General features: G+C 69.4%; 53 protein-coding genes (2 of these 53 only partly in view). 12 read left to right on the forward strand and 41 right to left on the reverse strand.

Annotation, left to right across the window (positions count from 1 at the left end; all coding sequences use genetic code 11):
- The 4 genes in view from sufC to HQ308_RS01035 are tightly spaced (at most 49 nt apart) and all read right to left on the reverse strand, a layout consistent with a single transcriptional unit that may run on beyond the window.
- Window positions 1-72 carry the start of a Fe-S cluster assembly ATPase SufC gene (gene sufC, locus HQ308_RS01020; RefSeq protein WP_027505297.1) on the reverse strand. The gene continues 702 nt to the left of window position 1, outside the view, so only the first 72 of its 774 coding nucleotides appear in the window; its start codon is at window positions 70-72; its stop codon lies off the left edge, out of view.
- A gap of 49 nt (window positions 73-121) precedes the next feature.
- Complete coding sequence (gene sufD, locus HQ308_RS01025; RefSeq protein ID WP_222645241.1) at window positions 122-1,339, reverse strand: Fe-S cluster assembly protein SufD; 1,218 nt, start codon at window positions 1,337-1,339, stop codon at window positions 122-124.
- Window positions 1,336-2,787, reverse strand: a complete 1,452-nt coding sequence (sufB, locus tag HQ308_RS01030; RefSeq protein WP_027505295.1) for a Fe-S cluster assembly protein SufB — start codon at window positions 2,785-2,787, stop codon at window positions 1,336-1,338. The genes sufD and sufB overlap by 4 nt, the downstream gene beginning before the upstream one ends.
- Window positions 2,784-3,713, reverse strand: a complete 930-nt coding sequence (locus tag HQ308_RS01035; RefSeq protein ID WP_156380494.1) for a metalloregulator ArsR/SmtB family transcription factor — start codon at window positions 3,711-3,713, stop codon at window positions 2,784-2,786. Before HQ308_RS01035 ends, sufB begins: the two co-directional genes overlap by 4 nt.
- A 250-nt stretch (window positions 3,714-3,963) precedes the next feature.
- Between HQ308_RS01035 and mptB the strand changes: the two genes are divergently transcribed.
- The 4 genes from mptB (at window position 3,964) to HQ308_RS01055 (ending at window position 8,480) form a co-directional block, all read left to right on the forward strand.
- Entirely contained in the window at window positions 3,964-5,631 is a 1,668-nt protein-coding gene (gene mptB / locus HQ308_RS01040; protein WP_051613271.1) for a polyprenol phosphomannose-dependent alpha 1,6 mannosyltransferase MptB, read from the forward strand.
- The gene (locus HQ308_RS01045; protein WP_051613224.1) at window positions 5,628-6,602 is read left to right on the forward strand and encodes an ABC transporter ATP-binding protein; all 975 of its coding nucleotides are present in this window, start codon (window positions 5,628-5,630) and stop codon (window positions 6,600-6,602) included. Before mptB ends, HQ308_RS01045 begins: the two co-directional genes overlap by 4 nt.
- The gene (locus HQ308_RS01050) at window positions 6,599-7,399 is read left to right on the forward strand and encodes an ABC transporter permease (RefSeq protein WP_027505292.1); all 801 of its coding nucleotides are present in this window, start codon (window positions 6,599-6,601) and stop codon (window positions 7,397-7,399) included. Before HQ308_RS01045 ends, HQ308_RS01050 begins: the two co-directional genes overlap by 4 nt.
- A 97-nt stretch (window positions 7,400-7,496) precedes the next feature.
- Window positions 7,497-8,480, forward strand: a complete 984-nt coding sequence (locus tag HQ308_RS01055) for a heme A synthase (RefSeq protein WP_027505291.1) — start codon at window positions 7,497-7,499, stop codon at window positions 8,478-8,480.
- Between the two features lie 10 nt (window positions 8,481-8,490).
- On the opposite strand, the gene HQ308_RS01060 is transcribed toward HQ308_RS01055, so the two are convergent.
- Window positions 8,491-8,871, reverse strand: coding sequence for a hypothetical protein (locus HQ308_RS01060; RefSeq protein WP_027505290.1), 381 nt, complete (start codon window positions 8,869-8,871; stop codon window positions 8,491-8,493).
- Between the two features lie 105 nt (window positions 8,872-8,976).
- On the opposite strand from HQ308_RS01060, the gene HQ308_RS01065 reads away from it, so the two are divergent.
- Entirely contained in the window at window positions 8,977-9,942 is a 966-nt protein-coding gene (locus tag HQ308_RS01065; protein WP_027505289.1) for a quinone oxidoreductase, read from the forward strand.
- Between the two features lie 13 nt (window positions 9,943-9,955).
- Here HQ308_RS01065 and HQ308_RS01070 read toward each other — a convergent pair whose 3' ends face one another.
- Window positions 9,956-10,933 carry a heme o synthase gene (locus tag HQ308_RS01070; protein WP_056444679.1) on the reverse strand — a complete coding sequence of 326 codons (978 nt, stop codon included), beginning with the start codon at window positions 10,931-10,933 and terminating at the stop codon, window positions 9,956-9,958.
- Window positions 10,934-11,270: 337 nt separating this feature from the next.
- On the opposite strand from HQ308_RS01070, the gene tkt reads away from it, so the two are divergent.
- The 5 genes from tkt to pgl are packed head-to-tail and all read left to right on the forward strand — an operon-like array spanning window position 11,271 to window position 17,694.
- Complete coding sequence (gene tkt, locus HQ308_RS01075) at window positions 11,271-13,370, forward strand: transketolase (RefSeq protein WP_222645242.1); 2,100 nt, start codon at window positions 11,271-11,273, stop codon at window positions 13,368-13,370.
- Between the two features lie 4 nt (window positions 13,371-13,374).
- On the forward strand, window positions 13,375-14,496 hold the full coding sequence (gene tal, locus HQ308_RS01080; protein ID WP_027505286.1) for a transaldolase: 1,122 nt from the start codon (window positions 13,375-13,377) through the stop codon (window positions 14,494-14,496).
- A 3-nt stretch (window positions 14,497-14,499) separates the two neighbouring features.
- Window positions 14,500-16,059 carry a glucose-6-phosphate dehydrogenase gene (gene zwf / locus HQ308_RS01085; protein ID WP_056444682.1) on the forward strand — a complete coding sequence of 520 codons (1,560 nt, stop codon included), beginning with the start codon at window positions 14,500-14,502 and terminating at the stop codon, window positions 16,057-16,059.
- Window positions 16,056-16,961 carry a glucose-6-phosphate dehydrogenase assembly protein OpcA gene (gene opcA / locus HQ308_RS01090; RefSeq protein WP_027505284.1) on the forward strand — a complete coding sequence of 302 codons (906 nt, stop codon included), beginning with the start codon at window positions 16,056-16,058 and terminating at the stop codon, window positions 16,959-16,961. Before zwf ends, opcA begins: the two co-directional genes overlap by 4 nt.
- Window positions 16,954-17,694, forward strand: coding sequence for a 6-phosphogluconolactonase (pgl, locus tag HQ308_RS01095; RefSeq protein WP_222645243.1), 741 nt, complete (start codon window positions 16,954-16,956; stop codon window positions 17,692-17,694). The genes opcA and pgl overlap by 8 nt, the downstream gene beginning before the upstream one ends.
- Before the next feature lie 207 nt (window positions 17,695-17,901).
- Here pgl and ppc read toward each other — a convergent pair whose 3' ends face one another.
- The 9 genes from ppc to uvrC all read right to left on the reverse strand — a co-directional run bounded on the left by ppc (window position 17,902) and on the right by uvrC (window position 29,421).
- Window positions 17,902-20,670: a phosphoenolpyruvate carboxylase gene (ppc, locus tag HQ308_RS01100; protein ID WP_222645244.1), complete on the reverse strand. Its 2,769-nt coding sequence runs from the start codon at window positions 20,668-20,670 to the stop codon at window positions 17,902-17,904.
- 68 nt (window positions 20,671-20,738) lie between these two features.
- Complete coding sequence (secG, locus tag HQ308_RS01105) at window positions 20,739-20,972, reverse strand: preprotein translocase subunit SecG (protein ID WP_027505281.1); 234 nt, start codon at window positions 20,970-20,972, stop codon at window positions 20,739-20,741.
- Window positions 20,973-21,061: 89 nt separating this feature from the next.
- Window positions 21,062-21,877, reverse strand: coding sequence for a triose-phosphate isomerase (gene tpiA / locus HQ308_RS01110; RefSeq protein WP_222637593.1), 816 nt, complete (start codon window positions 21,875-21,877; stop codon window positions 21,062-21,064).
- 3 nt (window positions 21,878-21,880) lie between these two features.
- On the reverse strand, window positions 21,881-23,092 hold the full coding sequence (pgk, locus tag HQ308_RS01115; protein WP_056444694.1) for a phosphoglycerate kinase: 1,212 nt from the start codon (window positions 23,090-23,092) through the stop codon (window positions 21,881-21,883).
- 4 nt (window positions 23,093-23,096) lie between these two features.
- Window positions 23,097-24,116: a type I glyceraldehyde-3-phosphate dehydrogenase gene (gap, locus tag HQ308_RS01120; RefSeq protein ID WP_027505278.1), complete on the reverse strand. Its 1,020-nt coding sequence runs from the start codon at window positions 24,114-24,116 to the stop codon at window positions 23,097-23,099.
- Window positions 24,117-24,291: 175 nt separating this feature from the next.
- A complete protein-coding gene (gene whiA, locus HQ308_RS01125) occupies window positions 24,292-25,269 on the reverse strand; it encodes a DNA-binding protein WhiA (RefSeq protein WP_197027771.1) in 978 nt (325 codons plus the stop codon).
- The gene (gene yvcK / locus HQ308_RS01130; RefSeq protein ID WP_051613223.1) at window positions 25,266-26,297 is read right to left on the reverse strand and encodes a uridine diphosphate-N-acetylglucosamine-binding protein YvcK; all 1,032 of its coding nucleotides are present in this window, start codon (window positions 26,295-26,297) and stop codon (window positions 25,266-25,268) included. The genes whiA and yvcK overlap by 4 nt, the downstream gene beginning before the upstream one ends.
- Window positions 26,294-27,211, reverse strand: coding sequence for an RNase adapter RapZ (rapZ, locus tag HQ308_RS01135; protein ID WP_374198516.1), 918 nt, complete (start codon window positions 27,209-27,211; stop codon window positions 26,294-26,296). Before rapZ ends, yvcK begins: the two co-directional genes overlap by 4 nt.
- Entirely contained in the window at window positions 27,208-29,421 is a 2,214-nt protein-coding gene (uvrC, locus tag HQ308_RS01140; RefSeq protein ID WP_307108844.1) for an excinuclease ABC subunit UvrC, read from the reverse strand. The genes rapZ and uvrC overlap by 4 nt, the downstream gene beginning before the upstream one ends.
- Window positions 29,422-29,504: 83 nt before the next feature.
- Here uvrC and HQ308_RS01145 point away from each other — a divergent pair, with 83 nt between their 5' ends.
- Window positions 29,505-31,463 carry a gamma-glutamyltransferase family protein gene (locus HQ308_RS01145; protein WP_308115637.1) on the forward strand — a complete coding sequence of 653 codons (1,959 nt, stop codon included), beginning with the start codon at window positions 29,505-29,507 and terminating at the stop codon, window positions 31,461-31,463.
- Between the two features lie 6 nt (window positions 31,464-31,469).
- On the opposite strand, the gene HQ308_RS01150 is transcribed toward HQ308_RS01145, so the two are convergent.
- The 25 genes from HQ308_RS01150 to HQ308_RS01270 all read right to left on the reverse strand — a co-directional run bounded on the left by HQ308_RS01150 (window position 31,470) and on the right by HQ308_RS01270 (window position 56,782).
- Complete coding sequence (locus tag HQ308_RS01150; protein ID WP_222645245.1) at window positions 31,470-31,928, reverse strand: PH domain-containing protein; 459 nt, start codon at window positions 31,926-31,928, stop codon at window positions 31,470-31,472.
- Window positions 31,925-32,410: a 6,7-dimethyl-8-ribityllumazine synthase gene (gene ribH / locus HQ308_RS01155; RefSeq protein WP_027505272.1), complete on the reverse strand. Its 486-nt coding sequence runs from the start codon at window positions 32,408-32,410 to the stop codon at window positions 31,925-31,927. Before ribH ends, HQ308_RS01150 begins: the two co-directional genes overlap by 4 nt.
- Entirely contained in the window at window positions 32,410-33,681 is a 1,272-nt protein-coding gene (locus HQ308_RS01160; RefSeq protein WP_051613220.1) for a bifunctional 3,4-dihydroxy-2-butanone-4-phosphate synthase/GTP cyclohydrolase II, read from the reverse strand. Before HQ308_RS01160 ends, ribH begins: the two co-directional genes overlap by 1 nt.
- Window positions 33,682-33,767: 86 nt before the next feature.
- Complete coding sequence (locus HQ308_RS01165) at window positions 33,768-34,370, reverse strand: riboflavin synthase (RefSeq protein ID WP_222645246.1); 603 nt, start codon at window positions 34,368-34,370, stop codon at window positions 33,768-33,770.
- A gap of 47 nt (window positions 34,371-34,417) precedes the next feature.
- Window positions 34,418-35,416, reverse strand: coding sequence for a bifunctional diaminohydroxyphosphoribosylaminopyrimidine deaminase/5-amino-6-(5-phosphoribosylamino)uracil reductase RibD (gene ribD / locus HQ308_RS01170; RefSeq protein ID WP_222645431.1), 999 nt, complete (start codon window positions 35,414-35,416; stop codon window positions 34,418-34,420).
- A gap of 29 nt (window positions 35,417-35,445) precedes the next feature.
- Window positions 35,446-36,114 (reverse strand): ribulose-phosphate 3-epimerase, encoded by a 669-nt coding sequence (rpe, locus tag HQ308_RS01175; RefSeq protein WP_056444707.1) that lies wholly within the window; start codon window positions 36,112-36,114, stop codon window positions 35,446-35,448.
- A 30-nt stretch (window positions 36,115-36,144) separates the two neighbouring features.
- On the reverse strand, window positions 36,145-36,870 hold the full coding sequence (locus HQ308_RS01180) for an SGNH/GDSL hydrolase family protein (RefSeq protein ID WP_222645247.1): 726 nt from the start codon (window positions 36,868-36,870) through the stop codon (window positions 36,145-36,147).
- Window positions 36,871-36,916: 46 nt separating this feature from the next.
- Entirely contained in the window at window positions 36,917-38,458 is a 1,542-nt protein-coding gene (locus HQ308_RS01185; protein ID WP_222645248.1) for an RsmB/NOP family class I SAM-dependent RNA methyltransferase, read from the reverse strand.
- Window positions 38,455-39,378: a methionyl-tRNA formyltransferase gene (fmt, locus tag HQ308_RS01190; protein WP_222645249.1), complete on the reverse strand. Its 924-nt coding sequence runs from the start codon at window positions 39,376-39,378 to the stop codon at window positions 38,455-38,457. Before fmt ends, HQ308_RS01185 begins: the two co-directional genes overlap by 4 nt.
- A gap of 5 nt (window positions 39,379-39,383) precedes the next feature.
- On the reverse strand, window positions 39,384-41,351 hold the full coding sequence (locus tag HQ308_RS01195) for a primosomal protein N' (protein ID WP_222645432.1): 1,968 nt from the start codon (window positions 41,349-41,351) through the stop codon (window positions 39,384-39,386).
- Window positions 41,352-41,461: 110 nt separating this feature from the next.
- Entirely contained in the window at window positions 41,462-42,676 is a 1,215-nt protein-coding gene (gene metK / locus HQ308_RS01200; RefSeq protein ID WP_027505264.1) for a methionine adenosyltransferase, read from the reverse strand.
- A gap of 105 nt (window positions 42,677-42,781) precedes the next feature.
- Complete coding sequence (gene coaBC, locus HQ308_RS01205; protein WP_222645250.1) at window positions 42,782-44,092, reverse strand: bifunctional phosphopantothenoylcysteine decarboxylase/phosphopantothenate--cysteine ligase CoaBC; 1,311 nt, start codon at window positions 44,090-44,092, stop codon at window positions 42,782-42,784.
- Entirely contained in the window at window positions 44,089-44,394 is a 306-nt protein-coding gene (gene rpoZ, locus HQ308_RS01210; protein WP_027505263.1) for a DNA-directed RNA polymerase subunit omega, read from the reverse strand. Before rpoZ ends, coaBC begins: the two co-directional genes overlap by 4 nt.
- A gap of 64 nt (window positions 44,395-44,458) precedes the next feature.
- Complete coding sequence (gene gmk, locus HQ308_RS01215) at window positions 44,459-45,028, reverse strand: guanylate kinase (RefSeq protein ID WP_056445214.1); 570 nt, start codon at window positions 45,026-45,028, stop codon at window positions 44,459-44,461.
- 73 nt (window positions 45,029-45,101) lie between these two features.
- Entirely contained in the window at window positions 45,102-45,422 is a 321-nt protein-coding gene (gene mihF, locus HQ308_RS01220) for an integration host factor, actinobacterial type (RefSeq protein ID WP_027505261.1), read from the reverse strand.
- Window positions 45,423-45,614: 192 nt separating this feature from the next.
- Window positions 45,615-46,457 (reverse strand): orotidine-5'-phosphate decarboxylase, encoded by an 843-nt coding sequence (gene pyrF, locus HQ308_RS01225; protein ID WP_308115638.1) that lies wholly within the window; start codon window positions 46,455-46,457, stop codon window positions 45,615-45,617.
- A complete protein-coding gene (gene carB / locus HQ308_RS01230; protein ID WP_051613218.1) occupies window positions 46,454-49,858 on the reverse strand; it encodes a carbamoyl-phosphate synthase large subunit in 3,405 nt (1,134 codons plus the stop codon). The genes pyrF and carB overlap by 4 nt, the downstream gene beginning before the upstream one ends.
- Window positions 49,858-51,012, reverse strand: coding sequence for a glutamine-hydrolyzing carbamoyl-phosphate synthase small subunit (gene carA, locus HQ308_RS01235; RefSeq protein WP_027505259.1), 1,155 nt, complete (start codon window positions 51,010-51,012; stop codon window positions 49,858-49,860). The genes carB and carA overlap by 1 nt, the downstream gene beginning before the upstream one ends.
- Window positions 51,009-51,512 (reverse strand): hypothetical protein, encoded by a 504-nt coding sequence (locus HQ308_RS01240; protein WP_027505258.1) that lies wholly within the window; start codon window positions 51,510-51,512, stop codon window positions 51,009-51,011. Before HQ308_RS01240 ends, carA begins: the two co-directional genes overlap by 4 nt.
- Complete coding sequence (locus tag HQ308_RS01245; RefSeq protein ID WP_222645251.1) at window positions 51,513-52,829, reverse strand: dihydroorotase; 1,317 nt, start codon at window positions 52,827-52,829, stop codon at window positions 51,513-51,515.
- Window positions 52,826-53,785 (reverse strand): aspartate carbamoyltransferase catalytic subunit, encoded by a 960-nt coding sequence (locus HQ308_RS01250; RefSeq protein ID WP_308115639.1) that lies wholly within the window; start codon window positions 53,783-53,785, stop codon window positions 52,826-52,828. Before HQ308_RS01250 ends, HQ308_RS01245 begins: the two co-directional genes overlap by 4 nt.
- A complete protein-coding gene (gene pyrR, locus HQ308_RS01255) occupies window positions 53,782-54,357 on the reverse strand; it encodes a bifunctional pyr operon transcriptional regulator/uracil phosphoribosyltransferase PyrR (protein ID WP_056444721.1) in 576 nt (191 codons plus the stop codon). Before pyrR ends, HQ308_RS01250 begins: the two co-directional genes overlap by 4 nt.
- A gap of 90 nt (window positions 54,358-54,447) precedes the next feature.
- Window positions 54,448-55,008, reverse strand: a complete 561-nt coding sequence (nusB, locus tag HQ308_RS01260) for a transcription antitermination factor NusB (protein WP_051613217.1) — start codon at window positions 55,006-55,008, stop codon at window positions 54,448-54,450.
- Entirely contained in the window at window positions 55,009-55,572 is a 564-nt protein-coding gene (efp, locus tag HQ308_RS01265; protein ID WP_027505254.1) for an elongation factor P, read from the reverse strand.
- A 100-nt stretch (window positions 55,573-55,672) separates the two neighbouring features.
- On the reverse strand, window positions 55,673-56,782 hold the full coding sequence (locus tag HQ308_RS01270) for a Xaa-Pro peptidase family protein (RefSeq protein WP_027505253.1): 1,110 nt from the start codon (window positions 56,780-56,782) through the stop codon (window positions 55,673-55,675).
- Window positions 56,783-56,901: 119 nt separating this feature from the next.
- On the opposite strand from HQ308_RS01270, the gene HQ308_RS01275 reads away from it, so the two are divergent.
- Window positions 56,902-57,495 carry a B-4DMT family transporter gene (locus tag HQ308_RS01275; RefSeq protein WP_027505252.1) on the forward strand — a complete coding sequence of 198 codons (594 nt, stop codon included), beginning with the start codon at window positions 56,902-56,904 and terminating at the stop codon, window positions 57,493-57,495.
- A gap of 12 nt (window positions 57,496-57,507) precedes the next feature.
- Here the strand turns inward: HQ308_RS01275 and aroB are convergent, their stop codons facing one another.
- On the reverse strand, window positions 57,508-57,671 hold the final stretch of the coding sequence (gene aroB, locus HQ308_RS01280; protein WP_027505251.1) for a 3-dehydroquinate synthase. 946 nt of this gene lie beyond the right edge of the window; 164 of the gene's 1,110 nt are visible here — the last part of the coding sequence; its start codon lies beyond the right edge, outside the window; the stop codon is at window positions 57,508-57,510.

The raw sequence follows: 57,671 nt of genomic DNA on the forward strand, positions 1-57,671 counted from the left end.
CTCGATCGGCTGCGCGGCGTCGTCGGTGTTCGCGACGTCGACGTGCAGATCGCGGATTTCGAGAGTGGACATGATGTTCCTTGCCTGTCTGTGAATCGGGAGAAGGTGGTCGCGCGAGGGGTCAGACGCCGGTGATGGCGAGTTCCGCCTCGACCGCGTCGGAGAGACGCTCACGGATGGACGCGACCGGGATCTTCGCGATGATGTCGTGGAAGAAACCGCGCACGACGAGCTTGCGTGCCTGGTCCTCAGGGATGCCGCGAGCACGGAGGTAGAACAGCTGCTCGTCGTCGAAGCGACCCGTGGCACTCGCGTGACCGGCCCCGACGATCTCGCCGGTCTCGATCTCGAGGTTCGGGACGGAGTCCGCGCGCGCGCCGTCGGTGAGAATCAGGTTGCGGTTGAGCTCGAACGTGTCCGTGCCCTCCGCCTTCGCACCGATGACGACGTCGCCGACCCACACGGTGTGGGTGTCGGGCTTCTTCGACGCCGGGTCGCCCTGCAGGGCGCCCTTGTAGACCACGTTGGACTTGCAGTGCGGCGCGGTGTGGTTGACCAGCAGGCGCTGCTCGAGATGCTGACCGTCGTCCGCGAAGTACAGGCCCAGGAGCTCGGCGTCGCCACCCGGACCGGTGAAGTTCACCGTCGGGGTCAGGCGCACCAGGTCGCCGCCGAGGCTGACCGACACGTAACGCAGGACGCTGTCGCGGCCCACCTTCGCGTGATGCGACGCGACGTGCACCGCGTCGTCGTCCCACTCCTGCAGCGCGACGACCGTGAGGTGTGCGCTGTCCGCGACGACGAACTCGACATTCTCGGCGTAGGTTCCGCTGCCGCGCTGCTCGAGCACGACGGTCGCCTTGGCGAACGCCTCGACGCGGATCTGGACGTGGCCGTAGGCGACGACGTCCGCTCCCGGACCGTCGACCGTCACGATCAGCGGATCCGCGAGCTCTGCCTCGGAGGCCACCGTGACGACGGTGGCCGAGTCGAAGGACGAGTACGCCTGGGCAGCGACCCGATCGGCCGGCGCACCCGCGGTGCCGAGCCGCGCGTCGTCACGACCGACGGTCTCGACGCGCACGGACTCGGGCGCGTCGGTGACCGTCACGGTCGCGGAGCCCGTGGCCACGGCGGTGCCGTCGTGGAGACCTCGCAGGCGCCGCAGCGGTGTGAAGCGCCAGATCTCGTCGCGGCCGGACGGCACCTCGAACGCGGCGACGTCGTAGGACGAGAACTGCGCGCCCTTGTTCGCGACGATCGCGCGCTTGTTCTCGGTGGCGGGGTTCTCGCCGGCGACGGCAGCCTTCACCCCGGTGTCGGTGTGGGGCAGGGTCATCCGACCGATCCCTCCATCTGCAGCTCGATCAGGCGGTTGAGCTCGAGGGCGTACTCCATCGGGAGTTCCTTGGCGATGGGCTCGACGAAGCCGCGCACCACCATGGCCATCGCCTCGTCCTCGGTCATGCCGCGACTCATCAGGTAGAACAGCTGATCGTCGCTGACCTTCGAGACGGTGGCCTCGTGGCCCATCGTCACGTCGTCCTCGCGGATGTCGACGTACGGGTAGGTGTCGCTGCGGCTGATCTGATCGACCAGGAGTGCGTCGCACTTGACGGTCGACTTCGACCCGTGCGCGCCCTTGTTGATCTGGATCAGGCCGCGGTACGACGCCCGGCCGCCGCCGCGAGCAACGGACTTGCTCACGATGTTGGAGGACGTGTTCGGCGCGAGGTGGAGCATCTTCGAGCCGGTGTCCTGGTGCTGGCCCTCGCCGGCGAACGCCACCGACAGAACCTCGCCCTTGGCGTGCTCACCGGTCATCCACACGGCCGGGTACTTCATCGTGACCTTCGAGCCGATGTTGCCGTCGATCCACTCCATCGTCGCGCCGGCCTCGGCCTTCGCGCGCTTGGTGACGAGGTTGTAGACGTTGTTCGACCAGTTCTGGATGGTGGTGTAGCGGCACCGACCACCCTTCTTCACGATGATCTCGACGACCGCCGAGTGCAGCGAGTCGGACTTGTAGATCGGCGCGGTGCATCCCTCGACGTAGTGCACGTAGGCACCCTCGTCGACGATGATGAGCGTCCGCTCGAACTGACCCATGTTCTCGGTGTTGATGCGGAAGTACGCCTGCAGCGGGATGTCGACGTGGACGCCCGGCGGCACGTAGATGAAGGACCCACCGGACCACACCGCGGTGTTCAGCGCGGAGAACTTGTTGTCACCGGCCGGGATCACCGAGCCGAAGTACTCCTGGAACAGCTCCGGGTGCTCACGCAGACCCGAGTCGGTGTCCAGGAAGATGACGCCCTGCTCCTCGAGATCCTCGCGGATCGAGTGGTAGACGACCTCGGACTCGTACTGAGCGGCGACACCCGAGACGAGGCGCTGCTTCTCCGCCTCCGGGATGCCGAGGCGGTCGTACGTGTTCTTGATGTCGGCGGGCAGATCGTCCCACGTGGCGGCCTGCTTCTCGCTGGACCGCACGAAGTACTTGATGTTGTCGAAGTCGATGCCGTCGAGGTTCGAGCCCCAGTTCGGCATGGGCTTGCGCTCGAACGTGCGCAGCGCCTTGAGGCGTGCCTCGAGCATCCACTCGGGCTCGCTCTTCTTGTCGGAGATGTCGCGGACGACGGCGTCGCTGATGCCGCGCTTGGCGCTCGCACCGGCGACGTCGGAGTCGGACCAGCCGTATCCGTAGGTCCCGAGAGACGCGATGGTCTCGTCCTGCGTGAGTGTCGCGGGCACCGTGGGGGTCACCTGGTCTGGTGTGACGGTCATGCGGGCTCCTTCCGGAGACGATCGAGCGGGCTGTTCGGGCTGGAGCTGGTGGTACGGGCCGAATCGAGAGCTGTGCGGTCGTGGTGGACCGTGCCGCTGTCGGCAGCATCACTCGGTGCAACGCCGACATCGTCGTCGGTATTGCCTGATTCGGGAGTCGAGAGTGTGCGAAGGGGCACATGGGTGGTGCACGCGCAGTCGCCGTTGGCGATGGTGGCGAGGCGCTGCACGTGCGTTCCGAGCAGATCGGCGAACGCTTCGCGCTCGGCGGTGCACAGCTCGGGGAACTCGGCCGCGACGTGCGAGACCGGGCAGTGGTGCTGGCAGATCTGCACCCCGTTGCCGACCGGGCGGGTGGAGGCGGCGAAGCCGGACTCGGTCAGCGCCTCGGCGATGGCGTCGGCCGTCTCGGAGACGGACTGCTGCGAGGACGTGTCGGCAGGCTCGACGTCGCCCACGATGGACTGGATGCGTCGGCGGGCGAACGTGCGCACCGCGTCGTCGCCGCCGATCTCCCGTAGGTGCCGCATGGCCGCACCCGCGAGATCGTCGTACGAGTGGCCGAGTCGAGAGCGTCCGTGCGCGGTCAGGGAGAACAGCTTCGCGGGGCGACCGCGGGTACGTGCACCGGGACGCGAGGTCATCGTGACGCGCGCGTCGCCCGCGTCGATGAGAGCATCGAGGTGGCGCCGCACGCCGGCGGCGCTGATGCCCAGACGGGACCCGACCTGGGTGGCGCTGATCGGACCCTCCTCGAGCAGGAGCGTCACGACGGACGACCGCGTGCGACCCTCCGACGTTGCCGAGCCCGACGTTGCCGAGCCCGACGTTGCTGAACCAGATCCCGAAGCCGGAGTGACAGTGACCGACGCGACGTCGGCGCGGGCGCTGACGCGCTCGCCGGAACGTTCGGTAGTCGTTTTCACAACACCAGTGTGACCGAATTACCGGAGAGGTTCCAGCAAGGGCACCCTGGGTAGCAGGGCCGATGCCGCGGCGACGTTCGTGATCGGCGCCGGTGTCGATACGCTCCGTTCTGTGCCCGCACCTGCCGACGACTCCGTGCCCTCCGCGCCGGTGACACCGACCGACGCCTCGGCGTCCCTCGCGGGCGGCACCGACGACGTGGTCACGGCGGGTGCGACGGAGCCGAGCCGCTCCGGTACCGCCGCGCGGATGCGGGCGACGGCCCGTCGAGCGACGCGTCGGGTGCTGGGGATCGAGGGGTCTCCGCGCAGCGACCGCGTCGCGTTTCTGCACGACAACGAGCCCGAGCGCCCCGAACTGAACGCCGCCGAGGTGCGCGATCTCACACGGATCCGCCGCTTCGGTGCCATCGGCGCCGCGATGATGGCCCTCGGTGCACTGGGCGCCGGCGCACAACCGGTTCTCCAGAACCCGGTGCAGGGTGTCCGCGTGCTCGGGCTCTTCGCTCGCGCGCTGCCCGCCGCACTCACCATCACGATGATCGGCACCGCCGTCGTGGTGCTCGCATGGCTGCTCCTCGGCCGCCTCGCAGTGGGATCTTTCGGCGCGCACTCGTCGCCGCGCCGGATGTCTCGCTCCCAGCTGGACCGCACGCTCGCACTGTGGATCGTGCCGCTGTGCGTCGCGCCACCGATGTTCAGCAAGGACGTCTACTCGTACCTGGCGCAGAGCGAGATCACGGCCCGCGGACTCGATCCGTACGCCATCGGTCCGCAGGCGGCACTCGGCGTCGACCATGTGCTCACCAGGACCGTGCCGACCATCTGGCGCGACACCCCGGCGCCCTACGGACCGTTCTTCCTGTGGATCGGTCGGGGCATCACCGCGCTCACCGGTGACGACATCGTCGCCGGGATCTTCCTGCATCGCATCGTCGCGCTGATCGGCGTCGCGCTCATCGTGTGGGCTCTCCCCCGCCTCGCCGCCCGGTGCGGAGTGTCCAGCGTGGCGGCGCTGTGGCTCGGTGCCGCCAATCCGCTCCTGCTCTTCCACCTCGTCGCCGGGATCCACAACGAGGCCGCAATGCTGGGCCTGATGCTCGCGGGGCTCGAACTCTCGTTCCGTGCGGTCGAGTCCGCGGCACCACTGCGGGGCCGTACCGGCGTGCTGCTGCTCGCCGGCGCGGCGGTCATCGCCCTGTCCGCGACGATCAAGATCCCGTCGGTGCTCGCGCTCGGATTCGTGGGCATGGCCCTGGCCCGTCGATGGGGTGGTCGGCCCCGCGACGTCGCCGCCGCCGCCGCCCTGCTCGGCGCGGTGACCGTCGCCGTGATCCTGGGCGTCAGCGCCGCGAGCGGGCTCGGATTCGGCTGGCTGGACACCCTGGGCACGGCCAACGCCGTGCGCAGCTGGATGTCGTTGCCCACACTGCTCGGCCTCGCCACGGGAGGCGCCGGCGTCCTCCTCGGCATCGGCGACCACACCACTGCCGTGCTGTCCCTCACCCGCCCGATCGCCTCCCTGGTGGCCGCGCTGATCATCGTGCGGATGCTGGTGTCGGTCCTGCTTGGTCGGCTCCACCCCATCGGAGCCCTCGGCGTGTCGCTCGGGGCACTCGTGCTGCTCTTCCCCGTGGTCCAGCCCTGGTACCTGCTGTGGGCCGTCACCCCGCTGGCCGCCTGGGCCACCCGACCGGCGTTCCGGGTGCCGGTGATCGTCTTCTCCGCATTCGTCTCGCTGATCGTCATGCCGACCGGCGGTGAGGTCCAGCCCTTCGTCATCGTCCAGGCGGCGGTGGCGACAGTCCTGACGATCGCCGTGCTGTACGCCTCGACGAGGCGACTGCTGCCCTGGCGGGCACGCGACGGGGCGGCGGCGCCGGACCGTCCGTCGGACGCCTACGCTGGATCATCGTGACCGCCCGACCTGTCCCTCCGCCCACGGCGTCCGATGCCGGGACGCCGACGGACTCTCCGGCGGTGTCGCTCCGCGGTGTGGTCAAGCACTTCGGTGACGTCGCGGCCGTCGACGGACTCGACATCGAGCTGCAGCGCGGCCGGGTGCTCGCACTCCTCGGTCCCAACGGGGCCGGCAAGACCACCACCGTCGAGATGTGCGAGGGCTTCCACACGCCCGACTCCGGTGAGGTCCGCGTCCTGGGGCTCGATCCCATCGTCGACTCCGACCGTCTCAAGCCGCGGATCGGGGTGATGCTGCAGGGCGGCGGCGCCTACCCCGGCTCGCGTGCGGGCGAGATGCTGGACCTCGTCGCCGCGTACTCGGCCGACCCGCTCGACCCCAAGTGGCTCCTCGGACAGTTGGGGCTCACCGATGCCGTCCGCACGCCGTACCGACGACTCTCCGGCGGTCAGCAACAACGCCTCTCGCTGGCCTGTGCGCTGGTCGGCCGCCCCGAGCTCGTGTTCCTCGACGAGCCGACCGCCGGGCTCGACGCACAGGCCCGGCTCCTCGTGTGGGACCTCGTCGAGGCGCTGCGGCGCGACGGCGTGAGCATCCTGCTGACCACCCACCTCATGGACGAGGCCGAGCACCTCGCGGACGACCTGGTGATCATCGACCACGGCCAGGTCGTCGCCTCGGGGACGCCCACCGAGCTCACCCGTCGGGGCGCCGAGGGCCAGTTGCGCTTCTCCGCACCCTCCGGCCTCGACCTGTCATTGCTGCAGATGGTGCTGCCCGAGGGGTTCGATCCGGTCGAGAGTTCGCCGGGCTCGTATCTGCTCGAGGGGACCATCGACCCCCAGGTGCTCGCGACGGTGACCTCGTGGTGTGCTCGACTGAACGTGCTGGCCACCGATCTCCGTGTGGAGCAGCGCAGCCTCGAGGACGTCTTCCTCGACCTCACGGGGCGGGAACTGAGAGGGTGAGCGTGACATCACGGTCCGAACGTGCGTCCGACCGATTCGCACCGGGGACGTTCACACCGGATCCCCGGCCCGCACCGCGCCGCCGCATGCTGCTGGCGCAGAGCCGCCTCGAACTACTCCTGCTCTTGCGCAACGGTGAACAGCTGCTGCTGACGATGTTCATCCCGGTGACGTTGCTCATCGGCCTCACGCTGCTGCCGTTCGGCGACTTCGGCACCGAGCGCGTCGGCACCGTCGTACCCGCCGTGATGACCGTCGCGGTGATGTCGACCGCGTTCACCGGCCAGGCCATCGCCGTCGGCTTCGACCGGCGCTACGGCGCTCTCAAGAGACTCGGCGCCACCGCTCTGCCGAAGTGGGGCGCGATCGCCGGGAAGTCGATCGCCGTCCTCCTCGTGGTCGTGCTGCAGTCGGTACTGCTCGGCGCCATCGGCCTCGCCCTCGGGTGGCGTCCGACTCCCGGCGGACTCGTGCTGGGCGCGCTGGTCATCGCTCTGGGCACCGTCACCTTCGCCACGATGGGCCTCCTGCTCGGCGGGACGCTGCGGGCCGAGATCGTGCTCGCCCTCGCCAACATCGCGTGGTTCGTGATGCTCGGAATCGGCAGCGTGGTGTTCGCGAACGAGGCACTTCCCGGCGGCGTCCGCATGATCGCGCGACTGATCCCGTCGGGCGCGATGGCGGAGACGCTCGAGCAGGCCGTCGTGGGACGAGCCGATCTGTTCGGCATCCTGGTCCTCGTCGTGTGGGCGGCGATCTGCGGCTTCTGGGCGACCCGCAAGTTCTCGTTCACCTGACACCGAAGCCGCAGTCCGACTACCCGAAGCCGCAGGCCAACTACCCCAGGCCGCAGGCCAACTACGCAGCGTAGGAGATGCCGTCTACCATCGACGTGTGCTCTCCCGTGCGTACTTCTCCGTGGTCGACCGCCTCCCGGTCCCCTCCGTTCGCGTCCAGCGAATCATCGCGTTCGTCGTGATCCTGACGCAGGGCGGTATCTCGGTTACGGGCGCCGTGGTCCGGGTGACGGGCTCCGGGCTCGGGTGCCCCACGTGGCCGCAGTGTTTCCCCGGCAGCTTCACGCCCGTCGGCGTGTCCGAGGTGCCCGTCCTGCACCAGGCGGTCGAGTTCGGCAACCGCATGCTCACCTTCGCCGTGGTCCTCACCGCGGCTGCGATCGTCCTGGCGGTGACACGGGCACGGCGCCGCCGCGAGGTGGTCGTCTACGCGTGGCTCATGCCTGCGGGCACGGTGCTGCAGGCCGGCGTCGGCGGCATCACGGTGCTCACCGGGCTGCTGTGGTGGACCGTGGCGGTGCACCTCGTGATCTCGATGCTGATGGTCTGGCTCGCGACGTTGCTGTTCCACAAGATCGGTGAGAAGGACGAGGGCGTCTCGGTACCCGCCGTGCCCGCGCCGCTGCGGTGGTTGACCGTGCTGTCTGCGGTCCTTCTCGCCGGAGTTCTGGTGGCGGGCACCATGGTCACCGGCGCGGGACCGCATGCCGGTGACGCGGACGTGGCTCGGCTCGAGGTGGAGATCGTCACGCTGGTGCACCTGCACGCCGAACTTCTGGTGGGGTACCTGGCGCTGCTGGTGGGGCTCACGTTCGCCGTCTACGCCGTCAGTCCGTCCGGAGCCTCGGCCATCAAGAAGCGTCTGCAGGTGGTCATCGCGATCGTCGTCGCCCAGGCGTGCGTCGGCATCGTCCAGTACTTCACCGACGTCCCTGCGGCCCTCGTGGCCGTCCACGTCGCCGGTGCTGCCGCGGCCACGGCCGCCACGGCCGCTCTCTGGGTGTCTCTGCGGGAGCGGGAGACCGTGCCGGCAGCCGAGGACACCGACGTGACCTCGCCGCGGCTGGCCCGCGCGGACTGATCGGACGCGGTCAGAGACCGTTGCGCGCCTTCGGGAAACGCGACTGACGCGCCACCCATCCCGCCATCTGCGCGAAGTGACCCTTGCGCGGGGTGACGATGCTCGTCAGCTCGCGGTCCCAGTCACCGAGGGTCACGGAGTCGAGCGAGTCCACCACCGCGTGCGCGATGCGGAGATTGCCGGCGACCCGGTCCCCCAGGATCCCGTCGGCACCGACCAGGGTCATGCGGACACCGGCGCGGCCGAGCGGCTGCAACACCACCGTCGCGGACCCGCCGTGCGCTGCGACGAACGACTCGATCGAGGACACCAGGTTCGACGGCGGGGCCGCCGTCTCGGTGCTCTGCCCGGAGTCACCCTTGGGTGCGTTCTCGATGCTCTCGGTGCTCATGATCGTGAGAATACCCGGTCCGTCCCACGCGTCCCTACTGGCGGGTAACTCAGCGGTGGGTCCGTCCCGCCCCCGCTGTCGCGGGCGCGGTGGCAGACTTTTCCCATGCGCGCTGTACTCGTGACCAGAACCGGCGGACCCGACGTCCTCGACGTGACCGACGTCCCCGATCCGGTACCCGGCCCGGCCGATCTACTGGTCCGGGTCCAGGCCTCCGGGATCAACTACATCGACACGTACTTCCGCAGCGGGTCCTACCCGCGGGAGCTGCCGTACGTCCCGGGCGACGAGGGCACCGGCGTCGTCGAGCAGGTGGGCTCGGAGGTGTCCGGGTTCTCGGTCGGCGACCGCGTCGCATGGGCCGCAGCGCCCGGGAGCTACGCCGAACTCGTGCGGGTCCCGGCCGCCTCTGCCATCGCGGTGCCGGCGGGTGTGGATCCCCCTCAGGCGGCATCCGTGCTGCTCCAGGGCATGACGGCGCACTATCTGATCGAGTCGACGTACCCCGTGCGGTCCGGCGACGTGGTGCTGGTGCATGCCGGCGCGGGCGGAGTCGGGCTGATTCTCACGCAGCTCGTCACGGCGAAGGGCGCGACGGTGATCACCACCGTGTCCACCGACGAGAAGGAGGCGTTGTCGCGCGAGGCAGGCGCGACTCACGTTCTCCGCTACGACGACGACATCCCGTCACGCGTGCGCGACATCACCGACGGTGTCGGCGTCGCGGCGGTGTACGACGGCGTCGGTGCCTCGACGTTCGACGCGAGCCTCGAGAGCGTGCGCATCCGCGGGACAGTGGCCCTCTTCGGTGCCGCGAGCGGGCCGGTACCGCCGGTGGACCCGCAACGCCTCAACAAGGCCGGCTCGGTGTTCCTGACCCGCCCCACCCTCGCGCATCACATCCGCGACCGGGCAGAGCTGGAATGGCGCGGCGGAGACGTGGTGCGCGCGCTGGCGGACGGAACCCTGACGGTCCGAGTCGAGCATCGCTATCCGCTCGAGCAGGCCCGGCAGGCGCACATCGACCTGGAGAGCCGGCGGACGGCGGGATCGATCGTGCTGGAACCCTGACGCGGAGCGGGTGTCAGGAGAAGAAGTCGGAGACCGTGGACATCCCGAGCACGGAGTCGACGGCGAGACCGATGAAGACGACCGCGAGGTAGTTGTTCGACTGCAGGAACAGGCGCAGCGGCTTCACGGCCTCGCCGCGTCTCACGCCCGAGTAGAGCTGGTGCGCCATGAGGAGGAACCAGGCACCCGCCGCCAGGGCGACCGCGGCGTAGACGACACCGGCCGCCGGGATCAACGCAGCCGTGGCCGCAACCGTGGCCCAGGTGTAGAGGACGATCTGCCGGGTGACGACCTGTTCGGTGGCGACGACGGGCAGCATGGGCACACCCGCCGCCTTGTAGTCGTCCTTGTAGCGCATGGCCAGGGCCCATGTGTGGGGCGGAGTCCAGAAGAAGATGACGAGGAACAGGACGATCGCCTGCCACCCGACGGTCCCGGTCACGGCGGACCATCCGACGAGTGCGGGCATGCATCCCGCGGCACCGCCCCAGACCACGTTCTGCGAGGTCCGGCGCTTGAGCACCATCGTGTAGACGAGGACGTAGAACAGAATCGTCGCGACGACCAGGATCCCACTGAGGAGGTTCGCCGCCCACCAGAGCCAGAGGAAGGATCCGACTCCGAGGAGCGCGCCGAAGACGAAGGCGTGCGACGTCGGCACGGCCTCGCGGGCCAGGGGCCGCCGCGCGGTGCGCTTCATGACCTTGTCGATGTCCGCGTCGACGACGCAGTTCAGCGTGTTGGCGCTGGCGGCACCCATCCACCCGCCGAACAGCGTGGCGAACAGCAGCGGGAGGTTCACCGTGCCGCGGTCCGCGAGGAGCATCGTGGGGATGGTCGCGACCAGGAGGAGCTCGATCACGCGCGGTTTCGTCAGCGCGATGTAGGCGGCGGGTTTGGCCGTCAGCCGGCCGAGTCTCGACGTGGGAGCGGTCGACACGTCCCGGGTCGGACTGTCGGTGAACCCGTGTCCGCTCGGGCTCTGCCGCATACCCACTCGAATCTCCCTCTCGCACCGTCCGCTCCACCACCCGGCCCAGTTACCGAGCGGAATGGTGCTACTACAAGCGATGGTAGACGCCGCCTGTGTCATCACCCCAATCGGCGGGTAGTCGGATGGTTCGGGCGTCGTGTGACGGATCGGCGGCGGACCACCCGTCGCGGAATCAGCGAGGCGTCCCGGACGGAACTAGGCTCGACCGTGAACCGGGTATCCCCGACCGACCCGCCGGGGAACTAGGCTCATCACGCGCGGAGCGGCGACGAGTGCGCCGCGTCCGTGCACTACTGGCCACCCCCACCCCGACAGTGTCAGGAGATCTCCACCCGTGTCGATCACAGACGACATCACCGTTCTCACCAGCGCTCACCATCCGAGCGACTGGACCGATCTGGACACACGGGCGGTGGACACTGTGCGTGTTCTCGCTGCCGACGCGGTGCAGAAGGTCGGCAACGGCCACCCCGGAACCGCCATGAGCCTCGCTCCCCTGGCGTACTCGCTCTTCCAGCGCATGATGCGCCACGATCCCACGGACACCACGTGGATCGGCCGCGATCGCTTCGTGCTCTCGTGCGGTCACTCGAGCCTCACGCTGTACATCCAGCTCTACCTGGGCGGCTTCGGCCTCGAGCTCGCCGATCTCGAGGCGCTGCGCACGTTCAAGTCGAAGACTCCCGGCCACCCGGAGTTCCGCCACACCAAGGGCGTCGAGATCACCACCGGCCCGCTCGGTCAGGGCCTGGCCTCGGCCGTCGGCATGGCCATGGCGTCGCGCCGTGAGCGTGGACTCTTCGATCCCGAGCCCGCATGGGGCGACAGCCCGTTCGATCACTACGTCTACGTCATCGCGTCCGACGGCGACATCGAGGAGGGCATCACCTCCGAGGCGTCCTCACTCGCCGGCACGCAGCAGCTCGGCAACCTGATCCTGTTCTACGACGACAACAAGATCTCCATCGAGCACTCCACCGACATCGCGCTGTCCGAGGACACCGCCAAGCGCTACGAGGCGTACGGCTGGCACGTGCAGGTCGTGGAGGGCGGCGAGAACGTCACCGCCATCGAGGAGGCGGTCGAGGCGGCCAAGGCCGTCACCGACAAGCCCTCGATCATCGTGCTGCGCACCATCATCGGCTTCCCGGCCCCCACGATGATGAACACCGGCGCCGTCCACGGTGCCGCTCTGGGTGACGACGAGGTCGCCGCCGTGAAGAAGGCGCTCGGCTTCGATCCCGAGAAGACGTTCGAGGTCACCGACGAGGTCATCGAGCACACCCGCGGCCTGCAGGCGCGTGGCCGCGCGGCGCACGAGGCGTGGAGCAAGGACTTCGACGCGTGGAGCGAGCGCGAGCCCGACCGTCGCCGCCTGCTGGACCGTCTGACCGAGGGCACGCTGCCCGACGGATGGACCGACGTCCTCCCCACCTGGGAGCCGGGCGGCAAGGCCATCGCGACGCGCGCCGCGTCCGGTGAGGTCCTCAGTGCCGTCGGCCCGGTCCTGCCGGAGCTGTGGGGCGGCTCCGCCGACCTCGCCGGCAGCAACAACACCACCATGAAGGGCGCCAAGTCCTTCGGCCCGACGTCGATCTCCACCGACGACTGGGACGCCGAGCCCTACGGCCGCACGCTGCACTTCGGTATCCGCGAGCACGCGATGGGCGCGATCCTGTCCGGCATCGTCATGCACGGACCGACGCGTGCGTACGGCGGCACCTTCATGCAGTTCAGTGACTACATGCGTCCCGCGGTGCGCCTCGCGTCCCTCATGGACATCGATCCCATCTACGTCTGGACCCACGACTCCGTCGGTCTCGGCGAGGACGGCCCGACGCACCAGCCGGTCGAACACCTCGCGGCGCTGCGCGCGATCCCGAACCTCTCGGTCGTGCGCCCCGGCGATGCGAACGAGACCGCCCACGCCTGGCGCGCGGTGCTCGCGCGCTCGTCGAGCAGCGGACCCGTCGGCCTCGCGCTCACCCGTCAGGGCATCCCGATTCTCGACGGCACCAGCTACGAGGGTGTCTCCAAGGGCGGGTACGTCCTGGTCGAGTCGTCCAAGGCCGCACCCGACGTGATCATCGTCGCGACCGGTTCCGAGGTGCAGTACGCCGTGGAGGCACAGAAGCTTCTCGAGGCGCAGGACATCGCGGCGCGCGTCGTCTCGATGCCGTGTGTCGAGTGGTTCGAGAGCCAGGACCAGAACTACCGCGACCAGGTCCTTCCGCCCACCGTGAAGGCCCGTGTCTCCATCGAGGCCGGCATCGCGATGCCCTGGTACAGGATCGTCGGCGGCTTCGGCGAGATCATCTCGCTCGAGCACTTCGGCGAGTCCGCGGACGCGGCGACGCTCTTCCGCGAGTACGGCTTCACGGCCGAGGCCGTCGTGGCCGCAGCTCAGCGCTCCATCACCAACGTGAAGGGATGACAACATGACTCAGAACCAGAATCTCGCAGACCTGTCCGCCGCCGGAGTCTCGGTCTGGCTGGACGACCTCTCCCGTGACCGGATCTCCTCAGGCAACCTGAAGGACCTGATCGACTCCAAGTCGGTCGTCGGCGTCACCACGAACCCGTCGATCTTCCAGGCCGCCCTGTCGAAGGGCACCTCGTACGACGAGCAGGTGAACGAGCTCGCCGCTCGCGGTGCCGACGTCGATTCCGTCATCCGCACGGTCACCACCGACGACGTCCGCAATGCGTGCGACGTGCTCGCACCCGTGTACGAGGCGACCAACGGAGTCGACGGACGGGTGTCCATCGAGGTCGATCCCCGCCTGGCCCACGACACCGACAAGACGGTCGCGCAGGCGATCGAGCTGTGGAAGATCGTCGACCGGCCCAACGTCCTGATCAAGATCCCCGCCACCGAGGCCGGCATCCCCGCCATCGCCAAGGTCATCGGCGAGGGCATCAGCGTCAACGTCACGCTCATCTTCTCGGTCGAGCGCTACGAGGCCGTCATGAACGCCTACCTCGAGGGACTCGAGTCGGCGAAGGCCGCGGGCCACGACCTGTCGTCGATCCACTCGGTCGCGTCGTTCTTCGTCTCGCGCGTCGACACCGAGATCGACAAGCGTCTCGACGCCATCGGAACACCGGAGGCGACCGACCTGAAGGGCAAGGCCGCACTGGCCAACGCACGCCTCGCGTACGTCGCCTACCAGCAGGTGTTCGAGATCGGGTCGCGTTTCCAGGGCATGCTGACCGACAACGCCCGGCCGCAGCGCCCGCTCTGGGCCTCCACCGGAGTGAAGGACCCGACCCTGCCCGACACGCTGTACGTGTCCGAGCTGGTCGCCCCGAACACCGTCAACACCATGCCCGAGAAGACGATGGACGCCTTCGCCGACCACGGCGAGGTCACCGGCGACACCATCACGGGCAAGGGTCAGGAGTCGCAGGCCGTCTTCGACGCCATCAGTGCACTGGGTATCGACCTGACCGACGTCTTCCTCGTGCTCGAGAACGAGGGCGTCCAGAAGTTCGAGGCGTCGTGGGGCGAACTGCTCGACGCCACCTCCGAGCAACTCTCCGCCGCGTCGAAGAGCTGAACCGTGGCGACGGAGTCAGCCACACCCTGGGTGAATCCGCTCCGTGACAGCAGAGACAAGCGTCTCCCGAGGATCGCCGGGCCCTGCAGCCTGGTGATCTTCGGTGTCACCGGCGACCTGGCGCGCAAGAAGTTGATGCCGGCGGTGTACGACCTCGCGAACCGTGGGCTCCTGCCGCCCGGGTTCGCGCTGGTCGGGTTCGCCCGGCGTGAATGGTCGGATCAGGACTTCGGCACCATCGTGCACGACGCGGTCCGCGAACACTCCCGGACGCCGTTCCGTGAGGACGTGTGGGAACGATTGTCGGAAGGCATCCGCTTCGTGCAGGGGTCGTTCGACGACGCCGCGGCGTTCGATCAGCTCACGAGAACGCTCGCGGAACTCGACGTCGAGCGCGGAACCGGTGGGAACCACGCGTTCTACCTGTCCATCCCGCCGGGCGCGTTCCCCACGGTGCTCGAGCAGTTGTCGGCGTCCGGTCTCGCCACCGGACCGGAGACCGAGGACGAGGCGCCGCGGCACTGGCGTCGAGTGGTGATCGAGAAGCCCTTCGGCCACGATCTCGCGAGCGCGAAGGAGCTCAACGCGATCGTCAACCGGGTGTTCCCGGAGGATCGCGTGTTCCGCATCGACCACTACCTCGGCAAGGAGACGGTCCAGAACATCCTGGCGCTGCGCTTCGCCAACCAGCTGTTCGACCCGATCTGGAACGCCCATTACGTGGACCACGTGCAGATCACGATGGCCGAGGACATCGGCCTGGGGGGTCGAGCGGGGTACTACGACGGCATCGGCGCTGCGCGCGACGTGATCCAGAACCACCTGCTGCAGTTGCTCGCCATCACCGCGATGGAGGAGCCGGTCAGCTTCAGCCCCAGCGAGCTGCAGAGCGAGAAGATCAAGGTCCTCTCCTCGACGCGTCTGGCGGAGCCGTTCGCGCAGACCGCTGCCCGGGGGCAGTACACCTCGGGGTGGCAGGGCAGCCAGAAGGTGAAGGGGCTCAAGGAGGAGGAGGGGTTCGACGCGGAGTCGAACACCGAGACCTACGCGGCCATCACCCTCGAGGTGGACACCCGGCGGTGGGGCGGCGTGCCGTTCTACCTCCGCACGGGGAAGTCGCTCGGGCGGCGCGTGACCGAGATCGCGATGATCTTCAAACGCGCACCGCACCTGCCGTTCGACGCCACGATGACCGAGGAACTGGGCCAGAACGCACTCGTCATCCGCGTGCAGCCCGACGAGGGCGTCACGCTGCGCTTCGGATCGAAGGTGCCGGGGTCCAGCATGCAGGTGCGGGACGTCAGCATGGACTTCAGTTACGGCCAGGCCTTCACCGAGTCGTCGCCCGAGGCGTACGAGCGGCTCATCCTCGACGTGCTGCTCGGTGAGCCGTCGCTCTTCCCGGTCAATGCCGAAGTAGAGCTGTCGTGGAAGATCCTCGACCCCATCCTCGAGTACTGGGCGTCCGGAGGCGCGGCCGATCCGTACGAGGCCGGCACGTGGGGCCCCGACTCGGCCAACGAGATGATGCAGCGCACCGGACGCGAATGGAGAAGGCCGTGATCGTCGATCTGCCCGCCACCACCACCGGTGCCGTCTCGAAGAAGCTGGTGGAGCTCCGCGAATCGGGCGGCGCCGTCACGCTCGGTCGGGTGCTCACCCTGGTGGTCGTCATCCGTGATCCCGCGAAGTTCGAAGCCGCGATCGAGGCGGCCAACGAGGCCAGCCGGGAGCACCCGTGTCGTGTGATCGTGTTGGCCCGCGGTGATCGCGACGACGACGACGTGCTGGACGCGCAGATCCGCGTCGGCGGCGACGCGGGCGCGTCCGAGGTGGTCTTCCTGCGACTAAGGGGCGAGCTGTCGGAACACGAGCAGAGCGTCGTCCTCCCCTTCCTGCTGCCGGACACCCCCGTGGTGGCCTGGTGGCCGAGCGGAGCACCGGCGGTCCCGAAGGAGGACCCGGTGGGCCGACTCGCCATCCGCCGGATCACCGACGCGACCAACTCACCCGACCCGCGCGCTGCCATCTCGTCGCGACTCGAGTCGTACGCCGAGGGGGATTCCGACCTCGCCTGGTCGCGCATCACCTATTGGCGTGCGCTGCTCACCACGGCACTCGACCAGCAGGCCGAGCCGGTGCGATCGGTGACCGTGTCGGGTCTGCGCGAGGAGCCCGCACTGGACATCCTCGCCGGGTGGTTCGCCGCCCGCCTCGACGTCCCCGTGGTGCGCAAGGTCGGCGACCTGCGTGTGGAGATGGTGCTGGCCGACAGCACCGTGTCCATCAGCAGGCCGCAGACCGGCACCACGGCCACGCTCATCCGCACCGGACAACCGGACACGCTGGTCTCACTCGCCCGGAGGGAGACCCGCGACTGCCTCGCGGAGGAGCTGCGTCGACTCGACCGTGACGAGATCTACGAAGAGGCCCTCGCCGGCCTGACGAAGGTGACCTATGAGTGAGACACGACCGGAGATCCACCGTTCCGACGACACGGCGGCTCTCGCCCGCGCCGCGGCCGAGCGATTCGTGTCGGTGGTCGTCGACGCCCAGCGAGCACGCGGTACCGCATCCGTCGTGCTGACCGGTGGCGGCACCGGCGTCGCGACCCTGGCCGCTGTCCGCGACCTCGGCGGCGACATCGACTGGTCCGCCGTCGACGTCTTCTTCGGTGACGAACGCTTCCTCCCCGAGGGCGACCCGGAACGCAACTACGTGCAGGCCAGGGACGCCCTGCTCGATCACGTCGGCGTCGATCCCGACCGCGTGCACGTCATGGCCCCGTCCGACTCGCCGCTGGACGACGACGTCGAGGCCGCGGCGGTGACCTACCTGCAGTCGGTGGCAGCTTTCGCACCGGAGGACGGACCCGCCTTCGACATCCACCTGCTCGGCATGGGCCCGGATTCTCACGTCAACTCCCTCTTCGCCCACGGTGACGCGGTGCAGGAGAAGTCACGCTGGGTCGTGGCCGTGACCGACTCCCCCAAGCCGCCTCCCGTGCGCATCACGCTGACGCTCCCGGCGGTGAACAGGTCTCGGCACGTGTGGTTCCTCGTCTCGGGCGAGGGCAAGGCCGATGCCGTCGCCGCCTGTGTCGGGGTCGCGGACCCGGTCGAGCATCCGGCCGCCGGGGCACACGGCCTCGAATCGACCGTGTGGTTTCTGGACGCGGGGTCGGCGTCCCGCCTCTGAGCGACGGTCAGGCCGGCGGCCGTCCGGGCTGATCGTCCTTCGGTCGGACGGGTGTCGAGGCCGCTGGTCGACGCCGGGGCACTCCCCTGCGCCACGCGGATGCGGTTGCGGTGCAACGGTGTTCGTTCTGCGGAGTCATGACGGAGATCCTCCCGGCGTCGAATGGGTCTGTTCTGTTCGACGCCGGGAGGGTCCTCGCGGTTCCCTCTATCCGCTGTTGCGCAACGCGGTCGCGAGCCCGTTCATGGTCAGCAGGATGCCGCGCTTGACCTGCTCGCGGTCGTCTCCCGCCCGCAGCTGTGCGAGTAGTTCCACCTGCAGGTGGTTCAGCGGCTCGAGGTACGGGAAGCGGTTGAACACCGACCGCGCCAGCGCCGGGTTGTCGTCGAGCAGCCCGTCGTGCCCGGTGATCTTCAGGTACATCGACACGGTCTTGGCATGCTCGGTCGAGATCATGTCGAACACGGTCTTGCGGAGCTGCTCGTCCGGCACCAGTTCGGAGTACCGGGCGGCGAGCCCCAGATCCGACTTGGCCATGACCTGCGCCATGTTGGACAGCACCGTCCGGAAGAACGGCCACCGCCGGTACAGATCGGTCAACGTGGCCAGCTTGTCCGCGTCGCCGCCGACCCAGTCCTCGAACGCGGTACCCACTCCGTACCAGCCGGGCAACATCACCCGCGACTGACTCCACGACATCACCCACGGGATCGCCCGCAGGTCGTACACCGAGTTGGTGGGCTTCCGCGACGCCGGCCGGCTGCCGATGTTGAGCTCCCCGATCTCGGCGACCGGTGTGGACATCCGGAAGTACTCGACGAAGCCCGGCGTCTCGTGGACCAGTGCCCCGTACGCGGCCTGGGCGCGTGCCGCCAGATCGTCGAGCAGCGCGTAGGCCGGCTCGGCGTCGTCCCCGAGCCCCTCGACGTCGAGCAACGTGCTCTCGATGGTCGCCGCCAACAGCGTCTCGAGGTTGCGGCGCGCCAGGCGGGGTTCCGCGTACTTCGCCGCGATCACCTCGCCCTGCTCGGTGATCCGCAGCGAGCCGGTGACCGCACCGGTGGGCTGAGCGAGGATGGCGTCGTAGCTCGGGCCACCGCCGCGGCCCACGGTGCCACCGCGGCCGTGGAACAGTCGTAGCCGGATCCCGGCGGCGCGTGCAGCCTCGACGAGGTCGAGTTCGGCACGGTAGAGCGCCCAGTTCGCGGCCAGGTACCCGCCGTCCTTGTTGGAGTCGGAGTACCCCAGCATCACTTCCTGGTTGTCCCCGCGGGACGTCACCAGCGCGCGGTAGACGGGGATGGACAACGTCGCGGTGAGGGTCGCCGCGCCCTGCTGAAGATCGTCGATCGTCTCGAACAGCGGCACCACACCGACGGGCGAGGACGGACCCGTCTCGGCGTCGCCGGGATCGAGGATGCCCGCCTCCTTGAGCAGCACCGCGGCCTCGAGCATGTCGCTGACCGAGGTGCACATACTGATGATGTAGTTCGGCACCGCGCCGCCGCCGAACGTGCGCACGGCGTCCGCGGCGGACTCGACGATCGCCAGTTCCTTGGCCGTCTGCTCGCTGAACTCCGCGCGGGGCCCGATGAGGGGTCGCCGCGTCTCGAGCTCGGCGGCGAGGATCTCGACGCGCTCGTCCTCGGACAGTGACGCGTAGTCCGCGTGGACGCCCGCCCAGGCCAGCAACTCCGCCACGACCTGCTCGTGGATCTCGGAGTTCTGCCGCATGTCGAGCCCGGACAGGTGGAACCCGAAGGTCTCGAGCGCCTGCCGGAGCGTCGCGAGTCGGTCGTCGGCGATGACGCCGTTGGCCGTGCGCCGCAACGAGCGGTCCAACAGGTCCAGATCGTCGAGCATCTCCTGCGGGGCGCCGTACGGCTCGAGTTCCGGCGAGTCGAGGGTGTTGTCCGGAACCACGTCCAGCATGCGGCGTGCCGTCGCCGACAGTCGCCCGCGGATACCGCGCACAGCTCGGCGGAAGGGCTCGTCCGCACGGAACGCCGACTCGTCCTTCGACGCATCGGCCAGGGCCTGCAGGTCCGCGTCCACGTCGATCAACCGAGCCGACATGGACAGCTCGTGCTCGAGACCGACGAGATCCGCGAGATACCGGGTGAACGCCACCTGCGCGGCACGGTTGGTCGCGCGGTGCACGATCTTCCCGGTGACGAAGGGGTTGCCGTCCCGGTCGCCGCCGATCCACGATCCGGGTCGCAGCATCGGCTGCGTCAGCAGGTCGGCATCCGGCCAACGGCTGCGGAGCGCTGCCCGCAGCTCGGTGTTGATGCGTGGGATCACGTCGAAGAGCGACATGTCGTAGTAGCGCAGACCCACCTCGATCTCGTCCTGGATCCGCAAGCGGGACAGCCGGATCAGCGCCGTCTGCCACAGTGCGAGGATCTGCCGCTCGATCTTCGCGTCGGTCTCCGCGATCTCCGTGTCGTCCAGTTCCGTGCGCTCACGGAAGCGCATCAGATCGGTGATGCGGCTCTGGATCTCCGACACGGTGCGGCGACGCGTCTCGGTGGGATGCGCGGTGATGACGGGCGACACCAGGGCGTCGCGGAGCAGGTCCTCCACCGTGGCGGCGTCGAGGCGCGCCGCATCGAGCTTGCTGTAGGTGGAGGCGAGACTGCTGTCCTGGGGCGGCTCCCCGGCACGCACGTGCACGGCGCGGCGGCGCTCGCGGTGAATGTCCTCCGCCAGGTTGGCGAGAAGCGAGAAGTGACTGAACGCCCGGATCACCGGGATGGCACGCGTGATGTCGATTCCGTCGAAGAGCCGGGCGAGTTCGCCGCGATCGATCTCCGACCGCCGCACCCGGAACGACTCCACTCGGGCCTGCTCGACGAGGTCGAAGATCTCCTCGCCCTCGTGGTCCCGGACGACGGAACCGAGTATTCCACCGAGGAGCCGAATGTCCTCTCGCAGAGGTTCGGTGGCGGGCAGACCTGGATCCACGACTGTCATGAGGACAGTATCGTCGGCGCACCCCCGGACCGCAGCGCGGGGCTCACGGCAGGGGTCACGTCACCCGATCAGGCGAACTTGATCTCCAGGCCGATGCCCAGGATGCAGATGAGCCACACGACACCGGTGAAGACGGTGACACGGTCGAGGTTCTTCTCGACGACGCTGGACCCGGACAGAGACGACTGCACGCCACCACCGAACAGGCTCGACAGGCCGCCGCCCTTGCCGCGGTGCAGCAGGACGAAGACGAGCAGGCCGATGCTGGTGACCACCAGCAGGATGTCCAGGAACGTGCGCATGATGGCCAATGTTACAGGCCGCGCGCCGCCGAACGACGAAGGGCACGTCGCGTGTGCGACGTGCCCTTCGATCGGTGATGCGCGGTGGGTCAGGGAAGCGGTCCCCCGGCGGCGATGGCACACAGGGTGGCGAACTCGTCCGCCTTCAGCGACGCTCCGCCCACCAGTGCACCGTCGACGTCGGTCTGGCCGACGATCTCGCCCACGTTCTTCGAGCTGACCGATCCGCCGTACAGCACACGGACCGCCGCCGCGGTGTCGACGTCGGCGAGCGACGCCAGCTCCTGACGGATGGCTCCGCAGACTTCCTGCGCGTCCGCGGCACTGGCCACGCGGCCGGTACCGATGGCCCACACCGGCTCGTAGGCGACGACGATCTTCCCGATCTCCTCGGCACTCAGACCCGCGAGGGACCCGCGGAGCTGCTCGACGTTGAACGCCACGTGCTCGCCGGCCTCCCGCACCTCGAGACCCTCACCGATGCAGACGATCGGCACGAGTCCGTGCTTCAGCGCGGCCTTGGTCTTGGCGAGCACCGCCTCGTCGGTCTCGCCGTGTCCGGCGCGACGCTCCGAGTGCCCGACCACGACGTACGTGCAGCCCAGCTTGGCCAGAAAGGCACCGCTGATGTCGCCGGTGTAGGCGCCGGAGTCGTGGGGCGAGAGATCCTGCGCGCCGAACGTGAGCAGGAGCTTGTCGCCCTCGATCAACGTCTGGACACTGCGGATGTCGGTGAACGGCGGGATCACCGCGACGTCGACCTTCTCGAAGTACTTCGCTGGCAACGAGAAGGCGATCTTCTGCACCAGGGCGATGGCCTCGAGGTGGTTCAGATTCATCTTCCAGTTACCGGCGATGAACGGGGTCCTGGCCTTACGGTCGAGCGAAGCTCGTGGAGATGTCATGGTTCAGCCCTCCAGTACCGACAGGCCGGGGAGCTGCTTGCCCTCGAGGTACTCGAGGGAGGCACCGCCACCGGTGGAGATGTGCGAGAAACCGGCGTCCGGGAGACCCAGCGTGCGCACGGCCGCGGCGGAGTCGCCCCCGCCCACGACACTGAACGCGCCCTTCGTGGTCGCCGCGATGATCGCCCGAGCGATACCTTCGGTGCCCTTCGAGAACTTCTCGAACTCGAAGACTCCGGCGGGACCGTTCCAGAAGATGGTCTTGGCGTTGCTCAGCACCGCCTCGAAGCGATCCACCGAGTCGGGTCCCACGTCCAGACCCATCCAGCCGTCGGGGATCTCCGACGCCTTCACCGTCTTCGACTCCGCGTCGGCGGAGAAGCTGTCGGCGACGACGAAGTCCGTCGGAAGGTGGATGACGTCACCGAATCGCTCGAGCAGGTCCTTGCACGTCTCGATGCGATCTTCCTGCAGCAGCGACGTGCCCACCGAATATCCTTGTGCCGCAAGGAAGGTGAAGGCCATGCCGCCGCCGATGACCAGCGTGTCGACCTTCGGCGCCAGCGCCTCGATGACACCGATCTTGTCGGACACCTTGGAGCCGCCGAGCACCACGGCGTAGGGACGCTCGGGTGTCTCGGTCAGCTTCGTCAGGACGTCGACCTCGGTCGCGACCAGCGTGCCCGCGTAGTGCGGGAGCAGCGTCGCGACGTCGTAGACCGACGCCTGCTTGCGGTGCACGACACCGAAGCCGTCGGACACGAACGCGGCGTCGTCGCCGGCCAGCGTGGCCAGTTCCTTCGCCAGCGCCAGCCGCTCGGCGTCGTCCTTGCTGGTCTCGCGCGGATCGAAGCGGATGTTCTCGAGCAGGAGAACGTCTCCGTCGGTCAGACCCTCGGCGCGAGCCTCGGCGTCCTGACCGACGACGTCACCGGCGAGCTGGACGTGGCGTCCCAGCAGTTCGCCGAGCTTCGCCGCGACCGGAGCCAATGAGAACGCGGCGTCCGGTTTGCCCTCCGGCCGGCCGAGGTGCGCGGTCACGATGAGCTTGGCACCCGCCTCGAGCAGCGTCTTCAGCGTCGGGAGCGACGCCTCGATACGGCCGGCGTCCGTGATCTGCCCGTCGTCGAGCGGAACGTTGAAATCGGCACGGACGAGGACGCCGCGTCCGTCGACGCCCTCGTCGATGAGATCCTGCAGTGTCTTGACGGCCATCGGGTCAGAGCGACTTTCCGACGAGTCCGATGAGGTCGACGAGACGGTTGGAGTAGCCCCACTCGTTGTCGTACCAGGAGACGATCTTGACCTGGTCCTCGATGACCTTGGTCAGGCCCGAGTCGAAGATCGACGACGCCGGGTCGGTGACGATGTCGGAGGAGACGATCGGTGCGTCGGTGTACTTCAGGATGCCCTTCAGCGGGCCCTCGGCCGCAGCCTTCATGGCCGCGTTGATCTCCTCGACCGAGGCGGTCTTGCGCACCTGGGCGGTGAGGTCGGTGACCGAACCCGTGGGGATCGGGACGCGCAGCGCGTAGCCGTCGAGCTTGCCGAGCAGCTGCGGGAGCACCAGGCCGATGGCCTTCGCGGCGCCGGTGCCCGTGGGAACGACGTTGAGCGCGGCGGCGCGGGCGCGACGCAGGTCCGAGTGCGGACCGTCCTGCAGGTTCTGATCCTGCGTGTAGGCGTGGATCGTGGTCATGAGGCCCTTGACGATGCCGAACTCGTCGTCGAGCACCTTGGCGATGGGGCCGAGGCAGTTGGTGGTGCACGAGGCGTTCGAGATGATGTTCTGGCTGCCGTCGTACTTGTCGTCGTTGACGCCCATGACGATGGTGATGTCCTCGCCCTTGGCCGGCGCGGAGATGATGACCTTCTTGGCACCGGCGTCGATGTGGCCCTGAGCCTTCGACGCGTCGGTGAAGATGCCGGTGGACTCGACGACGACGTCGACGCCCAGGTCTCCCCACGGCAGGGCGGAGGGACCCTCGCGCAGTGAGAGAGCCTTGATCTTGCGGTCGCCGACGACGATGGTGTCGTCGCCCTCGAGCGAGACGTCGTGCGGGAGGCGGCCGAGGATGGAGTCGTACTTGAGCAGGTGAGCGAGCGTTGCGTTGTCGGTGAGGTCGTTCACCGCAACGATCTCGATGTCGGTGGTGCCGAGCGCCTTCTGCGCATCGACCGCCCGGAAGAAGTTACGTCCGATACGACCGAAGCCGTTCACGCCAACCCGAACCGTCACTGTTCGCTCCTTTGTGTTGAAACTCGTGTTCCTCGTCGATGCACGGGTCGTGCATCGGTTTCCTCCACCGCACGTGATGGTGCGGACGTGTCCGTCACGGGCGACCGAGCCGCTCCGTGACCTGTGATCACCCTAATGGTTCGGGGTGGTGCAGTTCTCGGTCAGGCACCCGCGCTCATGCCTCGTCGAGCAGGTCGGCCGTGACGGCCGACTCCGTGTCCGGGATGCCCGAGTCCTTCGCCTTGCGGTCGGCCATGGACAGCAGTCGGCGGATCCGGCCCGCCACCGCGTCCTTCGTCATGGGCGGATCGGCCAGCTGCCCGAGCTCCTCGAGCGACGCCTGCCGGTGCTGCACGCGCAGGTGACCCGCCGCGGCGAGATGGTCCGGGACGTCCTCGCCGAGAATCGCGAGCGCCCTCTCGACCCGCGCCGCGGCCGCGACGGCCGCCCGCGCGGAGCGTCGCAGGTTGGCGTCGTCGAAGTTCGCGAGACGATTCGCCGTGGCCCGCACCTCGCGGCGCATCCGGCGCTCCTCCCACGTCAGTCGAGTGTCCTGGGCGCCCATCCGCGTGAGGAGGACACCGATGGCCTCGCCGTCGCGTACGACCACGCGATCGGCGCCGCGCACCTCTCGCGCCTTGGCCGCCACACCGAGCCGGCGGGCGGCGCCGACCAGCGCGAGTGCTGCCTCGGGTCCAGGGCAGCTGACCTCGAGCGCGGACGACCTACCGGGTTCGGTGAGCGAGCCGTGCGCGAGGAACGCGCCGCGCCACGCCGCCTCGGAATCGGCGACGGTGCCGCCCACCACCTGGGCGGGGAGTCCGCGCACCGGCCGACCACGCATGTCGAGGAGCCCGGTCTGGCGCGCCAGGGCCTCGCCGTCCTTGGCCACCCGGACGATGTAGCGGGTCGACTTGCGCAACCCGCCCGCGCCGATGGAGTGCACGTCCGCGTTGTAGCCGAACAGATCGAACACCTCGCGCTTGAGCCGCCGGGCGATGGACAGCTGGTCCACCTCCGCCTCGACGACGACGCGACCGGCCACGATGTGCAGCCCCCCGGCGAAGCGCAGCAACGCAGCGACCTCCGCCTTGCGGCAGCTGACCGCCGTGATGGTGAGGCGGCTCAGTTCGTCCTTGACATCGGCTGTCATGGCCACGACGTCGATCCCTTCCTGCTGTCGGTGCTGCTGTCGAGGTCGGCCCGGTCGGCGCCCTCGAGAACAGCGGCGAACACGGCCGCGAGCTTGCTCGGGTCGTGTGCGTGTGGTGTCGCCCCCGCGACGTCGGCGTGGATCACGTCGGCGCCGAACACCGCGGCGGCCCGCGCGAGGTGATCACGCTCGGACCCCGGCGGCACCGACGTCGAGTCGACCACCACGTGATGCACCCGAAAACCCGGCGCGTGTTGGGACAGTACGTGGAGATGACGCTCCGCCGAGAATCCCGTGGTCTCCCCCGGCTCCGGCCCGAGATTGAGCACCAGCACCTTGCGGGCCTCGGTGGCGCGCAGCGCCGAGGCGAGCTCGGGCACGAGGACGTGCGGCAACACACTGGAGAACCACGACCCGGGTCCGAGAACGACCAGATCGGCGGCGCCCACAGCGGTGACGGCCTGCTCGGTGGCCGGCGGATCCGACGGGCGCAGTCGGACGCGCCGCACCTTGCCGGGAGTGGTGGCGACGGCGACCTGCCCACGGATGACGCGGCTCACGCGCGGGTCGGACTCGAGTCCCGACACGTCCGCCTCGATGTCCAGGGCGATGGGCGACATCGGCAGCACCCGCCCGTCGACACCGAGCAGCCGCGCGGCCTCGTCGAGTGCGGCGACCGGGTCACCGAGCACCTCGGACAGTCCGGCGAGCAGAAGATTGCCCACCGAGTGCCCGGCGAGCGCGCCGCTGCCGCCGAAGCGGTGCTGCAGGATGTCGGCCCAGAGCCTGCCCTGCGGAGAGTCTGCGGCCAACGCTGCGAGCGCCATGCGCAGATCGCCGGGCGGAATCATGCCGAGCTCGGCGCGTAATCGGCCGGACGACCCGCCGTCGTCGGCCACGGTGACCACCGCCGTCACCCGCGTGGAGAGCGACCGTACGGCGGACAGGGTCGCGTAGAGGCCGTGTCCGCCGCCGAGCGCGACGATGTGCGGAGCGTCGTCGTCGCCGCGTCCGCCGTCCGCGCTCACTCTCGACCCAGGTCGCGGTGCACGACGCGGACACTGGTGTCGGCATCGGCACGCAGCCGTTCGGCGAGCGCCTCGGTCATGGCGACGCTGCGATGCTTGCCGCCGGTGCAGCCGACGGCGACGGTCATGTACCGCTTGCCCTCGCGCCGGTAGCCGGCGAGCGTCATCGTCAGCAGGCGGTGATACAGCTCGAGGTACTCCTCCGCGTCCGGCTGCCCCAGCACGTAGTCCCGCACGCCGACGTCCTTGCCGGTGAGCGGGCGCAGCTCGGGGATCCAGTGCGGGTTCGGGAGGAAACGCATGTCACACAGCACGTCTGCGTCGAGCGGTACCCCGTACTTGAAGCCGAAGGACTCGACGGTGACGGCCACGGTGCCCACCACGTCGTCGCCGAACGCCGCGGCGACACGATCGCGCAGACCGTGCACGGAGAGCGAGCTCGTGTCGATGACGATGTCCGCGGCCTCCTTGACGGTGGCCAACCGGGCCCGCTCGTCCGAGATGCCTTCCGTGAGCGTGCCGTCCACACCGTAGTTCTGCAGCGGGTGGCTGCGGCGCACCGATTCGAATCGCCGGATCAGCACGTCGTCGGACGCGTCCAGGAACAGCACGCGCGGGCGCACCCCGTCCGCTGCCAGGTCGGCGAGCAGGGTGCCGACGTCGCCGTTGAACAATCGGCTGCGCACGTCGACCACCAGGGCGAGCCGCTCGATGCCGGGGTCCGAGGTGCGACCGATCTCGATCATGCGAGTGATCAGCTCGGGCGGCATGTTGTCGGCGACGTACCAGCCCAGGTCCTCGAGGACCTTCGCCGCCGTGCCGAGCCCGGCACCGGACAGCCCTGTGACCAGAGCGACGTCGATGTCGGAGTGCGGTCGAACGGGGTCACCCACCTGCTCTCGCTGCACGTTCACTCGTCCCGGTGTCCTGTTCCTCGATGCGCGGCCACCGACAGCGGCTCACCGGACGGTGCCGGCAGCTCGTCACGGTCGCTGCCGTCGGTGCGTTCATCATGTCGTACCGGGGCGCTGTCCGCTTCGTTGTCGGGGACCGCGGTCGGTTCCGACGCGGCCGCGGCAGCCGACGCGTCCTGGTCCTGTGGAACTCCCAGTGCCTCGAGGACGGCGCGTGCCGTCGTCTCGCCGATACCCGGCACCTTCACGATCTCGGACACCTCGGCCTGCTTGAGCTTGGCCACCGAGCCGAAGTGCGTCACCAACGCCGTGCGACGCGCCTCACCGAGCCCGCGCACCGAGTCCAGCGCGGACGCCGTCATGCGCTTGGACCGCTTGCTGCGGTGGAACGTGATGGCGAAGCGGTGCGCCTCGTCGCGAACCCGCTGGAGGAGGTACAGCGACTCGCTGGTGCGCGGCAGGATCACGGGGTCGCTCTCCCCCGGCACCCACACCTCCTCGAGCCGTTTCGCGAGACCCACCACCGCGACGTCGGTGACACCCAGCTCGTCGAGCACCTCGGCCGCCGCGGCCACCTGCGGTGCGCCGCCGTCGACGACGAAGAGGTTCGGCGGATAGGCGAAGCGGCGGGGCCGACCCGTCTGCGGGTCGAGGGAGGCCTCGGGAGCCAGATCGCCGCCGGAGTCCTTGCCGTGACGCAGGAACCGTCGCCGTGTGACCTCGGCGATGCTCGCGACGTCGTCCGAGTGACCGTCTCCCGCAGCCTCCTTGATGGAGTAGTGGCGGTAGTCGCTCTTGCGCGGCAACCCGTCCTCGAACACCACCAGCGACGCGACCACGTCGGTGCCCTGGACGTGCGAGATGTCGATGCACTCGATGCGCAACGGTGCACTGTCGAGGTCGAGCGCTTCCTGGATGCCCTGCAACGCTGCGGAGCGCGACGTGAAGTCGCCCGCACGCTTCATCTTGTGCTGCTGGAGCGCTTCGACGGCGTTGCGATACACCGTCTTGGCGAGCTCCTTCTTGTCGCCGCGACGAGGCACCCGTAGCTGCACCGCGGACCCGCGCAGCGAACTGAGCCACGCCTGCACCTCGTCGGCGTTCGGCGGCAGCACCGGAACGAGCACCTCGCGGGGTACGGCGTTGGCAGCGGCGTCCTCGGTGGACGACGAGAGCGAGGCCTGCTCGCCGTAGAACTGGGTGAGGAACTGCTCGACGAGAGCCGGCAGATCGGACGCCGCCTCCGCGTCCACCGGAGCGTCCTGCGCCTCGGCACGGTCGTCGGCCCCGGCGGACGTCGCCTCGGCCGCGACCGCGGCGTCGATCACCTCGCCCGCCTTCTCCACGACCCACCCGCGCTGGCCGCGCACGCGACCGCCGCGGACGTGGAACACCTGGACCGCCGCTTCGAGGTCGTCGCTCGCGAAGGCGACGAGGTCCGCGTCGGTGCCGTCGCCGAGCACCACGGCCTGCTTCTCGAGTGCGCGCCGCAGTGCCCCCACATCGTCACGCAGCCGGGCCGCCGTCTCGAAGTCCAGGTCCTCCGACGCCTTCTGCATCCGGTTCTCGAGCTCGCGGACGAGCTTGTCGGTCTTGCCGGACAGGAAGTCGCAGAAGTTCTCGACGGTCGCACGGTGTTCGGCCGCCGACACGCGTCCGACGCACGGCGCCGAGCACTTGTCGATGTACCCGAGCAGACAGGGCCGACCGATCTGGTTGTGCCGCTTGAACACTCCAGCGGAGCACGTCCGCGCAGGGAACACCCGCAACAGCAGGTCCAACGTCTCTCGAATCGCCCACGCGTGCGCGTACGGGCCGAAGTAGCGCACACCCTTGCGCCGGGGCCCGCGGTAGACGAACAACCGCGGGTACTCCTCGTTGAGCGTGACCGCGAGCATCGGGTAGCTCTTGTCGTCCCGGTACCGGACGTTGAATCGAGGATCGAACTCCTTGATCCAGTTGTACTCGAGCTGGAGCGCCTCCACCTCGGTGGTGACTACGGTCCATTCGACGCTGGCAGCCGTGGTGACCATCTGACGAGTGCGCGGATGCAGGCCGGCGATGTCGGCGAAGTAGGAATTGAGACGGCTGCGCAGGCTCTTCGCCTTGCCGACGTAGATGACGCGGCCGTGCGGATCACGAAATTTGTAGACCCCTGGCTCGACCGGAATGGTTCCGGTGGCCGGGCGGTACGTAGCGGGGTCGGACACACCTCCACGGTAGTCGTCGTGACCGACAGTCGAAATCCGCCGTTCGGGCTGCGAACCACGCGAGGACGCGGTGTCATGGATCGGTGACTTCACGCCGATCACTGACTCGACCTCTCGCCCTCGCGGCCGTCGTCGCCCTCACCGCCGTGTCCTGCTCCTCGGGCAGCGGTGACGACGCTTCCGGCTCGGCCCCCTCGTGCGTCGGGGGCGGAGGCGGCACCCCCGTCACTGCGGACGCGGGCACGGGACCGGACGGTGCGCCGGAGGTCGCCACCGGCTACCGCACCGGAATGACCTCGGTGCGCACCGCCACGTACGCGGTGTCGACCGCCAACCCGGTGTCGACGGAGGCGGCGTGCGAGGTGCTGCGCGACGGCGGGACCGCGGCCGACGCGCTGGTCGCGGCGCAGACGGTGCTCGGACTGGTCGAGCCGCAGAGCTCCGGTATCGGCGGCGGCGCCTTCCTCCTCTACTACGACGCCGAGTCGAGGACTCTGCGTGCCTACGACGGCCGTGAGACGGCCCCCGCCTCTGCCACTGCGAATTACCTACGCTTCGTGGACGACACGGCTGCCCCCGGTGCGCCCGCCGATCTGTCCGTGCCGAAGCCCGATGCCCGATCGAGCGGCCGCGCGATCGGCGTTCCCGGCGTCGTGCGCATGCTGGACGACGTCCACCGCGATCACGGGAGCAAGGAGTGGCGGTCACTGTTCGATCCGGCCATCGCGCTGTCCGACGACGGCTTCGAGATCAGTCCGCGGATGGCGTCGTCCATCGCGGACTCGGCGCCGAAACTCGCTTTGGACCCCGCCTCGCGTGACTACTTCCTCGAGCCGGACGGCAGCCCGAAGGCGGCGGGGACGACGCTGACGAACCCCGCGATGGCCAAGACGCTCGGCGCGATCGCCACCGAGGGTGCCGACGCGTTCTACACCGGTGCGCTGGCGCAGTCCATCGTCGACGCGACGGCGGACACGACGGGCGGGCGCACCCCCGGCCGGCTGACACTCGACGACCTCGCCGGATACGAGGCGAAGGAGCGGGACGCGGTGTGCGTGCCGTACCGCGACACGGACGTGTGCGGCATGCCGGGCCCGTCGTCGGGCGGTATCGCGGTCGCGTCCACGATGGGCATCCTGTCCCACTTCGACATGGGGCAGTACGCACCCGCCTCCCCCGATGCCGACGGTGGAGTCCCCGACGCGGAGGGCGTCCATCTCATCGCCGAGGCGGAGCGCCTCGCGTACGCCGACCGCGACAAGTACGTCGCCGATCCCGACTACATCCCCCTGCCCGGTGGCAGCCCCGCCGAGTTGCTCGATCCGGACTACCTCGAGCAGCGCGCCCGCATGATCGATCCCGCCCGCAGCATGGGCACGGCTCAGCCGGGCGACTTCGGTCCGATACCCCTGAGCAGCTACGCCGGACCGGAGGCAGGGACCAGTCACCTCAGCATCGTGGACAGCGCGGGGAACGTCGCGTCGATGACCACCACGGTGGAGTCGGCGTTCGGCTCCTTCCACATGACGAACGGCTTCCTCCTCAACAACCAGCTGACCGACTTCTCGGCCGCACCCGAGGGGCCCGACGGGGTACCCGTGGCCAACCGCGTGGAGCCCGGCAAGCGTCCCCGCAGTTCCATGGCGCCGACGATCGTGTTCGACCGCGGGGACGACGGTGCGCGGGGTGACGTGCGGCTGGTGACCGGATCACCCGGCGGTTCGGTCATCATCCAGTTCGTCGTGAAGAACCTCGTCGGCATGCTCGACTGGGGTCTCGATCCGCAGCAGGCCGTGTCCGCCGTCAACGTGGGTGCGGCCAACGCGCCGACGACGAACGTGGGCGGCGAGCATCCGAACATCGACGCGCAGAACGACGGTGCCGCGGATCCGCTGGTGTCGGCTCTGCGGGCGATGGGCCACCAGGTGTCGGTGGCCGATCAGTCCAGCGGCTCGAGCGCCCTGGTCCGGACGGCCGACGGATGGATCGGCGGTGCCGATCCCCGACGCGAGGGTGTCGTCATGGGAGACGGGATCGAGTGACCTCGGTCAGCTCGCTGCGGCGTACTTCTGCTCGAGAGAGCGGAACGTACGCGCGGCGTGCACCGCGTACTCGCGATCGTTGGACTGGATCGCCATGACCGGCACGTACTCGTCGTCCGGCAGTTCCACGCGAGCCCAGCTCGATCCGGGCGAGAAGGACAAGCCGCGCACGAGGTCCCACGGAATCAGTTTCTCGGTGACGAGGTTGCGCACCAGCACGCCCTGCGCACCGACCTTGATCCGCGGACGAGTCAGCAACAGCACGCCCGCCGCCATGCCACACCCGATGGCGATCATGGCGAACTGGTCCACGCGCTGGAAGAACACGCCGGTGTTGCCGGTCCGCAGCAGAATCCCCAGGGTGGTGTGCACGATGACGAGGAGAGCGGCGACACCGACGGCGTACTTCGCGCTCTTGCGCGGCCGCGCCTCGAGTTCCCACTGCTGACTCGGTGCGTCGGTCACGACGGACTCCCGTGACGCAGGCCCTTCAGCGTCAGCGCCGTGTCGACGGCCGCCGCGACGGCCTGCGCACCCTTGTCCTCCTTGGACCCGGGAAGACCTGCGCGATCGAGTGCCTGCTGCTCGTCGTTCACGGTGAGTACTCCGTTGGTGACCGGGGTGGACTCGTCCAGCGACACTCGGGTCAGCCCGGCGGTCACGGCGTCGCACACGTACTCGAAGTGCGGTGTCCCGCCCCGGATCACGACGCCCAGAGCGACCACCGCGTCGTGGGTGCGGGCGAGCTGCTGTGCGACCACGGGGATCTCGATGGCTCCGGCGACACGCACGAGAGTCACGTTCCGCAGTCCCACCTCGTCGGCCTTGCGGAGTGCGCCGTCCACGAGTGCGGTGCTGACCTTCTCGTGCCACTGGCCCGCGACGATCGCGACCTCGAGGTCCTCGGCGCCCGAGAGCTGCAGGACCGGTTCGCCCTCGCCGCTCATCAGAGGCCGCCCGCGTCGGGGGTGACCACCGGCGTCTCGAAATCGTCCAGTCCGACGAGGTCGTGGCCCATCCGGTCACGCTTGGTACGCAGGTAGGTGAGGTTCTCGGCGTTGGCACGCAGCGGCATCGGCACCCGCTCGGTGATGTGCAGGCCGTAGCCGTCGAGGCCGACCCGCTTCGCCGGGTTGTTGGTCAGCAGACGCATCGACGAGATGCCCAGGTCGACGAGGATCTGCGCTCCGATGCCGTAGTCCCGCGCGTCGGCGGGCAGGCCGAGCGCGAGGTTGGCGTCGACGGTGTCGGTGCCGGCGTCCTGCAGCTGGTAGGCCTGCAACTTGTGCAGCAGGCCGATGCCACGGCCCTCGTGACCGCGCATGTAGAGCACCACTCCGCGACCCTCCTGCGCCACCATGTCGAGCGCAGCGTCCAGCTGCGGACCGCAGTCGCAGCGCAGCGAGCCGAACACGTCCCCGGTCAGACACTCGGAGTGGACGCGGACCAGCACGTCGCTGCCGTCGCCGTCGGGCCCGGCGATGTCGCCGCGCACCAGCGCCACGTGTTCGACGTCCTCGTAGACGCTCTGGTAGCCCACCGCACGGAACTCGCCGTGCGCCGTCGGGATGCGCGCTTCGGCGATGCGCACCACGTGCTTCTCGTGCTTGCGTCGCCACGCGATCAGGTCGGCGATGGAGATGAGCGCGAGGTCGTGGTCGTCGGCGAAGACACGGAGCTCGTCCGTGCGGGCCATCTCGCCCTCGTCCTTCTGCGACACGATCTCGCAGATGACGCCGGCCGGGCGCAGATCCGCCATCCGGGCGAGGTCGACCGCGGCCTCGGTGTGGCCGGGGCGGCGCAGCACGCCGCCTTCCTTCGCCCGCAACGGGACGACGTGACCGGGACGGGTGAAGTCGTTCGCACCGGTGTCGGGGTCCGCGAGCAGACGCATGGTCGCCGCGCGGTCCGATGCCGAGATGCCCGTACCGATACCGACGCGAGCGTCGACGGTCACGGTGTACGCGGTGCCGTGCTTGTCCTGGTTCGTGGAGTACATCGGAGGCAGTCCGAGGCGATCGCAGTCCTCGCCCGACAGCGGAACGCAGAGGTATCCCGAGGTGTACCGCACCATGAAGGCCACCAGCTCGGGTGTGGCCTTCTCTGCGGCGAAGATGAGATCGCCCTCGTTCTCGCGGTCCTCGTCGTCGACGACGACGACGGCCTTGCCGGCGGCGATGTCGGCGACAGCGCGCTCGATGGTGTCGAACCTGGTCACGCCGTGCGCTCCCCACGTCTGCTGCCCGCAGTGTCGGGCAGATCCTGTGTTCTCAAGACTACGACCCCCGCTGCGGGGGCCGATGTTCAGTCGACCTTCTGCAACCGCTCGACGTACTTGGCGATCACGTCGACCTCGAGGTTGACCTGCGTTCCCGCCTCCGCCTCGCCCAGTGTGGTGAGCGCCAGGGTGGTAGGAATCAGGGAGATCTCGAAGTACTGATCGTCCTTCTCGCCGCCCAGTGCGGACACCGTCAGCGACACCCCGTCGACCGTGATGGACCCCTTGTGCACGACGTATCGCGCGATGTCACGGGGCAGCGAGATGCGTACCACGGTCCAGTTGTCCGACGGGGTGCGCGAGAGCACCACCCCGGTCCCGTCGACGTGGCCCTGGACGAGATGCCCACCGAGCCGCGACGCGAGCGAGGCGGCACGCTCGAGGTTGACCGGTGACCCCACGGCCAGGGACTGCAGTGACGAACGGTTCAGTGTCTCCTGCATCACGTCGGCCGTGAACGCGCCGTCCGCGACCTCGACGACGGTGAGGCACACACCGTTCACGGCGATCGAGTCCCCGTGCGACGCATCGGAGGTGACCAGCGGGCCACGCACGGTGAAGCGAGCCGCGTCCGCCAGATCCTCCTTGGCGGTGACACTGCCCAGTTCCTCGACGATTCCGGTGAACATGCTCGTCATCCTCTCGGCACCAGCTGGTGCAGTGATCTCTGTTCGGCTCAGTGGTCGGACGACCGTAGCGGAGCGAGTCGGACGAGCAGATCGTCGCCCAGCGTCTCCACCGACTCTCGTCGAAACCTCATCGCATCGGCAATTGTTCCGACACCCGTCCCCCGCACGGCGGTCGGACCCTCGCCCAGCACGACAGGCGCGAGATACGCCGTGACACGGTCGACCAGGCCCGCCGACAGGAACGCTCCGGTGAGCGTCGATCCGCCCTCCAGCACCACGTCGGTCAGATCCGCGAGGGCCTCCATCACCGCGAACGGGTCGCGGGTGCGCACGACGCGGGTGGGGGCGGAGTCGTCGAGGATCCGAGACCCGGCAGGGATGTCGCGCAGCCCGACGACCACGCGCACCGGCTGGTGCGCAGCGAGCGACCCGTCGGGCAGTCGCGCCGTCAGCACCGGATCGTCGGCGAGCACGGTCCCGGTACCGACCACCACCGCATCGATCCGCGCGCGCTCGGCGTGGACGTGTGCGCGAGCCGTCTCCCCCGTGATCCAGCGGCTGGTGCCGTCCGGCGCCGCGGTGCGGCCGTCGAGCGTGGCGGCGTACTTCCACGTGAGCATCGGGCGTCCGGTGCGCTGCCGATGCAGCCAGGCACGCATCGGCCCGGCCTCGGCGAGATCGGCGAGAACGCCGGACCGTACCTCGACGCCGGCACCGCGCAGAGTCTCCGCGCCGCCTGCCGCCAGCGGGTTCGGATCGCCGAGCGCGTGCACGACGCGGACGACACCCGCTCGCAGCAGCGCCTGCGAGCACGGACCCGTGCGTCCCGTGTGGTCGCACGGCTCCAGCGTCACCACGGCGGTGCCGCCGCGCGCTCGCTCGCCCGCCTCCGCGAGCGCGGCGATCTCCGCGTGGGGGCCGCCCGGTGCCGCGGTGGCGCCGACTCCGACCACCAACCCGTCCCGGTCCAGGACGACGGCGCCGACGGGAGGATTGGGAGTGCTGACACCGCGCGCCGCGACCGATGCCTCGATCGCCCGCCGCATCGCGGCATCGATCGGGTCGAGGCTCCCGGTCACCGGCCGGACAGGTGGGGCGACGCGCTCGCGGCGGACTCACGCAGCGAACGCACGGCACCCGCGGGGTCACTGGTCGAGTACACCGCCGAGCCCGCGACGAAGCAGTCGATGCCCGCGGCAGCGGCCTGCTCCACAGTGTCGGCGTTGATGCCGCCGTCGATCTCGATCACCAGCGTCAGTTCACCCGAATCGACCAGCCGGCGGACGGCGCGAGCCTTGTCCAGCACCTCCGGCATGAAGCTCTGGCCGCCGAATCCCGGTTCGACGCTCATGATCAACAGCGTGTCGAAGTCCTTCAGGACCTCCAGGTACGGCTCGATCGGGGTACCGGGCTTGACCGACAGCCCGGCCTTCGCGCCCGCCGCCCGGATGTCGCGGGCGACGGCGCGCGGATCGTCGGTGGCCTCGGCGTGGAACGTCACGTTGTACGCGCCGGCCTCGGCGTAGGGCGGCGCCCAGCGGGCCGGGTCCTCGATCATGAGGTGACAGTCGAGCGGGATGTCGGTCGCCTTCAGCAAGCTCTCCACCACGGGCAAACCCAGGGTGAGATTCGGGACGAAGTGCGCGTCCATCACGTCGACGTGCAGCCAGTCGCTGCCCGCGACGGCCGCGGCCTCGTCGGCGAGCCGCGCGAAATCGGCGGAGAGGATGGACGGTGCGATCATCGGGTGCTGCGGAGTCGGGGCCACGGGCGATCAGCCTAGTAGGTCCGGATCCACCTGCATCAGAGCGTCGTCGATGTGGCCGGCGAGGAGGTACTGACCCTCGTCGGTCGGGTGATCACCGTCGTCCTGGATGATCAGCGGGTCGGCCAGCCACTCCTGCGGCAGCGCGTCGACGTAGTCCAGCCCGGCCGACACCGCGGCGGCGGAGACCGCGGCGTCCACGTCCCACATCTCCTCGCTCACCGGCTCCCCGCTCCAGATCGGTCCGATGACGACGATGCGGGCCTCGGGTGAGCGCTCGCGCAGCGACGCGTACAGGTCGGTGGCATCGGTGAGCACGTCCGCCGGATCCGCGTCGACGTCGTTCTCGCTGCCGACCACGAGGATGACCGTCGGGTTCTCCTCGGTGGCATAGGCGACCTGGTCCGCGAAGGTGCCGAGATAGTCGTCGCCCGCCTCGTAGCCGGCGCCGCCCAGGCTTGCGTTGGTCACCTCGAATCCGTGTTCCTCCGCCAGGACGTCCGGCCAGACCACGTCGTTCATGGAGCCGGCGGAGAACGAGTCGCCGATCACCGACACACGGACCGCGCTCCACTCCGACTCTGCCGCGACCACCCGCTCCGCGTCGGCGGTCCGCGCCGAGGCTGTCCCTGCCGTCACCGACGGGGACAGCGAGCAGCCACCCAGCACCGCGACCGAGGCGAGGGCGGCCACCGCTGCCCCGGCCGTGCGGTGTCGAAGGAGTCGCGGAGTCACGTTCCTGTTGTACCCGCGCGTCGTTGCCGACCGGTAACGAGCGCGGTCAGGAGGCATCCTTGCGCAGCGCGGCGAAGAACATCGCGTCCGTTCCGTGCCGGTGCGGCCACAGCTGCACCGACGTTCCCGAGGCCGCCTGCGGCACGCCGGGCGCGAGCGTCGCGGTGTCGAGCGCGGTCAGACCGTGACGTCGGACCGCATCGGCCACGACGCCGACCGTCTCGGACAGATGCGGCGAACACGTCGAGTAGACGACGACTCCGCCCGGCCGCACCAGCTCCACTGCTGCCGCGAGCAACTCGCGTTGCAACGTCACCAGACCCGCCACGTCGCTCGCCTGACGACGCCACCGCGCCTCGGGGCGACGACGGAGTGCGCCCAGACCGGTGCAGGGTGCGTCGACGAGGACGCGGTCGTATCCCGCGTCCAGTCCGCTCGCGCGACCGTCCACCGCGTGCACGGTGACCGGGAGATCGCGCACCGTCTTGCGCACCAGGTCGGCTCGATGCTCGGACGGTTCCACGGCATCGACCGTCGCACCGTCGATCGCCGCGATGGCGCCGAGCAGCGCAGCCTTGCTGCCGGGGCCGGCGCACAGATCCAGCCACCGACCTCCGTCCGGCCCGTCGAGCTCCGCGAGCGTCAGAGCCCGAGCGACCAGCTGACTGCCCTCGTCCTGGACGCCGGCCAGCCCCTCACGCACGGCGTCGAGACGACCCGGATCGCCGCCACTGTCCAGATGCACCGCATAGGGCGACCACGGTCCGGGCTCACCGCCGGTGATCGACGCGAGCTCGTCCGCCGAGATCTCGCCGGGCCGCGCCACCAGGTGCACCAGCGGGCGGGCGTCGTCGGCGGCGAGCGCCTCGTCCAGCTCCGCAGCATCCGCTCCCAACGCGTCGTTGAACGCCTGTGCGATCCAGGCGGGATGTGCGTGCCGGAACGCTGAGTGACCCACCGGATCTCGCTCCGCGTCGGGAGCCAGCAACTCGATCCACTCTGCTTCCGTGCGCTCGGAGACCCGGCGCAACACGGCGTTGACGAACCCTGCCTGCCCCTGCCCGGCCTCGCTGCGCACCAGGTCGACCGACGTCGCCACCGCCGCGTGCGGAGCCACCCGCGTGCGCAGCAACTGGTACGCACCGAGCCGGATGACGTCCAGCAGTCGACCGTCGATGTCCGACACCGGACGCGAGGCCGCGTGCTCGACGACCGCGTCCAGCACCCCCTGCGCGCGGGCCGCGCCGTAGGCCAACTCCGTCGCGAGGGCGGCATCACGCTCGTTCAACCGGCGATCCCGGAGCAGACCCGGAAGCACCAGGTTCGCGTACGCGTCACGTTCCCGCACCGCGCGCAGGACGTCCCGTGCCGCGATCCGTGCGGGGTCCAATCCCGCCTCGGCGGGATCGGGGCGACCCGGCTGCTTCGGACGCGAATTCCCGGACCGACCACCGGCCTTGCTCGAACCCCCGGCCACTGCCGGCCGGCCTCCAGCCTTCCCGCCATCCGGCCGGCCGCCGGCCTTCCCGGCGGCCTTCCCGCCACGCTTACGAGGACCGCCGGACCCCGGTGTCTGCTCACCGCTCATCGTGCAGTCGCTCCGTTCACATCGCGGGCGCCGCGCGCCCAGTCGGTCGCTGCCATCTGCTTCTTGCCGTGCGGCTGCACGAGCCCGAGCGACACGGCCGTCGTCGCGGTACCCACCAGGACCGCCTTCTTCCGTACCTCGACGCGCCCGGGTTCGAGCTCCTCGTCGGTGATCGTCACCGGACCGATCTTGACGCGGACGTCGCCGATCTCGGTCCACGCTCCGGGTGCCGGTGTCACACTCCGGACGTGCCGGTCGATCAGGTGCGCCGGGCGACCGAAGTCGATGCGGGCCGATTCCACGGTCACCTTGGGCGCGTGTGACACGCCGTCGCCCGACTGCGGAACCGCCTGCAGTGCACCGTCGTCGATCCCGTCGAGGGTGGACGCGAGCAACTGGCTCCCGCTGTCCGCGAGCCGGGTCAACAGATCCCCGGCGGTGTCCGTGAGGCGCACCCTCTCGGTCACGACGCCGTACACCGGACCGGTGTCCAGCCCCTGCTCGAGGAGGAACGTCGACGCGCCGGTGACCTCGTCACCCGCGGCGATCGCGGCCTGCACCGGCGCGGCCCCGCGCCAGGCCGGCAGCAAGGAGAAGTGCAGATTGATCCAGCCGTGTCGCGGAATGTCGAGCACGGGCTGTGGCAGCAGCGCGCCGTAGGCGACGACGGGACAGCAGTCCGGTTCCAGATCGCGGAGCGCGGCCATCGCCTCGGGGTCGGACGGCTTCGCGGGCTGCAGCACCGAGATGCCGTGCTCGTCGGCCAGCATCGCAACGGGCGATCGCACGACCTTGCGCCCTCGACCGGCCACCGTGTCGGGTCGGGTGAGCACACCGACCACCTCGTGACGGGAGGAGTCGAGCAGTCGCCGCAGCGACGGGAGAGCGGGGTCGGGAGTACCGGCGAAGACGAGGCGCACGCCGTTCACCCTATGCGGAGCGGGTCGACCTGGATTCGCAGCGCCGACGCGGTCTTCTTCGCTCCCACCACGGCCCGTGCCTCACCGAGTGCGCGGGAGAGGGCGGCACCGGACGATCGCGGGACGCGGACCAGCATCCGCTCGACGGGCGCGGACGAGTCGGCGTCGATCTCGCTGCCGAACGGCAGCCGCTCGCCGGGTGGCAGGTCCACGGGTCCCAGCGTGACGGCGTCGTCCGGGAGCCGCGCCGAGTCCAGCAGGGCGCGCAGCGATTCGGTGGTGCCGTCCACGGCGGCGATGTGCACCGCGGGTGGAAACCCGACCTCGGTGCGTTCGGAGAGTTCGGTGCGCGCGTGTCCGACCGGGTCCCACCGCACCAATGCCTGCACGGTGGGCAGTCCCGAATCCGCGACCACGACCACCTCACCGCCCTCGGCCGACGGGCGCACGAGGGTGGCGGCGGCCATCCAGCGGCGAAGGGTCTGCTCTGCGGCGCGCAGATCCGCTCGACCCAGCAGCGCCCACCCGTCCAGCAGCAGCGCGGCACCGTAGCCGCCGTCCGCGACGGGTTCGGCGCCCACGGTGGACACGACGATGGCCGGGCCGGCCGGCACAGTGTCGAGCACCGAGGTGCCGCCGGACTGTCGCACTGTGACGCCGCTGAACGCCCGGCCCAGCTCCTCGGCAGTCCGTCCTGCGCCGACCACGACGGCGCGCAGTGCTCGTGAACCGCACGTGGGGCACGAGTACGACGGGTCGGCGGTGCCGCACCACCTGCACGTGGGGCTGCCCGCGCCGTCGGCACCGGGCGCGGACGGCAGCGCCAGGGGTCCGTGGCACCGTCGGCACCGGGCGGGCGTCCTGCACTTGGAGCAGGCGAGGGAGGGCACGTACCCGCGCCGCGGGACCTGGACCAGCACGGGGTGCCCGGCGGTGAGCGACGCTCGGGCCGCCGCGAAGGCGATCGCCGGGAGTCGCGCCGCGCGCGCTCCGGGGTCGCGGGCGAGCGCGTGGTCGCTGTCCGCGAGAGCGGTGACTCGTGGAACGCGCCCGCGGACGGTGTCACGGGTGGCCACGAGATCGTGCGCCCACCCCGTCTCGACCAGAGCCTGTGCCTCCGCCGTCCGGGAGAAACCGCCCACCACCGCGGCGCACCCGGCTCGGTGTGCACGCAGCAACGCGACCTCGCGGGCGTGGGGGTACGGCGCACGCGGTTCCGACAACGAGTCGTCGCCGTCGTCCCAGACCACCATTAATCCCGGGTCGTGCACCGGGGCGAAGACTGCGCTGCGCGTTCCGATCACGACGCGAGCGCGGCCACGAGCGGCGGCGAGCCACCGTCGGTAGCGTTCTGCGGGACCGAGCCCCGCGGCGAGCGCGACCACCGCGTCGTCGTCGAGGACGGCTCGGCAGGCCGTGTCCACGCGATCGAGATCGCGCTGGTCCGGGACGACGAGAACGGCTCCCCGTCCCGACGACACGGCCACGGCTGCCAGGTCGGCGAGCCGGGCCGCCCAGTCCTCCCCCGGCAACGCCTGCCAGACCGCCCGCGGCGCCCGACCGCCGCCGAGCGCGTCGAGGAACTCGGCGCCGTGCCGGTACGCGGACCACTCGTCGCGGCGAAGGACGGGGATCGACTGCACACCGGAGGCGAGAGATTCGTTCTCCACCCGCGCGTGTCGGGGTGGGACCGCGAGACGAAGAACGTCCGGACGGGTGCCGGCGTAGCGCGTCGCGACGGCGTCGACGAGACCGAGCAGTTCGGGGCCGAGCACCGGCTCGGCGGAGACCACCTTGTCGAGGAAGCCCAGCTTCCCCGGATGGTCGCTGGTGTCGAGGCGGGCGAGCAGGAACCCGTCGACCAGACGCCCGGCGAAGCGGACGCGCACACGCACACCGGGTTGCGCCACGGCATCGAGTTCGGCGGGGACGACGTAGTCGAAATCGCGATCGAGGTGGGACAACGCGAGCATGGGAAGCACGCGGGCGATGGGCCGGGTGGGGGCCGGTGAGCGCACACCGGATGCGGTGGCACTCACCGACCGACCCCTTTCAGACGATGATCACGAAGTGGAGCGAGACGTCACAGACCTGCGGCGGACCGCAACTTCTCGGCACGGTCGGTGTTCTCCCACGGCAGATCGATGTCCGTGCGGCCGAAGTGGCCGTACGCCGCGGTGGGCGCGTAGATCGGACGCAGCAGGTCCAGATCACGGATGATCGCGCCGGGACGCAGGTCGAACACGTCGGTGATGGCGGACTGGATCTTGAGCGGATCCACGTTCTCGGATCCGAACGTCTCGACGAAGAGACCGACGGGAGCGGCCTTGCCGATGGCGTAGGCGACCTGCACCTCGACTCGTTCTGCAAGGTCTGCGGCCACGACGTTCTTGGCCACCCACCGCATCGCGTACGCAGCGCTGCGGTCGACCTTCGACGGATCCTTGCCCGAGAACGCGCCGCCGCCGTGGCGGGCCCAGCCGCCGTAGGTGTCGACGATGATCTTGCGACCGGTCAGGCCGGCGTCGCCCATCGGCCCGCCGAGGACGAACTTGCCGGTGGGGTTGACGAGCAGGCGTACCGACGAGGTGTCGAGCGAGTCGTGCCCGAGCTCGGCCAGTACGGCCTCGAGGACATGGGTCCGGATGTCCGGGGTCAGCATGTTGTCGAGATCGATGTCGGCCGCGTGCTGGGTGGAGATGACCACGGTGTCGAGGCGAACGGCCTTGTTGCCCTCGTACTCGATGGTGACCTGGGTCTTGCCGTCGGGACGCAGGTACGGCAGCACCTCGGTCTTGCGCACCTCGGTGAGGCGACGCGACAGCCGGTGCGCCAGTGCGATCGGCAGCGGCATGAGCTCGGGTGTGTCCTTGATGGCGTAGCCGAACATCAGGCCCTGGTCGCCGGCACCCTGACGGTCGATCTCGTCGTCGGTCAGACCCTCGACGCGGGACTCGTGCGAGTTGTCGACGCCCTGGGCGATCTCGGGCGACTGCGCGCCGATGGCGACGTTGACGCCACAGGAGTTGCCGTCGAAGCCCTTGGCCGACGAGTCGTAGCCGATCTCGAGCACCTTCTCGCGCACGATGTGCGGGATGTCGGCGTAGGCGGTGGTGTTGACCTCACCGGCGACGTGAACCTGCCCGGTGGTCACCAGGGTCTCGACGGCGACGCGTGCGCGCGGATCGTCGGTCAGGAGCGCATCCAGGATGGAGTCGCTGATGGCGTCACAGATCTTGTCGGGATGACCCTCGGTGACGGACTCGCTGGTGAAGAGCCGACTGGCGGACGTGCTCACAGATGTTTCCTCTCGTACACGCATGAATGTGTCGACATGATCGAACCGCTCCCCGAGACGCCAGTCGACGATAGACGGAGCCACCGACGTCTCGAGTACTGCGGGTCACCGCGAGTCGTCGGCGCTCGTACACTCCTGCGACGTCGGTAACGGTTGACGCACGCGCAACAGGGGCACCAACGCATCGATCACACGAGACGACATGAGCGCCTTCGATCCGTGTTCGAGCGCCAGCTCGGTCCCGTCCGCGGACAGGATCCAGCCGTCGTTGTCGTCCATCTCGAATGCTTTACCCTCACCGACCGCATTCACAACCAGGAGGTCGCACTTCTTGCGTGCCAGCTTGGCGCGGGCATGCGTCAGCACGTCGCCGTGCTGGTCGCCGGTCTCGGCCGCGAAGCCGACGATCGCGGCGTCGGCGGCCAGGTCACCGGCATCGCGTGCCGCGACGAGGCCGGCCAGGATGTCGGCGTTGCGCGTGAGCGGGATGGTGTCCGGCTCGTCGGCACCCTTCTTGATCTTGCTGGTGGCGAGCGTCGTCGGCCGGAAATCGGCGACGGCGGCGGCCATGACCACGGCGTCGGCACCGACGGCGGCGGCCGTGACCGCGGTGCGCATGTCCTCGGCGGTGCGGACCGTCTCGACGCGGACACCGGCAGGAGCGGACAGGTCGCTGGTGTAGCCGGAGATCAGCAGCACGTCGGCACCGCGCTGGGCGGCGACCCGCGCGAGCGCGTAACCCTGCTTGCCGGAGCTGCGGTTGCCGAGGAACCGCACCGGGTCCAACGGCTCGCGCGTGCCGCCGGCGGAGACGACGACGCGCCGCCCCTCGAGGTCACGAGGCAGCGCATCGGGTCGCTCGAGCAGCAGCTCGGCGATGCCGGCGATCTCGTCCGGCTCGGGCAGACGGCCCGCTCCGGTGTCCTTGCCGGTGAGCCGACCCGAGGCCGGCTCGATCACCGTGACACCGCGCCGTCGCAACGTCGCGACGTTCTCGACGGTCGCGGGGTGGTCCCACATCTCGGTGTGCATGGCCGGCGCGAACACGATCGGGCACCGCGCGGTGAGCAACGTCGCCGTCAACAGGTCGTCGGCGCGTCCGGCAGCGGCCCGCGACAGCAGGTCGGCCGTGGCCGGGGCGACGACGACGAGATCGGCGTTCTGGCCGAGGCGGACGTGCGGTACCTCCGGCACGTCGGCGAACACTCCGGTGTGCACCGGGTTGCCCGACAACGCCTCGAAGGTCGCCCGGCCGACGAACTGCAGCGCCGACTCGGTGGGGACGACGCGGACGTCGTCACCCGCCTCGGTGAAGTGGCGGATCAGCCCGCACGCCTTGTACGCGGCGATCCCTCCCCCGACACCGACCACGACGTGACGCCGTGTCGTCGTGTCCGAGGGAGACAGGGAACTCACTCCCCTTCGACGTGCTCGAGAAGGTCGGCGTGGATCTCGCGCATGGCGATGGACAGCGGCTTCTCCTGCAGACCCGGTTCGACGAGGGGGCCGACGTACTCGAGGATGCCGTCACCGAGCTGGTTGTAGTAGTCGTTGATCTGACGCGCGCGCTTGGCGGCGTAGATGACCAGCGCGTACTTCGACGACGTCCGGTCCAGCAGCTCGTCGATGGGCGGGTTGGTGATGCCCAGCGGGGTGTCGTACGTCGCCACGTCGATACGGGAGAAGGAATCGGACACGTTCGCCAAGGGACTACTCACAAATGCTCCTGAAGATTCACCGGGGCGGATGCCTCGGAAGAGAAAACTGGTGTTACCTGTGCGGTCACGCGGTCCCGAACTCACCGTTCGGGACGCCACCGACCAACAAGGATACCAACTCCGCGCACGCTCGGTCGACATCGTCGTTCACGATGACCGTGTCGAACTCGTCGGAGGCCGCCAGTTCCTCGCGCGCGGTCTCGAGCCGACGCTCGATGACGTCCTGCGGTTCGGTGCCGCGGCCGGTGAGCCGACCCACCAGCACGTCCCAGGAGGGCGGCGCGAGAAACACGAGCAGAGCCTCCGGGGCGGCGGCACGGACCGCGCGCGCACCCTGCAGATCCACCTCGAGGAGAACCGGCTCACCGGCGGCGAGCGCGCGACGCACGGGCTCGGCGGGCGTACCGCTGCGGTGCAGGCCACGGTGGATCTCCGCCCATTCGAGGAGATCACCGGCCTCGATCATGCGATCGAACTCCGCTGCGTCCACGAACCGGTAGTCCTGTCCGTGCACCTCGCCGGGGCGGGGATCGCGCGTCGTCGCCGACACGCTGAAGTACAGATCGGGAAGCTGCTGACGCACCTTCGCGACCACACTGGACTTACCGACGGCGGAAGGGCCGGCCAGTACCACCAGCCGGCCCTTCCTGAGCGAGGAGTCCTCGCTCGACACTGCCGTCGACTCGTTGTCGGTCGACACGTCGCTGTCAGGCCTCGAAGTCGAACCTGGCGAGAAGCGCCTTGCGCTGACGATCGCCCAGTCCGCGCAGGCGGCGGGTGGGTGCGATCTCCAGCTCGGTCATGATCTCCTGAGCCTTGACCTTGCCGACCTTGGGCAGAGCCTCGAGCAGTGCGGACACCTTCATCTTGCCGAGGATCTCGTCCTCTTCGGCGTCCTTGAGGACCTGCTTGAGGTCGGTTCCGCCGCGCTTGAGGCGTTCCTTGAGCTCAGCCCGGACACGACGAGCTTGTGCCGCCTTCTCCAAGGCAGCAGCGCGCTGCTCATCGGTCAACTGGGGAAGGGCCACGGTTCCTCCGTCTCATCGGTGAATCTCTGTCGAGAAGTGCATTCCGTACTCGCGTCACGCGATGTGCGCGAGCCGGCCGTTCTGGTACATCCAGTCACTGCCACCGGATTGACCAGCGGCGATAGCGACCGTACCCGGGCAGGGCGCCGATTGCGAACTTGCCCCCCGCCGCCGTGTCGCCGCAATGGTGGTCTATGCGAGGGCGTGCTCGACGGTGTCGCGAGCGACGATCGCCGCTCCCCGTAGAGCGGCCACGTCCGGACCGTGTCGCAGGACGTCGCGGGAAGAGTTGGGCAGCAACAACTCTGACGAACCCTGGAACAGGGAGGGCAGGTCCTGCGCGGTGGCACCCTGGGCGCCGAGTCCGGGCGCGAGGATCGGCCCCGAGAACGTCCGCAGATCGAGCCCGTGTCCGCGTGTCGCACCCACCACGAGACCCATGACGTCGTCGTTCGCCCGCGTGTTGACCGCCGCGGCCTCGTCGACCACGGCCTGCGCGACGCTCGCACCGGTGGCGGTGACCGCCTGTTGCAGCGCCGCGCCCTCGGGATTCGACGTGCGTGCGAGCACGAACAGGCCGCAACCGTGCTCAGTCGCCTGCTCGACGAACGGCGTCAGCGCACCCACCCCGAGGTAGGGCGAGACCGTCACGGCGTCCGAGGCGAGTGGTGAGGACGGGTCCAGCCACGCCCGGGCGTACGCCTCCGACGTGGACCCGATGTCCCCACGCTTCGCGTCCGCGACGACGAGCACGCCCGCCGCACGCAGATCGGCGATGGTCCGCTCGAGCACGGCGAGTCCACCGGACCCGAAGCGCTCGAAGAACGCCACCTGCGGCTTGACCACCCCGATGTCCGACGCGAACGCCTCGACGCAGAGCCGCGCGAAGCGGTCGAGGCCCGCCACGGTGTCGTCGAGGCCCCACGACGCGAGGATCGCGGAGTGCGGATCGATGCCGACACACAGGCGTCCTCGCGACCGGACGGCCGCGGTCAGCTTCCTGCGCCACACCCCGGCCTCCGGACTACCGGTCACCGAGGGGTGACCGGGTCGGTCGTGGCCGTCGGCCCGGTGCCCGCTCGCAGGTACGTCGTCAGCGAGCTGTGCAGATCCTGGAGCGACTGCACCCCGATGTCGCCGCGGATGCTCGCCTCGATCCCCTGCACCGCGGCCGCGGCACCCTGCACAGTGGTGATGCACGGGATGTTGCGCGCCACCGCGGCGCTGCGGATCTCGTACCCGTCGACCCGCGGGCCGGAGTTGCCGAACGGTGTGTTGAACACCATGTCGACCTCCCCCTCGCGGATCAGGTCCACGATGGTCCGCTCGCCGTCCTCGAGCACGTCGGAGTGCTTGCGCACCACGTCGCTGCTGATGCCGTTGCGGCGCAGCATCTCCGCCGTTCCCTCGGTCGCGAGGATGCGGAAGCCCAGATCGGCGAGCCGCTTGACCGGGAACACCATCGACCGCTTGTCGCGGTTCGCGATGGACACGAAGATCGACCCCGTCGTCGGCAGCGAGCCGTACGCGGCGGTCTGGCTCTTCGCGAACGCGGTCCCGAAGTCCGCGTCGATTCCCATGACCTCGCCGGTCGACTTCATCTCGGGGCTCAGGAGGGTGTCGACGCCACTGCCGTCCGCCTTGCGGAACCGGTTGAAGGGCAGCACGGCCTCCTTGACCGCGACCGGTGCATCGAAGGCAGCGTGCCCGCCGTCACCGGTGGGCGGCAACACGCCGTCCGCCCGCAACTCCGCGATGGTCGCACCCAGAGCGATCCGGGCCGCGGCCTTCGCGAGCGGCACCGCCGTGGCCTTGGAGACGAAGGGCACCGTGCGGCTCGCACGAGGGTTGGCCTCGAGCACGTAGAGCACGTCGTCCTTGAGGGCGTACTGCACGTTGAGCAGCCCGCGGACCCCGATCCCGAACGCGAGCGCCTCCGTCGATCGGCGGACCGCGTCGATGTCGGTGCGGCCGAGCGTGATCGGGGGCAGCGCGCACGCGGAGTCGCCGGAGTGGATGCCCGCCTCCTCGATGTGCTCCATGACGCCGCCGAGGTAGACCTCGGTGCCGTCGCACAGGGCGTCGACGTCGATCTCGATCGCGTCCTCGAGGAACCGGTCCACCAGCACGGGATGCTCCGGCGTGAGCTCGGTGGCGCGGGAGATGTAGTCGTCCAGCGACGCCTCGTCGTAGACGATCTCCATACCGCGTCCGCCCAGCACGTACGACGGACGCACGAGCACGGGGTAGCCGATCTCGCTCGCGATGCGCTTCGCGCCGTCGAACGTGGTGGCCGTGCCGAACTTCGGCGCGGGCAGACCGGCGGCGACGAGCACCTCACCGAACTCCTTGCGGTCCTCCGCCAGGTCGATCGCCTCGGGCGACGTGCCGACGATCGGCACACCGGCGTCCTGCAGTCGCTGCGCGAGACCGAGCGGCGTCTGCCCACCGAGCTGGCAGAGGACACCGACGACACCTGGTCCACCTTCGCCCGACTCCTTCTCCGCCAGGTACACCTCGAGCACGTCCTCGAACGTGAGCGGCTCGAAGTACAGACGATCCGCCGTGTCGTAGTCGGTGGAGACGGTCTCGGGGTTGCAGTTCACCATCACGGTCTCGTAGCCGGCGGCCGAGAGCGTCGTGGCCGCGTGCACGCACGAGTAGTCGAACTCGATGCCCTGGCCGATGCGGTTGGGACCGGAGCCCAGGATGAGCACCTTGCCGAGCGTGGTCTGCGGGGCCACCTCGGTCTCCGCGCCGGGATCGAGCTCGTAGGTGGAGTAGTGGTACGGCGTCTTCGCCTCGAACTCCGCGGCGCACGTGTCGACGGTCTTGAAGACGGGCCGCACTCCCAGCCGGTGGCGCAGCGAGCGCACCCCGTCCTCGCCCGCGAGCTCGGGACGCAGTGCCGCGATCTGCCGATCGGACAGGCCCGAGTGCTTGGCCCGACGCAGCAGGTTCTCGTCGAGGACGGGAGCGTCGAGCAGCCGGGTCCGCAGTTCCACCAGTCCGGCGATCTCGTCGATGAACCACGGGTCGATACCGGACGCGGCGGCGACCTCCTCGACGGTGCCGCCGAGGCGCAGCGCCAACTCGGCGTCGTAGATGCGTCCCTCGGTGGGAACCTTCAGGTCGGCGAGCACCGCCTGCAGATCGTGCGCCCGGTCCCCCGCCAGCACCTCGTCCGACGTGGTCCAGAATCCGGTGGCCTTGGTCTCGAGCGACCGCAGCACCTTGCCGAGCGCCTCGGTGAAGTTGCGGCCCAGGCTCATCGCCTCGCCGACCGACTTCATCGTCGTCGTGAGGGTGGCGTCGGCCCCCGGGAACTTCTCGAACGCGAAGCGCGGCGCCTTGACGACGACGTAGTCCAACGTCGGCTCGAAACAGGCCGGTGTCTCGCCCGTGATGTCGTTGACGATCTCGTCGAGGCTGTACCCCACCGCGAGCTTCGCCGCGATCTTGGCGATCGGGAATCCCGTCGCCTTCGAGGCGAGTGCACTCGACCGCGAGACGCGCGGGTTCATCTCGATGACGATCAGACGACCGTCCTTCGGATCGATCGCGAACTGGATGTTGCATCCGCCCGTGTCGACGCCGACCTCGCGGAGGATGGCGATGCCCAGATCGCGCATCTTCTGGTACTCGCGGTCGGTGAGCGTCATCGCCGGAGCGACCGTCATGGAGTCGCCCGTGTGCACACCCATCGGGTCGACGTTCTCGATCGAACACACGATCACCACGTTGTCGCGGTTGTCGCGCATCAGCTCGAGCTCGTACTCCTTCCACCCGTAGATGGACTCCTCGATGAGCACGTTGGCGGACGGCGACGCGGCCAGTCCGCCGCCGGCGAGACGCTCGAGATCCTCGGTCGTGTACGCCATGCCGGAGCCGAGCCCGCCCATGGTGAAGCTGGGCCGGATGACGACGGGCAGGCCGAGTTCGGCAACGGTGTCGTGCACCTCGGCCATCGTGTAACAGACACGCGACCGGGCACTCTCGCCGCCGACCTTCGCGACGATGTCCTTGAACTTCTGGCGATCCTCACCACGCTGGATCGCCTCGAAGTCGGCTCCGATGAGCTCGACGTCGTACTTCTCGAGGATCCCCTGCTCGTGCAGCGCCACCGCGCAGTTGAGCGCCGTCTGGCCGCCGAGGGTGGCGAGCACCGCATCGATGGGATGACCCTCGGCCTTCTCCTTCGCGATGACCTTCTCGACGAACTCCGCCGTGATGGGTTCGACGTAGGTGGAGTCCGCGAACTCGGGGTCCGTCATGATCGTCGCCGGGTTCGAGTTCACGAGGCTGACCCGCAGGCCCTCCTCGCGGAGCACACGGCAGGCCTGCGTTCCGGAGTAGTCGAACTCGCAGGCCTGACCGATGACGATCGGTCCGGATCCGATGACCAGGATGTGCTGGAGGTCTGTGCGCCGTGGCATTACTGGCCGGCTTTCTTGTCGAGGAGCTGCAGGAAACGGTCGAAGAGGTACTCGGCGTCGTGCGGACCGGCCGCGGCCTCGGGGTGGTACTGCACCGAGAACGCCGAGTCGTCGAGCAGGCGGACACCTTCGACGGTGCCGTCGTTCGCGCACGTGTGGCTGACGATCGCCCGGCCGAAGGGGGTGTCGAACTCCTCGCCGGCCTCGCCCTCGAGCGCGAACCCGTGGTTCTGGGCCGTGATGGAGATGCGGCCCGTGCCGTGTTCGATCACCGGGATGTTCATGCCCCGGTGACCGAAGGTCATCTTGTAGGTGGAGCGGCCGAGTGCACGGCCGAGGATCTGGTTGCCGAAGCAGATGCCGAACAGCGGGGTGCCGTCGCCGAGCACCTGCTCGGTCAGCCGCACCACCGAGTCTGCGGTGGCCGGGTCGCCCGGTCCGTTGGACAGGAACACGCCGTCCGCGCCGAGTGCCCGCACCTGGTCGATGTCGGCGTTCGCCGGGACCACGTGGACCCGGATTCCCCGCTGCGCGAACATGCGCGGCGTGTTCGACTTGATGCCGAGGTCGACCGCGACGACCGAGTACCGGGGCTCGCCCTCGGGGTCGACCGTGTACCCCTCGGTCGTGCTCACCTCGCCCGCCAGATCCGCACCCACCATGCTCGGCTGGCTGCGCACGGTCTCGATCAGCGCGTCGACGTCGGTGAGGGCCTCCCCGGAGAAGATGCCGGCCTTCATCGACCCGCGGGTGCGCAGGTGCCGCACCAGCGCGCGGGTGTCGATCTCGGCGATGCCGACGACGTCCTGCCGCGCCATCTCCTCACCCAGGGTGCCGGTCGAGCGCCAGCTCGAGCTGCGGCGGCTGGGGTCGCGGACGGCGAACCCGGCGACCCACATACGGGAGTCGTCGGCGTCGCCGGTGCGTCCGACGGACTCGTTGTCCTCACCGTTCCAGCCGGTGTTGCCGATCTGAGGGGCCGTGGCCACCACGATCTGGCGGTGGTAGCTCGGATCGGTCAGCGTCTCCTGGTAGCCGGTCATGCCGGTGCAGAACACCGCCTCGCCCAGGGTCGAACCCCGGGCTCCGAACGCGGTGCCACGGAAGATGCGCCCGTCCTCGAGGACCAGTGCCGCGGCGTCCTGGGTGCTCACGCGGTCTCCTTCTCGTCACTGCTCGTGTCGTCCACCCACTGCGGGTAGACCGTCTTGTCGTCGGCTCGGAAGCCGGTGTCGATCTCGGTGCCGGTGGGCAGTTCCCAGCGGACGACCAGCAGGCCGTCCCTGGTCATGACCTTGCCGGCGAGGCCACGCTCGGTCCGCACGGCGCGGAGCGAGTCGGCGGGCATCCAGATGTCGGACTCCCCCGTGCGCTCGAGCAGGATGCCCGTCTCGTAGCGCGTCAGCGTTCCGGTGGCGCGATGGCCCATGTCGCCCACGGCGATCCGGTTCTGCCAGCTCGGGGCCAACGTCGATCCCACGTACAGACCTGTGCAGGCCGGGGTGACGACGGCGCCGAGCTGCTCCGGCACGGCCGGGAGGGTTCCGATCGCGTCGGCCTGACGCTTCTGACGGTTCTTCCAGCCCCAGATGATCAGGCCGATCATGGCGACCCAGAACACGAGGAAGCCGACCACCAACAGCACTCTGTCCATCTAGTTCATCCCTCCCGATGGCGCGGCCGCGACTCCGTCGCGGCTGGTGATCCGTCCGCGCAGCACCGTCGCGATGACCTTCGCGGGCAGCTCGAGCGACTCGTACGGGGTGTTGGCGGACAGCGAGGCCAGATCCCTCGGGACGACGGTCCACCGGACGTCCGGATCGACGATCGTCAGGTTGGCGGGCTCTCCGACCGCGATGGGCCGACCCTGGTCGGTGAGCCCGACGATCTCCGCCGGTCGCTCGCTCATGACCCGTGCGACGCCGCGCCAGTCGAGCAGACCGGTCTCCACCATGGTCGTGACGATCACCGACAGGGCGGTCTCGAGACCGAGCATGCCGGGCCGGGCCTGCGAGAACTCGCAGCACTTGTCCTGCTCGGCGTGCGGCGCGTGATCGGTGGCCACGCAGTCCACGACACCCGAGGCCAACGCCGCGCGGAGTGCCTGGACGTCGGAGGCCTCCCGCAGCGGCGGGTTCACCTTGTTCACGGCGTCGTAGGTCTCGAGACGCGAGTCGTCCAGGAACAGATGGTGCGGTGTCACCTCGGCCGTGATGGCGATGCCCTGCTTCTTCGCCCAGTCGAGGAGCTCCACGGTGCCGGCGGTGGAGGCGTGGCAGATGTGGACGCGGCTGCGCGCGTCCCGCGCGAGGATCGCGTCGCGGGCGACGATGGACTCCTCCGCGGACCGCGGCCATCCGGTGAGACCCAAGCGCGCCGCGGTCGGACCCTCGTGGGCGACGGCACCTTCGGTGAGCCGCGGCTCCTCGGCGTGCTGCGCGATGAGCACTCCCAGGCCGGCCGCGTACTCGAGGGCACGGCGCATCAGCAGTGGGTCGGCGACGCAGTGACCGTCGTCCGAGAACATCCGGACCGCACCGACACCCGCGTTCATGGTGGCCATCTCCGCCAGGGCCTTGCCCTGCAAGCCCACGGTGACGGCGCCGACGGGGTGGACGTCGACCAGCCCGACCTCCTGGCCACGACGCCACACGTGGTCGGTGACCACCACGGAGTCCGCGACCGGAGAGGTGTTCGCCATCGCGAAGACGGCGGTGTATCCGCCGAGAGCTGCTGCGGCGGAACCCGTCTCGATGGTCTCGGTGTCCTCGCGGCCCGGCTCCCGGACATGAGTGTGCAGATCGACGAAGCCGGGCAACAGAACGCCACCGGCGCCGTCCACGATCTCGGCACCCTCGGGAACGGTGACGTCCGCGCCGATCGCGTCGATGACACCGCCCGACACCACCACGTCCACGGGATCACCCTCGCCGTAGGGGCGCACCGAGCGCAGCACCACGGTCCCGCTCATCGCGCGAGTCCCGGTGTCGGCTCGGACCCGATGAGCAGGCGGAACAGCACTGCCATACGCACGTGCACTCCATTCTGGACTTGTTGCAGGACGGCGGTCTCGGGTGCGTCGGCGACCGAGAAGCCGATCTCCATGCCGCGGAGCATCGGACCGGGGTGCAGCACCACCGCGTGGTCGGGGAGCAGATCGAACCGCTTCTGCGACAACCCGTATCCGATGGAGTACTCCCGCGCCGACGGGAAGAAGCCACCGTTCATGCGTTCGGCCTGGACGCGCAGCATCATGACGGCGTCGAGCGCCGGCAGCTCGGAGTCGAGCGACGGTGCCACGGTGACAGGCCACGTCTCGATGCCGACCGGCAGCAGCGTGCGCGGCGCGACGACCACCACCTCGGCACCGAGCGTGGCCAGCAGGAACGCGTTGGACCGGGCGACGCGGCTGTGCAGGACGTCACCGACGATGGCGATGCGGCGGCCCTCGATTCCGCCGAGACGCTGGCGCAGCGTCAGCGCGTCGAGCAGCGCCTGGGTGGGATGCTCGTGCGTGCCGTCGCCGGCGTTGATCACGGCCGGACCCGAGCCGTCGGACAGGGCCGTCCACTGGGCGATGCGGTGCGCCGCACCGGACGCGGGGTGCCGCACGATCAGGGCGTCCGCGCCGGCCGCTCGCAGCGTGAGGGCGGTGTCGCGCAGCGACTCACCCTTCGACGCGGAGGAGCTGCTCGCGCTGACGTTGATGACGTCCGCGCTCATCCACTTGCCCGCGACCTCGAACGACACTCGGGTGCGCGTCGAGTTCTCGTAGAAGACGGTCATGACCGTCTTGCCACGCAGGGTGGGGAGTTTGCGCACGTCGCGGCCGAGCAGCGCCTGCTCGAAGCGCTCCGCCTCGTCCAGGATGTCGGTGGCGTCGTCGCGGCTCAGGTCCATCGTCGACAGCAGGTGCCGGGCACTCACGAGAGCTCCACCCCGTCTCGACCGTCGTGCTCGTCGAGCAGCACCGAGACGTCCTCGGTGCGCGCGGTCGGCACGTTCTTGCCCACGTAGTCCGCGCGGAGTGGGAGTTCGCGGTGGCCGCGGTCGATGAGCACCGCGAGCTGCACGGCCCGCGGACGCCCGAGATCGCGGAGAGCGTCGAGCGCGGCGCGCACCGATCGGCCGGAGAACAGCACGTCGTCGACGATCACGACGAGAGCGCCGTCCACACCGGTGTCGGGCATCGAGGTGCGCTCGAGCGCGCGATGGGGCTTGCTGCGTAGATCGTCGCGGTAGAGCGTGATGTCGAGAGAGCCGACCGGCGGGCGGAGTCCGGAGTACTCCTCGATCCGGTCCGCGAGGCGCGTGGCGAGAGTGGAACCGCGAGTGGGGATACCCACGAGAACCAGCGGAGCGGCGTCGGCCGAGCCGAACGCGGTCTTCTCGATGATCTGGTGGGCCATCCGGGCGATGGTGCGGCCGACGTCCGCCGACGACAACAGCTCGCGGGACTGGCCTGCTGGACCGGGGGTACCGGGCTCGTCTGAGGACACGAGAACAGGTGACCTCCTTCTCCGCCTCACTGGACGGATCGTTAAAGGATGTCTGACGCGGTGACTATACCAACCACGCCGGGCTCGAACTCAGCTCGAGGCGGGCGGTACGGCGTCGTCGGCGGTGTTCTCCGTCACGGGCCGGCTCTGCGCCGCCGGACGCGCCGCCGCGGCGGCGCGCACCTGGGGTGCGACGAGCACGATCTGGCCCAGCACCCCGTTGACGAAGGACGGCGAGTCGTCGGTGGAGAGTTGCTTGGCCAGCTCGACCGCCTCGTCGACGGCCACCACCGGCGGGACGTCGACCGCGTTGAGCAGTTCCCAGACCGCGACGCGCAGGATCGCGCGGTCGACGGCGGGGAGACGATCGAGAGTCCACTGGTGCAGGTGATCCCCGATGACCGAGTCGACGCGGTCGAGGTTCTCGGCCACTCCGGTCACGAGAGTCGTGGTGTACGCGTTGACCGGCGCCACCGTCTCCTCGTGAGCGGACAGCTCGCCGCGCTCGGTCGCGAGCACCACGGGATCGAGATCCCGAGCCTCGGCCTCGAAGAGGAAGTCGACGGCGCGCTTACGCGCCTTGTGCCGTGCTCCGAGCTTCTTCGCCGCCGGCTTGCCCGGTGCGGCAGGGTTCTTGGAAGGCTCGCTCACTCAGGAATTCACGCGCCCGAGGTAGTTGCCGTCGCGGGAGTCCACCTTGAGCTTGTCGCCGGTGTTGATGAAGAGCGGCACGTTGATCTCGGCACCCGTCTCGAGGGTCGCCGGCTTGGTGCCACCGGTGGAGCGGTCGCCCTGCAGACCCGGATCGGTGTGCTGGACGATCAGCTCGACCGTGACCGGCAACTCGACGTACAGCGGCAGACCCTCGTGCATCGCCACCTGGACCTTCATGTTCTCGAGCAGGAAGCGCGAGACCTCGCCGATGGTCGCCTCGGCGACGGAGATCTGGTCGAAGGTGTCGCCGTCCATGAAGACGTAGTCCGAACCGTCGTGGTAGAGGTACGTCATATCGCGTCGGTCGACCGTCGCGGTCTCGACCTTGACGCCCGCGTTGAAGGTCTTGTCGACGACCTTGCCCGACGTGACGTTCTTGAGCTTGGTGCGCACGAAGGCCGGTCCCTTACCAGGCTTGACGTGCTGGAACTCGATGATGGACCACAACTGGTTCTCGATGTTGAGAACGAGTCCGTTCTTGAAATCACTGGTGGAAGCCACTTGCTTCGCGTCTCCTCGTCGACTGTCGTCTCGGTCTCTCGGTACCCGGACGCCGCGCACGGCCTCCGGGCCTGACAAGCACTGGTCGGCAGGCCCTCGCCTACAGAACGGTGAACTCTTTGCTGGTGAGCGTCAGCAGTTCCGGCTCGTTCTCTCGAACGATGAGCGTGTCCTCGATCCGTACGCCTCCGCGACCGGAGAAGTACACGCCGGGCTCGACTGTCACCGCAGCACCGCAGAGCAGTGTACCGGTGCCGGTGGCACCGATTCCCGGCGCTTCGTGGATCTCGAGTCCCACGCCGTGGCCGAGTCCGTGCAGGAACTTGTCCCCGTGCCCCGCGTCCACGATGACCGAGCGAGCCGCTCCGTCCACCGCCTGCACGTCGGCGCCGGGGAGGACGGCGGCGCGTCCGGCGGCCTGGGACTGTTCGACGAGGGCGTACAGCTCGCGCTGCCAGTCCGCGGGGGTGCCCAACACGTAGGTACGCGTCATGTCGGAGTGGTACCCGTCCACCTCCGCGCCGAAGTCCAGCTTCACCAGGTCACCCTGCTCGAGCACCGCACCGGTGGGGCGGTGGTGCGGCACCGCCGAGTGTGCGCCCGCGGCCACGATGGTCTCGAACGAGATGGCGTGCGCTCCCAGCTCGAGCATGAGGAACTCCAGATCGATCGCGACCTGCTTCTCGGTCCGGCCGGCGCTGATGCCGCCCCGCTCGATCAACGCGGCCAGCGCGGCGTCGGCGACACCGCAGGCGCGTCGCAGCGCGTCGATCTCGCTCTCGTCCTTGATCATCCGCAGCTTCTCCACCAGGCGCGGCATGCGCTGGAGCGAGAGCGAGGACGCGGCGTCGGACCATGCCTGATGCTCGTCGACGGACACGACGTGCGATTCGAATCCGACGGTCTGCCCGCCTCGCGCACCGCCGGCGTCCTGCAGCAGGCGAACAGGGCCCGCGCGGTCGATCACCGCCGCGAGGTCGGGCACCTGCTCGGCCACCTGCGTCACGTACCGACCGTCGGTGCACACCACGGTGCCGGACTCGTCGGAGGCGGAGTCGTGCGCACTCAGCAGCAGCGCGGCATTGGAACCGGTGAACCCCGTGAGGTACCGGACGTTGAGCAGATCGGTCACCAGGAGCGCGTCGGCCTCCCGGTCGCGGACGAGTTCTCTGAGAGCGTCGCGCCGTGCGGCGCGGTCGGAGGACGGCATCTCTCGAACCTACCGCCGCCGTCACCGACGGCCGGCGACACCGGTCCGCCCGACGACACCGCACCCGGATATGTGGGCAGAAGCACACGCGACCGACCGGGGTGATTACTGTGTGCAGCATGACTGGGTGGGTGGTTCGCGGTGTGGGGATGGCGCTGGTTCATGTGGTGGCACGAGTGCTGCTCGCGCTGGCGGTCTCCGCCTGGCCCGCGCAAGGGTCCGTGTTGCGCATGATCACGCTGGCCGCCGTCGTTCTCGTGGCCGTCGTGTGGGGCGGAATCGACGGGATCAACGCGCACCGCCGCGGTGACCACGGCGAGGGCCGGACCGACTTCACGATGCTGTGGCTGAAGGCGTCGGTCGTGGCCGGTGTTCTCGCCGGGCTCGTCTGCTGGGTGTTCTCGGCGGTGGCGAACCTCGCGGTGAGCAGCAACTCCCTCTTCTTCGAGGTCACCTCCGGCGCGGCGTTCACGATTCTGCTCGTCTTCATCCCCACGGTCATCGCCGTCACGGTGGGCCGCTGGCTGGCCGGACGCGGCGACGACAAGCAGGAGGACCTGCGGCCGGGCAAGAAGGAGGACGCGACCGAGCGCGACCGCGTCACCTCCGGAGCACCCGCACGGGGCGAGTCGGACGCCGACACCGAGGTCTTCGCGCCGGTCCGGGACTCCGATCCGCGCCCGAACCTCGCGAAGGGCGACCGCTCCTCCTGACCGACCCCGTCGTCAGAGGAAGATCGACGACCCCGTCGTCGGCTCCTCACGCGCCACTGCGGAGTACGCGGCGGCCAGGAGCGCCGGATCCGGTCCCTCGAGGCGGCCCGGCTTGGCCAGTCCGTCCAGCACGACGAAGCGCAGCAGCCCGTTGCGGTTCTTCTTGTCCGTCTGCA

This window comes from Rhodococcus sp. BP-241 (assembly GCF_019836145.1).
Taxonomy (GTDB): Bacteria; Actinomycetota; Actinomycetes; order Mycobacteriales; family Mycobacteriaceae; genus Rhodococcoides.

Excerpts from the sequence above, each read along its gene's own strand:
- pgk (WP_056444694.1), bottom strand. The coding sequence starts at position 23,092 with ATGGCCGTCAAGACACTGCAGGATCTCATCGACGAGGGCGTCGACGGA.
- carB (WP_051613218.1), bottom strand. The coding sequence starts at position 49,858 with ATGCCACGGCGCACAGACCTCCAGCACATCCTGGTCATCGGATCCGGA.
- HQ308_RS01240 (WP_027505258.1), bottom strand. The coding sequence starts at position 51,512 with ATGGACAGAGTGCTGTTGGTGGTCGGCTTCCTCGTGTTCTGGGTCGCC.
- tpiA (WP_222637593.1), bottom strand. The coding sequence starts at position 21,877 with ATGACATCTCCACGAGCTTCGCTCGACCGTAAGGCCAGGACCCCGTTC.
- pgl (WP_222645243.1), top strand. The coding sequence starts at position 16,954 with ATGAGTGAGACACGACCGGAGATCCACCGTTCCGACGACACGGCGGCT.
- mptB (WP_051613271.1), top strand. The coding sequence starts at position 3,964 with ATGCGGGCGACGGCCCGTCGAGCGACGCGTCGGGTGCTGGGGATCGAG.
- HQ308_RS01275 (WP_027505252.1), top strand. The coding sequence starts at position 56,902 with ATGACTGGGTGGGTGGTTCGCGGTGTGGGGATGGCGCTGGTTCATGTG.
- tal (WP_027505286.1), top strand. The coding sequence starts at position 13,375 with ATGACTCAGAACCAGAATCTCGCAGACCTGTCCGCCGCCGGAGTCTCG.
- rpe (WP_056444707.1), bottom strand. The coding sequence starts at position 36,114 with ATGATCGCACCGTCCATCCTCTCCGCCGATTTCGCGCGGCTCGCCGAC.
- HQ308_RS01165 (WP_222645246.1), bottom strand. The coding sequence starts at position 34,370 with ATGTTCACCGGAATCGTCGAGGAACTGGGCAGTGTCACCGCCAAGGAG.
- HQ308_RS01270 (WP_027505253.1), bottom strand. The coding sequence starts at position 56,782 with ATGCCGTCCTCCGACCGCGCCGCACGGCGCGACGCTCTCAGAGAACTC.
- ribH (WP_027505272.1), bottom strand. The coding sequence starts at position 32,410 with ATGAGCGGCGAGGGCGAACCGGTCCTGCAGCTCTCGGGCGCCGAGGAC.
- whiA (WP_197027771.1), bottom strand. The coding sequence starts at position 25,269 with ATGACAGCCGATGTCAAGGACGAACTGAGCCGCCTCACCATCACGGCG.
- ribD (WP_222645431.1), bottom strand. The coding sequence starts at position 35,416 with ATGCGGCGGGCGATCGAGGCATCGGTCGCGGCGCGCGGTGTCAGCACT.
- sufB (WP_027505295.1), bottom strand. The coding sequence starts at position 2,787 with ATGACCGTCACACCAGACCAGGTGACCCCCACGGTGCCCGCGACACTC.
- HQ308_RS01195 (WP_222645432.1), bottom strand. The coding sequence starts at position 41,351 with ATGCTCGCGTTGTCCCACCTCGATCGCGATTTCGACTACGTCGTCCCC.
- HQ308_RS01070 (WP_056444679.1), bottom strand. The coding sequence starts at position 10,933 with ATGCGGCAGAGCCCGAGCGGACACGGGTTCACCGACAGTCCGACCCGG.
- sufD (WP_222645241.1), bottom strand. The coding sequence starts at position 1,339 with ATGACCCTGCCCCACACCGACACCGGGGTGAAGGCTGCCGTCGCCGGC.
- HQ308_RS01065 (WP_027505289.1), top strand. The coding sequence starts at position 8,977 with ATGCGCGCTGTACTCGTGACCAGAACCGGCGGACCCGACGTCCTCGAC.
- HQ308_RS01185 (WP_222645248.1), bottom strand. The coding sequence starts at position 38,458 with ATGAGCGGTGAGCAGACACCGGGGTCCGGCGGTCCTCGTAAGCGTGGC.
- HQ308_RS01245 (WP_222645251.1), bottom strand. The coding sequence starts at position 52,829 with ATGAGCGGGACCGTGGTGCTGCGCTCGGTGCGCCCCTACGGCGAGGGT.
- ppc (WP_222645244.1), bottom strand. The coding sequence starts at position 20,670 with ATGACAGTCGTGGATCCAGGTCTGCCCGCCACCGAACCTCTGCGAGAG.
- HQ308_RS01060 (WP_027505290.1), bottom strand. The coding sequence starts at position 8,871 with ATGAGCACCGAGAGCATCGAGAACGCACCCAAGGGTGACTCCGGGCAG.
- secG (WP_027505281.1), bottom strand. The coding sequence starts at position 20,972 with ATGCGCACGTTCCTGGACATCCTGCTGGTGGTCACCAGCATCGGCCTG.